The organism is Leifsonia sp. 115AMFTsu3.1 (assembly GCF_004362795.1).
Taxonomy (GTDB): Bacteria; Actinomycetota; Actinomycetes; order Actinomycetales; family Microbacteriaceae; genus Leifsonia.
On the sequence record NZ_SNYB01000001.1, the window covers coordinates 1,467,484 to 1,522,692 of the forward strand.

At 70.0% G+C, this 55,209-nt stretch carries 56 protein-coding genes (1 of these 56 only partly in view); 39 read left to right on the forward strand and 17 right to left on the reverse strand.

Annotated elements, in window-relative coordinates; all coding sequences use genetic code 11:
- Positions 1-24: 24 nt before the first annotated feature.
- Positions 25-1,101, forward strand: coding sequence for a peptide chain release factor 1 (gene prfA, locus AXZ95_RS07120; protein WP_018190336.1), 1,077 nt, complete (start codon positions 25-27; stop codon positions 1,099-1,101).
- Between the two features lie 117 nt (positions 1,102-1,218).
- Here the strand turns inward: prfA and prmC are convergent, their stop codons facing one another.
- Positions 1,219-2,127, reverse strand: coding sequence for a peptide chain release factor N(5)-glutamine methyltransferase (prmC, locus tag AXZ95_RS07125; RefSeq protein ID WP_018190337.1), 909 nt, complete (start codon positions 2,125-2,127; stop codon positions 1,219-1,221).
- A 101-nt stretch (positions 2,128-2,228) separates the two neighbouring features.
- On the opposite strand from prmC, the gene cysK reads away from it, so the two are divergent.
- Positions 2,229-3,167, forward strand: coding sequence for a cysteine synthase A (gene cysK / locus AXZ95_RS07130; protein ID WP_018190338.1), 939 nt, complete (start codon positions 2,229-2,231; stop codon positions 3,165-3,167).
- 5 nt (positions 3,168-3,172) lie between these two features.
- On the forward strand, positions 3,173-3,742 hold the full coding sequence (epsC, locus tag AXZ95_RS07135) for a serine O-acetyltransferase EpsC (RefSeq protein WP_018190339.1): 570 nt from the start codon (positions 3,173-3,175) through the stop codon (positions 3,740-3,742).
- A 113-nt stretch (positions 3,743-3,855) separates the two neighbouring features.
- On the opposite strand, the gene AXZ95_RS07140 is transcribed toward epsC, so the two are convergent.
- A complete protein-coding gene (locus AXZ95_RS07140; protein ID WP_018190340.1) occupies positions 3,856-4,845 on the reverse strand; it encodes a TetR/AcrR family transcriptional regulator C-terminal domain-containing protein in 990 nt (329 codons plus the stop codon).
- A 132-nt stretch (positions 4,846-4,977) separates the two neighbouring features.
- On the opposite strand from AXZ95_RS07140, the gene AXZ95_RS07145 reads away from it, so the two are divergent.
- Together AXZ95_RS07145 and AXZ95_RS07150 are read left to right on the forward strand one after the other, a co-directional pair.
- Entirely contained in the window at positions 4,978-5,895 is a 918-nt protein-coding gene (locus AXZ95_RS07145) for a daunorubicin resistance protein DrrA family ABC transporter ATP-binding protein (protein ID WP_018190341.1), read from the forward strand.
- A complete protein-coding gene (locus AXZ95_RS07150) occupies positions 5,892-6,689 on the forward strand; it encodes an ABC transporter permease (RefSeq protein WP_018190342.1) in 798 nt (265 codons plus the stop codon). Before AXZ95_RS07145 ends, AXZ95_RS07150 begins: the two co-directional genes overlap by 4 nt.
- Before the next feature lie 106 nt (positions 6,690-6,795).
- Here the strand turns inward: AXZ95_RS07150 and AXZ95_RS07155 are convergent, their stop codons facing one another.
- Positions 6,796-7,422 carry an HAD family phosphatase gene (locus AXZ95_RS07155; protein WP_018190343.1) on the reverse strand — a complete coding sequence of 209 codons (627 nt, stop codon included), beginning with the start codon at positions 7,420-7,422 and terminating at the stop codon, positions 6,796-6,798.
- 59 nt (positions 7,423-7,481) lie between these two features.
- Between AXZ95_RS07155 and AXZ95_RS07160 the strand changes: the two genes are divergently transcribed.
- The 13 genes from AXZ95_RS07160 (at position 7,482) to AXZ95_RS07220 (ending at position 18,304) form a co-directional block, all read left to right on the forward strand.
- Positions 7,482-8,192, forward strand: a complete 711-nt coding sequence (locus tag AXZ95_RS07160) for an L-threonylcarbamoyladenylate synthase (protein WP_018190344.1) — start codon at positions 7,482-7,484, stop codon at positions 8,190-8,192.
- Positions 8,189-9,448, forward strand: coding sequence for an MraY family glycosyltransferase (locus tag AXZ95_RS07165; protein WP_018190345.1), 1,260 nt, complete (start codon positions 8,189-8,191; stop codon positions 9,446-9,448). Before AXZ95_RS07160 ends, AXZ95_RS07165 begins: the two co-directional genes overlap by 4 nt.
- Positions 9,445-9,939, forward strand: coding sequence for a hypothetical protein (locus AXZ95_RS07170; protein ID WP_018190346.1), 495 nt, complete (start codon positions 9,445-9,447; stop codon positions 9,937-9,939). The genes AXZ95_RS07165 and AXZ95_RS07170 overlap by 4 nt, the downstream gene beginning before the upstream one ends.
- A gap of 179 nt (positions 9,940-10,118) precedes the next feature.
- Positions 10,119-10,916, forward strand: coding sequence for a F0F1 ATP synthase subunit A (gene atpB / locus AXZ95_RS07175; protein ID WP_018190347.1), 798 nt, complete (start codon positions 10,119-10,121; stop codon positions 10,914-10,916).
- A 51-nt stretch (positions 10,917-10,967) separates the two neighbouring features.
- Positions 10,968-11,189 (forward strand): ATP synthase F0 subunit C, encoded by a 222-nt coding sequence (gene atpE / locus AXZ95_RS07180; protein WP_018190348.1) that lies wholly within the window; start codon positions 10,968-10,970, stop codon positions 11,187-11,189.
- A gap of 28 nt (positions 11,190-11,217) precedes the next feature.
- Complete coding sequence (locus AXZ95_RS07185) at positions 11,218-11,790, forward strand: F0F1 ATP synthase subunit B (protein WP_018190349.1); 573 nt, start codon at positions 11,218-11,220, stop codon at positions 11,788-11,790.
- Positions 11,790-12,581, forward strand: a complete 792-nt coding sequence (locus tag AXZ95_RS07190; protein WP_026307114.1) for a F0F1 ATP synthase subunit delta — start codon at positions 11,790-11,792, stop codon at positions 12,579-12,581. The genes AXZ95_RS07185 and AXZ95_RS07190 overlap by 1 nt, the downstream gene beginning before the upstream one ends.
- Before the next feature lie 22 nt (positions 12,582-12,603).
- Positions 12,604-14,241 (forward strand): F0F1 ATP synthase subunit alpha, encoded by a 1,638-nt coding sequence (atpA, locus tag AXZ95_RS07195; protein WP_018190351.1) that lies wholly within the window; start codon positions 12,604-12,606, stop codon positions 14,239-14,241.
- Between the two features lie 38 nt (positions 14,242-14,279).
- On the forward strand, positions 14,280-15,179 hold the full coding sequence (locus tag AXZ95_RS07200; RefSeq protein WP_018190352.1) for a F0F1 ATP synthase subunit gamma: 900 nt from the start codon (positions 14,280-14,282) through the stop codon (positions 15,177-15,179).
- 25 nt (positions 15,180-15,204) lie between these two features.
- Positions 15,205-16,668 carry a F0F1 ATP synthase subunit beta gene (gene atpD / locus AXZ95_RS07205; protein WP_026307115.1) on the forward strand — a complete coding sequence of 488 codons (1,464 nt, stop codon included), beginning with the start codon at positions 15,205-15,207 and terminating at the stop codon, positions 16,666-16,668.
- Between the two features lie 2 nt (positions 16,669-16,670).
- Positions 16,671-16,931, forward strand: coding sequence for a F0F1 ATP synthase subunit epsilon (locus AXZ95_RS07210; protein WP_018190354.1), 261 nt, complete (start codon positions 16,671-16,673; stop codon positions 16,929-16,931).
- 1 nt (position 16,932) lies between these two features.
- A complete protein-coding gene (locus tag AXZ95_RS07215) occupies positions 16,933-17,493 on the forward strand; it encodes an ATP-binding protein (protein ID WP_018190355.1) in 561 nt (186 codons plus the stop codon).
- Position 17,494: 1 nt separating this feature from the next.
- On the forward strand, positions 17,495-18,304 hold the full coding sequence (locus AXZ95_RS07220; protein WP_018190356.1) for a peroxide stress protein YaaA: 810 nt from the start codon (positions 17,495-17,497) through the stop codon (positions 18,302-18,304).
- A 320-nt stretch (positions 18,305-18,624) separates the two neighbouring features.
- Here the strand turns inward: AXZ95_RS07220 and AXZ95_RS07225 are convergent, their stop codons facing one another.
- Positions 18,625-19,224, reverse strand: coding sequence for a DNA-3-methyladenine glycosylase I (locus AXZ95_RS07225; RefSeq protein ID WP_018190357.1), 600 nt, complete (start codon positions 19,222-19,224; stop codon positions 18,625-18,627).
- Positions 19,221-19,718, reverse strand: coding sequence for a methylated-DNA--[protein]-cysteine S-methyltransferase (locus tag AXZ95_RS07230; protein ID WP_018190358.1), 498 nt, complete (start codon positions 19,716-19,718; stop codon positions 19,221-19,223). The genes AXZ95_RS07225 and AXZ95_RS07230 overlap by 4 nt, the downstream gene beginning before the upstream one ends.
- A 144-nt stretch (positions 19,719-19,862) precedes the next feature.
- Here AXZ95_RS07230 and AXZ95_RS07235 point away from each other — a divergent pair, with 144 nt between their 5' ends.
- Genes AXZ95_RS07235 through AXZ95_RS07250 form a run of 4 tightly spaced genes read left to right on the forward strand, consistent with a single transcriptional unit; the run spans position 19,863 to position 25,230 of the window.
- Complete coding sequence (locus AXZ95_RS07235; RefSeq protein ID WP_018190359.1) at positions 19,863-20,834, forward strand: aldo/keto reductase; 972 nt, start codon at positions 19,863-19,865, stop codon at positions 20,832-20,834.
- Between the two features lie 54 nt (positions 20,835-20,888).
- The gene (locus AXZ95_RS07240) at positions 20,889-21,521 is read left to right on the forward strand and encodes a TetR/AcrR family transcriptional regulator (RefSeq protein ID WP_231371062.1); all 633 of its coding nucleotides are present in this window, start codon (positions 20,889-20,891) and stop codon (positions 21,519-21,521) included.
- Complete coding sequence (locus AXZ95_RS07245) at positions 21,512-23,245, forward strand: ABC transporter ATP-binding protein (RefSeq protein ID WP_018190361.1); 1,734 nt, start codon at positions 21,512-21,514, stop codon at positions 23,243-23,245. Before AXZ95_RS07240 ends, AXZ95_RS07245 begins: the two co-directional genes overlap by 10 nt.
- Positions 23,246-23,256: 11 nt before the next feature.
- Positions 23,257-25,230 carry an ABC transporter ATP-binding protein gene (locus tag AXZ95_RS07250; protein WP_018190362.1) on the forward strand — a complete coding sequence of 658 codons (1,974 nt, stop codon included), beginning with the start codon at positions 23,257-23,259 and terminating at the stop codon, positions 25,228-25,230.
- 13 nt (positions 25,231-25,243) lie between these two features.
- Here AXZ95_RS07250 and AXZ95_RS07255 read toward each other — a convergent pair whose 3' ends face one another.
- Positions 25,244-26,035: a DUF1206 domain-containing protein gene (locus tag AXZ95_RS07255; protein WP_018190363.1), complete on the reverse strand. Its 792-nt coding sequence runs from the start codon at positions 26,033-26,035 to the stop codon at positions 25,244-25,246.
- A 108-nt stretch (positions 26,036-26,143) separates the two neighbouring features.
- Between AXZ95_RS07255 and nusA the strand changes: the two genes are divergently transcribed.
- The 5 genes from nusA to AXZ95_RS07280 all read left to right on the forward strand — a co-directional run bounded on the left by nusA (position 26,144) and on the right by AXZ95_RS07280 (position 31,336).
- On the forward strand, positions 26,144-27,151 hold the full coding sequence (nusA, locus tag AXZ95_RS07260; RefSeq protein ID WP_018190364.1) for a transcription termination factor NusA: 1,008 nt from the start codon (positions 26,144-26,146) through the stop codon (positions 27,149-27,151).
- A gap of 201 nt (positions 27,152-27,352) precedes the next feature.
- Entirely contained in the window at positions 27,353-27,604 is a 252-nt protein-coding gene (locus AXZ95_RS07265; RefSeq protein ID WP_081626598.1) for a YlxR family protein, read from the forward strand.
- A gap of 103 nt (positions 27,605-27,707) precedes the next feature.
- Complete coding sequence (infB, locus tag AXZ95_RS07270; protein ID WP_018190365.1) at positions 27,708-30,470, forward strand: translation initiation factor IF-2; 2,763 nt, start codon at positions 27,708-27,710, stop codon at positions 30,468-30,470.
- Between the two features lie 57 nt (positions 30,471-30,527).
- A complete protein-coding gene (gene rbfA, locus AXZ95_RS07275; RefSeq protein ID WP_018190366.1) occupies positions 30,528-31,013 on the forward strand; it encodes a 30S ribosome-binding factor RbfA in 486 nt (161 codons plus the stop codon).
- 32 nt (positions 31,014-31,045) lie between these two features.
- Positions 31,046-31,336, forward strand: a complete 291-nt coding sequence (locus AXZ95_RS07280) for a YciI family protein (RefSeq protein ID WP_018190367.1) — start codon at positions 31,046-31,048, stop codon at positions 31,334-31,336.
- A gap of 12 nt (positions 31,337-31,348) precedes the next feature.
- Here the strand turns inward: AXZ95_RS07280 and AXZ95_RS07285 are convergent, their stop codons facing one another.
- On the reverse strand, positions 31,349-32,212 hold the full coding sequence (locus AXZ95_RS07285; protein ID WP_018190368.1) for an A/G-specific adenine glycosylase: 864 nt from the start codon (positions 32,210-32,212) through the stop codon (positions 31,349-31,351).
- Between the two features lie 39 nt (positions 32,213-32,251).
- Between AXZ95_RS07285 and AXZ95_RS07290 the strand changes: the two genes are divergently transcribed.
- Complete coding sequence (locus AXZ95_RS07290; RefSeq protein ID WP_018190369.1) at positions 32,252-32,836, forward strand: hypothetical protein; 585 nt, start codon at positions 32,252-32,254, stop codon at positions 32,834-32,836.
- Between the two features lie 9 nt (positions 32,837-32,845).
- Here the strand turns inward: AXZ95_RS07290 and AXZ95_RS07295 are convergent, their stop codons facing one another.
- On the reverse strand, positions 32,846-33,850 hold the full coding sequence (locus AXZ95_RS07295) for a 2-dehydropantoate 2-reductase (protein ID WP_018190370.1): 1,005 nt from the start codon (positions 33,848-33,850) through the stop codon (positions 32,846-32,848).
- Positions 33,851-33,945: 95 nt separating this feature from the next.
- Positions 33,946-35,433 carry a DHA2 family efflux MFS transporter permease subunit gene (locus tag AXZ95_RS07300; RefSeq protein WP_018190371.1) on the reverse strand — a complete coding sequence of 496 codons (1,488 nt, stop codon included), beginning with the start codon at positions 35,431-35,433 and terminating at the stop codon, positions 33,946-33,948.
- 75 nt (positions 35,434-35,508) lie between these two features.
- Between AXZ95_RS07300 and AXZ95_RS07305 the strand changes: the two genes are divergently transcribed.
- Genes AXZ95_RS07305 through AXZ95_RS07330 form a run of 6 tightly spaced genes read left to right on the forward strand, consistent with a single transcriptional unit; the run spans position 35,509 to position 40,214 of the window.
- Entirely contained in the window at positions 35,509-36,231 is a 723-nt protein-coding gene (locus AXZ95_RS07305; RefSeq protein ID WP_018190372.1) for a TetR/AcrR family transcriptional regulator, read from the forward strand.
- Positions 36,228-37,139: a tRNA pseudouridine(55) synthase TruB gene (gene truB, locus AXZ95_RS07310; RefSeq protein ID WP_018190373.1), complete on the forward strand. Its 912-nt coding sequence runs from the start codon at positions 36,228-36,230 to the stop codon at positions 37,137-37,139. The genes AXZ95_RS07305 and truB overlap by 4 nt, the downstream gene beginning before the upstream one ends.
- Positions 37,136-37,504 (forward strand): hypothetical protein, encoded by a 369-nt coding sequence (locus tag AXZ95_RS07315; protein WP_018190374.1) that lies wholly within the window; start codon positions 37,136-37,138, stop codon positions 37,502-37,504. Before truB ends, AXZ95_RS07315 begins: the two co-directional genes overlap by 4 nt.
- Positions 37,505-37,534: 30 nt before the next feature.
- Positions 37,535-38,035 (forward strand): hypothetical protein, encoded by a 501-nt coding sequence (locus tag AXZ95_RS07320; RefSeq protein WP_018190375.1) that lies wholly within the window; start codon positions 37,535-37,537, stop codon positions 38,033-38,035.
- Positions 38,032-38,994, forward strand: a complete 963-nt coding sequence (locus tag AXZ95_RS07325) for a bifunctional riboflavin kinase/FAD synthetase (RefSeq protein ID WP_018190376.1) — start codon at positions 38,032-38,034, stop codon at positions 38,992-38,994. The genes AXZ95_RS07320 and AXZ95_RS07325 overlap by 4 nt, the downstream gene beginning before the upstream one ends.
- Complete coding sequence (locus AXZ95_RS07330; protein WP_018190377.1) at positions 38,994-40,214, forward strand: MFS transporter; 1,221 nt, start codon at positions 38,994-38,996, stop codon at positions 40,212-40,214. The genes AXZ95_RS07325 and AXZ95_RS07330 overlap by 1 nt, the downstream gene beginning before the upstream one ends.
- A gap of 95 nt (positions 40,215-40,309) precedes the next feature.
- Here the strand turns inward: AXZ95_RS07330 and AXZ95_RS07335 are convergent, their stop codons facing one another.
- Positions 40,310-41,284 carry an ROK family protein gene (locus AXZ95_RS07335; protein ID WP_018190378.1) on the reverse strand — a complete coding sequence of 325 codons (975 nt, stop codon included), beginning with the start codon at positions 41,282-41,284 and terminating at the stop codon, positions 40,310-40,312.
- A gap of 91 nt (positions 41,285-41,375) precedes the next feature.
- Here AXZ95_RS07335 and AXZ95_RS07340 point away from each other — a divergent pair, with 91 nt between their 5' ends.
- The 5 genes from AXZ95_RS07340 (at position 41,376) to AXZ95_RS07360 (ending at position 46,455) form a co-directional block, all read left to right on the forward strand.
- Positions 41,376-42,344 (forward strand): sugar-binding domain-containing protein, encoded by a 969-nt coding sequence (locus tag AXZ95_RS07340; RefSeq protein WP_018190379.1) that lies wholly within the window; start codon positions 41,376-41,378, stop codon positions 42,342-42,344.
- A 29-nt stretch (positions 42,345-42,373) separates the two neighbouring features.
- Positions 42,374-43,411, forward strand: coding sequence for a deoxyribose-phosphate aldolase (deoC, locus tag AXZ95_RS07345; RefSeq protein ID WP_018190380.1), 1,038 nt, complete (start codon positions 42,374-42,376; stop codon positions 43,409-43,411).
- Positions 43,412-43,425: 14 nt separating this feature from the next.
- Positions 43,426-44,931, forward strand: a complete 1,506-nt coding sequence (locus AXZ95_RS07350) for an aldehyde dehydrogenase family protein (protein ID WP_018190381.1) — start codon at positions 43,426-43,428, stop codon at positions 44,929-44,931.
- Positions 44,928-45,788 (forward strand): aldehyde dehydrogenase family protein, encoded by an 861-nt coding sequence (locus tag AXZ95_RS07355; protein WP_018190382.1) that lies wholly within the window; start codon positions 44,928-44,930, stop codon positions 45,786-45,788. Before AXZ95_RS07350 ends, AXZ95_RS07355 begins: the two co-directional genes overlap by 4 nt.
- A gap of 73 nt (positions 45,789-45,861) precedes the next feature.
- On the forward strand, positions 45,862-46,455 hold the full coding sequence (locus AXZ95_RS07360) for an SGNH/GDSL hydrolase family protein (protein ID WP_018190383.1): 594 nt from the start codon (positions 45,862-45,864) through the stop codon (positions 46,453-46,455).
- A gap of 103 nt (positions 46,456-46,558) precedes the next feature.
- Here AXZ95_RS07360 and AXZ95_RS07365 read toward each other — a convergent pair whose 3' ends face one another.
- The 7 genes from AXZ95_RS07365 to AXZ95_RS07395 all read right to left on the reverse strand — a co-directional run.
- On the reverse strand, positions 46,559-48,073 hold the full coding sequence (locus AXZ95_RS07365; protein WP_018190384.1) for a helix-turn-helix domain-containing protein: 1,515 nt from the start codon (positions 48,071-48,073) through the stop codon (positions 46,559-46,561).
- Positions 48,070-49,098 (reverse strand): DUF917 family protein, encoded by a 1,029-nt coding sequence (locus tag AXZ95_RS07370; RefSeq protein ID WP_018190385.1) that lies wholly within the window; start codon positions 49,096-49,098, stop codon positions 48,070-48,072. The genes AXZ95_RS07365 and AXZ95_RS07370 overlap by 4 nt, the downstream gene beginning before the upstream one ends.
- A 38-nt stretch (positions 49,099-49,136) precedes the next feature.
- On the reverse strand, positions 49,137-50,276 hold the full coding sequence (locus AXZ95_RS07375) for a DUF917 domain-containing protein (RefSeq protein WP_018190386.1): 1,140 nt from the start codon (positions 50,274-50,276) through the stop codon (positions 49,137-49,139).
- Positions 50,273-51,367, reverse strand: coding sequence for a DUF917 domain-containing protein (locus AXZ95_RS07380; protein ID WP_018190387.1), 1,095 nt, complete (start codon positions 51,365-51,367; stop codon positions 50,273-50,275). The genes AXZ95_RS07375 and AXZ95_RS07380 overlap by 4 nt, the downstream gene beginning before the upstream one ends.
- Positions 51,364-52,917 carry a hydantoinase/oxoprolinase family protein gene (locus AXZ95_RS07385; protein ID WP_018190388.1) on the reverse strand — a complete coding sequence of 518 codons (1,554 nt, stop codon included), beginning with the start codon at positions 52,915-52,917 and terminating at the stop codon, positions 51,364-51,366. Before AXZ95_RS07385 ends, AXZ95_RS07380 begins: the two co-directional genes overlap by 4 nt.
- 45 nt (positions 52,918-52,962) lie before the next feature.
- Positions 52,963-54,348 (reverse strand): cytosine permease, encoded by a 1,386-nt coding sequence (locus AXZ95_RS07390; protein WP_018190389.1) that lies wholly within the window; start codon positions 54,346-54,348, stop codon positions 52,963-52,965.
- A 256-nt stretch (positions 54,349-54,604) separates the two neighbouring features.
- On the reverse strand, positions 54,605-55,209 hold the final stretch of the coding sequence (locus AXZ95_RS07395) for a M20/M25/M40 family metallo-hydrolase (RefSeq protein ID WP_018190390.1). It continues 721 nt past the right edge of the window; 605 of the gene's 1,326 nt are visible here — the last part of the coding sequence; its start codon lies beyond the right edge, outside the window; its stop codon occupies positions 54,605-54,607.

Here is a 55,209-nt window from a genome sequence, read left to right on the forward strand (position 1 = left end):
GCACCCCTCCAGAAAGAAGACCCCATGTTCGAATCGGTGAACAGCCTCATCGCCGAGCACGACGACCTCCAGCAGCAGCTCTCCGACCCGGAGCTGCACAGCGACCCGGTCCGCTCCAAGCGCGTCAACCGGCGCTACGCAGAGCTCAGCCGGATCGTCGCCGCGTACAACGAGTGGAAGCAGCTGTCCGACGACCTCGACGCCGCCCGCGAGCTGGCGACGGAGGACGCGGCGTTCGCCGAGGAGGTCCCCGGTCTGGAGCAGAGCGTCGCCGAGTCGGCCGAGAAGCTGCGCCGCTTGCTCATCCCGCGCGACCCCAACGACAGCCGCGACGTGATCATGGAGATCAAGATGGGGGAGGGCGGCGCCGAGTCCGCTCTCTTCGCCGGCGACCTGCTGCGCATGTACCTGCACTACGCCGACTCCAAGCGGTGGAAGGCCGAGATCATCGAGCAGACCTCCAGCGACCTCGGCGGCATCAAGGATGTCCAGGTCGCGTTCAAGGGCAGCTCCACCGATCCCGCCGAGGGGGTCTGGGCGCACCTGAAGTACGAGGGCGGCGTGCACCGCGTCCAGCGCGTGCCGGCGACCGAGTCTCAGGGCCGCATCCACACGTCCGCCGCCGGCGTCCTGGTGTTCCCGGAGGTGGACGAGCCGGAGGAGGTCGAGATCAACCCCAACGACCTGAAGATCGACGTGTTCCGGTCGTCCGGCCCCGGCGGTCAGTCGGTCAACACGACGGACTCGGCCGTGCGGATCACCCACGTGCCGACCGGCATCGTCGTCTCGATGCAGAATGAGAAGAGTCAGCTGCAGAACCGCGAGGCCGCGATGCGCGTGCTCCGCGCCCGGCTGCTGGCCCGGCAGCAGGAGGAGGCGGACGCCGAGGCCGCGGAGTTCCGCAAGGGCCAGATCCGCACGATGGACCGCTCCGAGCGCATCCGCACGTACAACTTCCCGGAGAACCGGATCGCGGACCACCGCACCGGCTACAAGGCCTACAACCTCGACGCCGTCATGAACGGCGCCCTCGACCCCGTCATCGAGTCGAACATCGCCCTCGACGAGGAGACCCGCCTCGCCGACCTAGCCACCGACTAACCCCTTCCCACCCACCGTCGAGTCCGCAAACTTTGGACGCTGGGTGTGCTCCGAACGTGCAAAGTTTGCGTACTCGACGGTGGGCGCAGAGGGCGAGAGCTGAGGGAGGGCGCGCGGTCAGCGGAGGGCGGTGGTCGCGCGGTCCCGGGTCGTGAGGTCGCGGTGCGTCGCGGCAGCGCGCCAGCCGTCAGCGGTCAGGAGGTCGCGGATCGCCGCGCCCTGCAGCTCGCCGTGCTCGAGCACGAGGGTGCCGCCCGGGCGGAGCAGACGCTGGGCGACCCGGGAGATCGTGCGCACCACGTCCAACCCGTCCGGGCCTCCGTAGAGCGCGGCGTGCGGGTCGTGCAGCCGGACCTCGGGATCGCGCGGGATGCCGTCGTCCGGCACGTACGGCGGGTTCGAGATGACCACATCCACCGTCCCGTCGAGCTGCGGGAGCGCGTCGGCGAGGTCGATGAACACCGGCGTCAGGTTCGTGGCGCCGACCTCGTCGATGTTCCGGCGCGCCCAGATGAACGCCTCCGGCGAATTCTCGACCGCGTACACGCGTGCGTGCGGCACCTCCGTCGCGAGGGCCAGCGCGATCGCGCCGCTCCCGGTGCCGAGGTCGACCGCGACCGGCTCGGGCGAGGGGACGGCGCGGAGCGCGTCGATCGCGAACTGCGCCACCTGCTCCGTCTCGGGCCGCGGTACGAAGACACCCGGCCCGACGTTCAGCTCGAGCGAGCGGAACGGGGCGCGGCCCGTGATGTGCTGCAGCGGCTCCCGGGCGGCTCGGCGTTCGACGAGGGATCGCAGCGTCGCGGCGTCCTCGGGAGGGAGTTCCGCATCCATCACGACGAGTGCCTGGACGCGGCCACGGCCGACGCCGAGCACGTGCCCGACGAGGAGTTCGGCATCCACCTCCGGGTCGGGGACGCCCGCGCGCGACAGTGCGGCGACGGCATCGTCCCGGGCGGATCGGACGGAGACGGCGCCGGAGGACGCGGCGGGGGATGCGCCAGGAGCAGGGGTGGTGGGGGTCATCGCCAGAAGAGCCTAGCGGCTGGCGCACGGCGTCTAGAGTGGAGACGCGATCACGCATCCCCCTGTCGTCATCCACCGTACGAGAGCACGAGGAACAGGCCATGTCAGGTCACATCTACGAGAACGTCACCGAGGCCGTCGGCCGTACGCCGCTCGTCCGCCTCAACCGGCTGACCGAGGGCGTCGACGCGACGATCCTCGCCAAGCTCGAGTTCTACAACCCGGCCGGCAGCGTCAAGGACCGCATCGGTGTCGCGATCGTCGACGCCGCGGAGAAGGCCGGAGCCCTCACGCCCGGTGGCACGATCGTCGAGGCCACCAGCGGCAACACCGGCATCGCGCTCGCCATGGTCGGTGCGGCGCGCGGCTACAAGGTGATCCTCGCGATGCCCGAGACCATGAGCAAGGAGCGCCGTGTCCTGTTGCGCGCGTTCGGCGCCGAGATCGTGCTGACGCCCGGCCCCGACGGGATGCGCGGAGCGGTCGAGACGGCGCAGGACATCGTCGCGAAGACCGACAACGCCATCTGGGCGCGCCAGTTCGCCAACGAGGCCAACCCGGCCATCCACCGCGCCACCACGGCGGAGGAGATCTGGGAGGACACCGCCGGCGACGTCGACATCTTCGTCGCGGGCGTCGGGACCGGTGGCACGATCACCGGCGTCGGCCAGGTGCTCAAGGAGCGCAAGCCCGGCGTCACGGTGGTCGCCGTCGAGCCGCTCGACTCGCCCATCCTGAACGGCGGCAAGCCGGGACCGCACAAGATCCAGGGGATCGGCGCGAACTTCGTGCCCGAGATCCTCGACACCACCGTGTACGACGAGGTGGTGGACGTCTCCTTCGACGACGCGCTCGACGTGGCGAAGCGGCTCGCCAGCGAGGAAGGCATCCTCGCCGGCATCTCGTCCGGTGCGATCGTCTGGGCGGCTCTTCAGCTCGCGAAGCGTCCGGAGAACGCGGGCAAGACCATCGTCGCGATCGTCTGCGACACCGGTGAGCGGTACATCTCCACGCCGCTCTGGGCCGACCTGCTGGACTGAACGGGGTGCCGATCTTCCGAGCGCGCGAGGACATCCGCAACGCGCGCAGGCACGACCCTGCGGCCCGCACCGGGTTCGAGGTCGCCACGGCGTACTCCGGGCTTCATGCCGTGTGGTCGTATCGCATCGCGCACCGGATGTGGCGCGCGGGCCTGCGGACGCCCGCCCGGCTGCTGTCGCAGTTCACTCGCTTCCTGACCGGGATCGAGATCCATCCGGGCGCGCGCATCGGTCGCCGTTTCTTCATCGACCACGGGATGGGCGTGGTGATCGGCGAGACGACGTGGATCGGCGACGACGTCATGCTCTACCACGGCGTCACGCTGGGCGGCCGGGGGAGCGGGCACGGCAAACGGCATCCCACGGTGGAGGACGGCGTGATCGTCGGCGCCGGGGCCAAGGTGCTCGGTGCGATCACGATCGGGGCGCGCTCGGTGATCGGGGCGAACGCCGTCGTCACGCGGGATGCGCCCGCCGACTCGCTGCTCGTCGGCGTGCCGGCGCATCCCCGCCCCCGCTCGGGCCACGAGCAGATCGCGGGCGACGACTGGATCGACCCCGCCATGTACATCTGACCCGTTCCGCCCACCGTCGAGTACGCGAACTTTGCACACGACGCGCGGCGCGAGCGTACAAGGTTTGCGGACTCGACGGCGGGCGGAGGGGTGCGGCGCGGAGTGGGCGAGCGTCAGCGGGCGGCGCGTTCCGCCTCACGGGCGGTGCGCTCGCGGGCGCGCGCGATCGCCTCGCGCTCGTTCTTGCGGGCCTCGCGGAGCCGCGACTCCGCCTCCCGGCGCGCCTTCGCCGCCTCGCGAACCGCCTTGTCACGCGGGATCGGCTCCGGCCGATCCTCGTACGGGGTGACGGGCTCGCCGCTTCGCCGTGCGGCCATGTACGTCGCGATGCCGTCGAGGATGCGCTCCAGTCCGAACGCGAAGTCGTCCTGGTCGTCGGCGCCGTCGGAGTCCGCGTAAGCACCGGATGACACGAGCGGCGCCAGGTCGGGGAAGCGCTCGGGCGTCACCAGCTCGGCGAGCGCTGCGGTGAACGCCTCGCCGTGAGCGGGCGGAGCGTCGGCGGAGCGCGAGCGGCTCACATCGCGCTCGACGATGGCGACCGCGCGGGCGTACGACGACAGCAGCAGCGCTGTCGACATCTTCTCGGCGTCCGTGAGCGGGAGGCCGCGCATCTCACGGAGCCCCCAGTCCAACACGGCCAGGTTGTTGGGCATCAGCGGGATGCCGCTGATCGGGATGTCGGGGAACCACGGGTGCGCCTGGATCACCTCGATGCTCGCCATGGCCCACCGCCGCAGACCGGCGCGCCAGTCGTGATCCGAGCCGTCCGTGCGCGAGCCTTCCTGGCTGACAGTGTCGCCGCGCCGCGCCAGCTCATCGTCCGGCGGGATCGGGATGGCGCAGACCGCGTCCTGCATCAGAGCGAGGACGTCGTCCTTGCTGGTGACGTAGCGGTAGAGCGACATCGTCGTGAAGCCGAGGTCGCCGGCGATGCGGCTCATGGACACCGCGCCGAGGCCGTCGGCGTCCGCGATCTCGATGGCCGTGTCGACGATGCGCTCGATGCTCAGTTCGCGCTTCGGCCCCCGCTGCGGGTGTTCGGCGACGCCCCAGCTGAGCGCGACGGCGCGGGGGAGGACGTCCTCGACGTCGTCGGCCATGGTCCCGCCCTTCTCATCCCGTGTTCCCGGATCTTCGGGATCAGGTGTTGACACTCATCCTAGGACTGTGTATCACTTAAACAGTTGTTTACAGCATAAACAGTTTAGGCAGCACACAGAAGGGAAAGTCCGATGAACGGAACCGCGATCGAGGTGGTCGGCCTCCGCAAGTCCTTCGGGGAGCAGACGGTCCTCGACGGCATCGACCTGCGCGTGCGGTCGGGGAGCGTCTTCGCGCTGCTCGGGCCGAACGGTGCGGGCAAGACGACGCTGATCACCATCCTCTCGACCCTGGTCCGGCCCGACGCGGGAAGCGTCACGGTCGCCGGTCACGACGTGGTCGCCGAGCCCGAGGAGGTGCGGCGCGCGATCAGCGTGACGGGCCAGTCCGCGGCGGTCGACGGCGTGCTCACCGGGGAGGAGAACCTGCGGATGATGGCACGGCTCTCCGGCTTCACCGCCGCAGAGTCGCGCCGAAGGGCCGGCGAGCTGATCGACGCGTTCGACCTGGCCCCGGCGGCACGCAAGCGCGTCAAGACCTACTCCGGCGGGATGCGACGGCGCCTCGACCTGGCGCTCAGCCTGGTCGCGACGCCGCCGGTCATCTTCCTGGACGAGCCGACGACCGGCCTCGACACCCGCAGCAGGCAGGCGCTCTGGGACATCATCCAGGACCTGGCGCGCCGGGGAACCACCATCCTGCTCACCACGCAGTACCTCGAGGAGGCCGACCAGCTGGCCGACCGGATCGCGGTCCTCGACCACGGCACGATCGTCGCCGAGGGGACCGCCACCGAGCTGAAGGCGCGCGTCGGCGGCGAGGTCGTCGAGCTCCGCGACGCGCACGGCGAGATCGTGCGGGAGGTGCCGACCGACGGAAGCGTCGAGGCGCTCCGCGACGCCATCGACACGCTCGACGCCCTCCGCGTCCCCGGAGCCTCCATCGGCATCCGCAAGCCGTCGCTCGACGACGCCTTCCTCGCCCTGACCGGGCAGTCCGTCCAGAACGTCCCCCAGAACACCTCGAGCGAGAAGGAGGTCGTCCGATGACCGCTCTCACCGTTCCTGTCCGCTCGGCGCGGCGGGTTTCGCCCCTCACGAGCACCCTCGTCTTCGTGGGCCGCAGCGTCCGTCACTCGCTCCGTGACGTCGACGCCCTCACCATGGCCATCGCGCTTCCGGTGATCCTCATGCTGCTGTTCACGTTCGTGTTCGGCGGCGCCATCGACCGCTCGGGGGATTACGTGCAGTACGTCGTGCCCGGCATCATCCTGCTGTGCGCCGGTTTCGGGGCGTCGAGCACCGCGGTGGATGTGGCCAACGACATGAGCGACGGCATCGTCGACCGCTTCCGGACCATGCCGCTGCGGTCCCGCGGCGTCGTGACCGGACACGTGGTGGCGAGCCTTCTGCGGAACCTGGTCGCGACCGGTGTCGTCATCGGCGTCGCCCTGCTGCTGGGCTTCCGCCCGACCGCGGATGTGGCGCAGTGGATCGGCGCGCTCGCGATCGTCGCCCTGTTCATCCTGGCGATCACCTGGCTGTTCGCCGCCATCGGCCTCGCCGCGAAGAGCCCGACCGCGGCGAGCGGGTACGGCTTCGCCGTGCTGTTCCTGCCGTACCTGTCGAGCGCGTTCGTGCCGACGGACACGATGCCGGACTGGCTGCGGTGGGTGGCGGAGAACCAGCCGATCACTCCGATCATCGAGACGATCCGCGCGCTGCTCTTCGGCCGCGACCCCGGCTCGGACCTGTGGTGGGCGCTCGGCTGGTGCGCTCTCATCGTCGCGGCCGCCTACGTCTGGGCCGCCTGGCTCTTCCGCCGCTCCGCCGGTCGCCGCTGAACCCCCTCCCACCCACCGTCGAGTCCGCACAAATTGCACACGCCCCCCGCGTGTCGCGTGCAAAGTTTGCGGACTCGACGGTGGGGGAGAGGAGAAGAGGGAGGGGTCAGCGGGCGGCGAAGGCGTGGAGGGCGTCGAGCATGCCGTCGGTGTCGAAGGTGCCGTCCTCGCGTTTGGCGAAGTGGTACGCGTGCATCCCGCACTCGCGGGCGCCCTCCACATTCGCGATCGAGTCGTCGAAGAGGATGGCGTCCTCCGGCCGCACCCCGAACCGCCCGAGCGCCCTGGTGTAGATCCGGCGCTCGGGCTTCCGTGCGCCGAGCACGGCCGAGACCAGGTCGTTGTCCTGCAGCACGTCGACGATCTCGGGCGTCAGCACCGGCAGCGAGTCCTTGAACGGGATGGGGTTGTTCGACAGCAGCGACACCGTCCCCAGCGTCGCGGCCTCGTGCAGCGCCGCGATCGCGCCGGGGATGGGCGTCATGGCCGCTTTCCGCGCCTCCTGCCACTGCGCGAGCGTCAGCCGGGCGCCGGTCACCTCGGCGAACGCCTCCAGGTACTCCTCGCTCGTGGCGTACTCGCCGATCTCGGCCGCACGCTCGTGTCCACCCGCCCACCAGCTGGATGCGAGCCGGTACTGGCTCACGCCTCCCAGCTCCGCGAGCTTGGGCAGCCGCTTGTGGAAGTCGTAGTCGTAGAGCGTCTTGTCGCAGTCGAAGAAGTAGACATCCATCCCCTCCAGTATCGTCCTCCCAGTCTGGGCTTCCGCGCCCCGGCTATCATTGAGCCGTCATGGCCTCCATCTACGACTGCTCCGTCGACTCCGAGCTGCTCACCGGCATGCGCCTCGCACGGGCCGCGATCGGGCGGGGCGAGCTCGTCGTCATCCCCACCGACACCGTGTACGGGGTGGCTGCGGACGCCTTCAGCCCCGCCGCCGTGCAGCGCCTGCTCGACGCGAAGGGACGCGGCCGCCAGTCGCCGCCCCCGGTGCTGGTCCCCGGCATCCCGACGCTCGCCGCCCTCGCCGAGCGGGTGCCGGACGAGGTGGATGCGCTGGTGAAGGCCTTCTGGCCCGGCGGCCTCACGATCGTCCTGCCCGCGTCGCCGTCGCTGGTCTGGGATCTCGGCGAGACGAAGGGCACGGTCGCCCTCCGCATGCCGAAGGACACGATCGCGCTCGAGCTGCTGTCCGAGACCGGTCCGCTCGCCGTGTCGTCCGCGAACCTCACCGGCCGCCCGGCCGCCCGCACCGCCGCAGAGGCCGAGGCCATGCTGGGCGACTCCATCTCCGTCTACCTCGACGGGGGAGAGGCCGGCTCCGACTACGAGCGCGTCGAGGGCAAGGACTCCTCGTCGACGATCGTGGACGCGACCGCTCTGGCCGCCGGCGTGGGCGGTCTGCGCATCCTGCGCCACGGCGTCATCTCGGTCGATCAGCTGCGCGAGGTCGTCGGCGACGCCCTGGACGAGCCGGCGGCCGCTGCGGACGCCGCACCGTGACCCTCCTCCTCGCCCTCGCACTGATCTCGGCCGTCATCACGTTCGGGATGTCGTTCGTCGTCTACAAGCTGGCGATGCGGTACCGCCTGTACCCGAAGATCCGGGCTCGCGACGTGCACACCCGCCCGACGCCCCGCCTCGGCGGCGTCGCGATGTTCCTCGGCATCCTGGTCGCCTTCGGCGTCTCGTGGCTGCTGTCGAGCCAGTTCGGCGTGCTGACGCTGATCTTCTCCGACCAGGGGCCGATCCTCGCGATCCTGGGGGCCTCCCTGCTCATCGTCGTGATCGGCGTCGCCGACGACATCTGGGATCTCGACTGGATGACGAAGCTGGCCGGGCAGTTCGTGGCCGCCGGCCTCGTCGCCTGGCTGGGCGTGCAGATCTACTCGCTGCCGATCGGCGGCCTCACCGTCGGCTCGCCGGTCATGTCGATCATCATCACGCTGTTCGCCATCGTGCTGGTGATGAACGCGATCAACTTCATCGACGGCCTGGACGGGTTGGTCGCGGGCGTCGCACTGATCGCGAACGGCACGTTCCTCGTCTACACCTACCTCCTGCAGCGCGAGATCAGCCCGCAGAACTACTTCAGCCTCGCCGGCGTGATCGCCGCGATCCTGGTCGGCGCCTGCGCCGGGTTCCTGCCGCTCAACTGGCACCCCGCGAAGATGTTCATGGGGGATGCGGGCGCGCTGCTGATCGGCCTGCTCATGGCGACCTCGGCGATCTCGGTGACGGGGACGATCAACCCGCAGGACCTGCAGACGCTCGGCCGGTCGTCGCTCGTCCCGGCGTTCATCCCGATCATCCTGCCGTTCGCGGTGCTCATCATCCCGCTGCTCGACTTCGGGCTCGCGGTCATCCGCCGCCTGCGCGCGGGCAAGTCGCCGTTCAGCGCCGACCGCAAGCACCTGCACCACCGACTGCTCGACATGGGTCACACCCACCTCCACGCGGTGCTCATCTTCTATGCGTGGACGGCCGTGCTGTCGATCGGCTGCCTCTTGTTCTTCTTCGACCCGTATTGGATGGCGATCGTCTTCGTCGCGATCGGGCTCGTGGTCTGCACCGCGTTCACGCTCGCTCCGCTGAGCCGCAGGAAGGCGAACGAGGCCGTCGCCGAGCTCGCACCGGCGGGCAGCCGCGAGGCCGCGGAGACAGCGCGCTTCGACCAGCTGGATGCGGCGAGCGAGAGCACGCCGGCCACGCCCGCATCCCCGACATCCCCGACCGCTCTGACCGAGGAGACCCGATGACCGACCAGCAGGACGGAGCCACCGCCCCGCGGCCGGCCCAGCCGCCCGCCCAGCCCACCTCGACGCCCGTGCTGAGGGATGTGCTGAAGTACGGTCTGATCCTGGCCGCGGGGATCGCCGTCGTGGGGATGCTGCTCGGCGGTCTGTTCGCCGGATGGGTCGGCGTCACGAGCGCGCTGATCGGCACCGCGATGGCGGCGGTGTTCCTGTCGATCACGGCGCTCAGCATCCTGATCGCCAACCGTTTCATCGGCACCGACCTGTTCGTTGGCCTGTTCTTCGGCATCGTCCTGGGCGGCTGGATCGTCAAGTTCGTGCTGTTCCTGGTGCTCGCGATCCTGCTGCGCGACCAGCCCTGGATCAACCCCGTCGTGCTCTTCCTCAGCCTCATCGCCGGGGTGATCGGATCGCTCGTGGTGGACATGATCGTGGTCTTCCGCTCCCGCGTTCCCTACGTCAGCGACGTGACGCTGCCGGGGGAGAAGCGCTGACCTGTATCCAATTCGTTATGGGCTGAAAACTCTTGTAGAGTTATGAGCGATCCCCCACCCCGTTCGCGCCCGAGAAACTCTGAGGTCGCGAGAAGTGCAGGGTGTCCCACCGTTCGTCGTCGCGAGAGCTGTTTCAGCTCGACGCCCCGAAACAGGAGATAGCGCTGTTAGCTAACGCTGTGAACCTGCTGGTCCAGGCCGCAAGCTCCGATGATGGAAGCTTCCAGGGTCCCTCGATCAACGAGTTCTTCCCCCCGACCCTGTTCACGATCGGTGACCTCGAGTTCAACCGCATCTTCGTGGTTCGCGCTCTCGCGACCATCGCGCTGATCCTCATCTTCTGGCTCGGCACCCGCCGGATGCGCCTCATCCCCGGCCGCTTCCAGTCGGTCGTCGAGATGGGTCTCGACTTCGTGCGCGTCAACATCGCGGAAGACCTGCTCGGCAAGAAGGACGGCCGCCGGTTCCTGCCGCTGCTGACCACCATCTTCTTCATGGTGCTGTTCTTCAACATCACCGGCATCATCCCGTTCCTCAACATCGCCGGCACCTCGGTCATCGCCGTGCCGCTGCTGCTCGCGATCGTCGCGTACATCGCCTTCATCTACGCGGGCGTCAAGAAGAGCCCGAAGAACTTCTTCAAGAACGCGCTCTTCCCGCCCGGCGTTCCGTGGTTCCTCTACATCATCGTGACGCCGATCGAGTTCGTCTCGACCTTCATCCTGCGTCCGATCACCCTGACGCTGCGACTCCTGATGAACATGGTCGTCGGGCACCTGCTGCTCGTCCTGTTCTTCCTCGCCACGGAGTTCTTCTTCTTCACGGCGGGCGGCTGGTGGTCGCTGTTCGGCGTCGGCACCTTCGCCTTCGGCTTCGCATTCACCGTCTTCGAGATCCTGGTCGCAGTCCTGCAGGCCTACGTCTTCGCACTGCTCACCGCTGTCTACATCCAGCTGGCAGTCGCCGAGGAACACTAAGAACGATCCGCGCACCCGCACGGATCGCCATCACGGAAGGAAACACACAACGTGGACATCGCTGCAATCAACGGCAACATCGCCACCGTCGGTTACGGCCTCGCGGCCATCGGCCCGGCCATCGGCGTGGGCATCGTCGTCGGCAAGACCATCGAGGGCGTCGCTCGTCAGCCCGAGCTGGCCGGCCGCCTCCAGGTCCTGATGTACATCGGTATCGCATTCACCGAGGCGCTCGCGTTCATCGGTATCGCTACCTACTTCATCTTCCAGTAATCCTCTTTTCCCTCAGTAAGGAGGAACCATGCTCAAGAGTGTGGTGATCGCAGCCTCAGAGGGGTCGCACAACCCGCTGATCCCGGAGTGGCCGGACATCATCGGCGCGCTTCTCTGCTTCCTGATCATCCTGTTCTTCTTCTGGAAGCTCGTGCTTCCGCGTATGAAGAAGCTGCTGGATGAGCGCGCAGAGGCGATCGAGGGCAACATCGAGAAGGCCGACGAGGCGCAGCGCAAGGCCGAGGCCCTGCTGGAGGAGTACACCGCCCAGCTCGCCGAGGCGCGTGCGGAGGCGGGCAAGATCCGCGAGACCGCCCGTGCCGACGGTCAGAAGATCGTCGCGGAGGCCCGCGAGGCCGCCGCGACGGAGGCCGCGCGTGTGACCGCCCAGGCGCAGGCGCAGCTCGAGGCGGAGCGCCAGACGGCGCTCGTCCAGCTGCGCGGCGAGGTGGGCTCGCTGGCGATCGACCTCGCGTCGACCGTCGTGCGTGAGGCCCTCGATGAGGACAAGCGCGCACAGGCGATCGTGGACCGCTTCCTGGCGGACCTCGAGGCCGACGAGAAGGCTCAGGCCGACCAGAAGGCAGGATCGGGCAACTGATGGGAAGCGCCACCAGAGAAGCATTGGCCAACTCCGTCTCGGCTCTCGCCGACCTGGGGTCCAAGGCCGATCTGGCGACGGCTGAGGACCTGTTCAGCGCAGGGCGAGTCGTCGCCGACTCGGCCCAGCTGCGGGCGGTCCTCGGCGACCCGACGGTCCCGGCGGAGGGCAAGACGGTGCTCGTGAAGCGCGTCTTCGCCTCGCTGTCGGCTCCGGCCGTCGAGCTGCTCACCGTGATCGCCGCTCAGCGCTGGTCGTCGCACGACGACCTGCTCGGGGCGATCGAGGAGCTCGGGATCCGCGCGATCGCCGGCTCCGCGCCCCGGAACGTCGACATCGTCGCCGAGCTGCTGACCTTCGGAGGCGCCGTGACCTCCGACGCGAGCCTCGAGCTCGCGCTGCGCAGCAAGCTCGCCTCGGCCGACTCCAAGGTCGCGCTGGTCGAGCGCCTGCTCGGCGGAAAAGCGTCGAAGGAGACCGTCGCCATCGTGCGCCAGCTCGTCGCCCAGCCCCGCGGCCGCAGCGTCCGCGAGTCGCTCCGTGCGGCCGCGCGCATGGTGGCCGCCCAGTCCGGGCAGACCATCGCGACGGTCTACGCCGCGTCCGCGCTCCCCGAGGCCCAGGCCGAGCGCCTGCGCACGGTGCTCAGCGCCTCCTACGGCGACCTCAGGATCAACCAGGTCGTCGACCCCTCGATCATCGGCGGATTGCGCGTGCAGATCGGTGACGACGTCATCGATGGAAGCATCGCGTCGCGTCTGGCCGAACTCCGGCTTCAGCTGGCGGGCTGACCGCCTCAAGATAGGAATCACTATGGCAGACACACAGATCAGCCCCGACGACATCCGCGACGCGCTCAAGGACTTCGTCAACACGTACGAGCCGGCGTCCGCACAGGCGACCGAGATCGGCCACGTCCTCGACGCTTCCGACGGCATCGCGCACGTCGAGGGCCTCCCGAGCGTGATGGCCAACGAGCTCATCCGCTTCGCGGACGGCACGCTGGGCCTCGCTCAGAACCTCGACGAGAACGAGGTCGGTGTCGTCGTGCTCGGCGAGTTCGACCACATCGTCGAGGGCATGGAGGTGACCCGCACCGGCGAGGTCCTCTCCGTCCCCGTCGGCGACGGCTACCTCGGCCGCGTCGTCGACCCGCTCGGCAACCCGATCGACGGTCTCGGCGAGATCGCCAGCGAGGGCCGCCGCGAGCTCGAGCTCCAGGCGCCCGGCGTCATGCAGCGCAAGTCGGTGCACGAGCCGCTGCAGACCGGCATCAAGGCCATCGACGCGATGATCCCGGTCGGCCGCGGGCAGCGCCAGCTGATCATCGGCGACCGCCAGACCGGCAAGACGGCCATCGCGATCGACACGATCATCAACCAGAAGGCCAACTGGGAGTCGGGCGACGTCAACAAGCAGGTCCGCTGCATCTACGTCGCGATCGGCCAGAAGGGCTCGACCATCGCCTCGGTGAAGGGCGCGCTCGAGGACGCAGGCGCGATGGAGTACACCACCATCGTCGCGGCTCCCGCCTCCGACCCGGCCGGCTTCAAGTACCTCGCCCCCTACACCGGCTCGGCCATCGGCCAGCACTGGATGTACGGCGGCAAGCACGTCCTCATCGTCTTCGACGACCTGTCCAAGCAGGCCGAGGCGTACCGCGCCGTGTCGCTGCTTCTCCGTCGTCCGCCGGGACGCGAGGCCTACCCCGGTGACGTCTTCTACCTGCATTCCCGCCTGCTGGAGCGCTGCGCCAAACTCTCCGACGAGCTGGGCGCCGGCTCGATGACCGGTCTGCCGATCATCGAGACCAAGGCGAACGACGTCTCGGCGTACATCCCGACCAACGTGATCTCGATCACCGACGGCCAGATCTTCCTGCAGTCCGACCTCTTCAACGCCAACCAGCGCCCTGCGGTCGACGTCGGCATCTCGGTCTCGCGCGTCGGTGGCGACGCGCAGGTCAAGTCCATCAAGAAGGTCTCCGGCACGCTCAAGCTCGAGCTGGCGCAGTACCGCTCGCTCGAGGCGTTCGCGATGTTCGCGTCCGACCTCGACGCGGCGAGCCGCCGTCAGCTGGCGCGTGGCGCCCGCCTCACCGAGCTGCTGAAGCAGCCGCAGTACTCGCCGTTCCCGGTGGAGGAGCAGGTCGTCTCGATCTGGGCCGGCACCAACGGCAAGCTGGACGAGGTCGCCGTCGAGGACGTCCTGCGCTTCGAGGCCGAGCTGCTCGACCACCTGCGCCGGAACACCGACATCCTCGACACGCTGCGCGACACCAACGTCCTCGACGACGACACGGTGGCGAAGCTCGACTCCGAGGTGGACGCGTTCAAGCTCGAGTTCCAGACCGGTGAGGGCAAGCCGCTCGCCTCGGTCGGACGCGAGGAGTTCCAGGCCATCGACGAGGACGAGGTCGACCAGGAGCGCATCGTCAAGGCCCGGCGCTGAGCGGTGAGGCCCTGAGAGACTAGGTAACAAGGAGAGACATGGGAGCACAGCTTCGGGTCTACCGGCAGAAGATCAGATCTGCCCAGACGACCAAGAAGATCACCCGTGCGATGGAGCTGATCTCCGCCTCCCGCATCCAGAAGGCGCAGGCGCGGGTCGCCGCCAGCTCGCCGTACGCCCGCGCGATCACGCGCGCGGTGTCGGCGGTGGCGACGTACTCGAACGTCGACCACGTCCTGACCACCGAGCCGGAGAAGATCGAGCGCGCCGCGATCGTCATCTTCTCCTCCGACCGCGGTCTCGCGGGCGCGTTCAACTCGAACGTGCTCAAGGAGTCCGAGAAGCTCGCGGAGCTGCTGCGCAGCCAGGGCAAGGAGGTCGTGTACTTCCTCGTCGGCCGCAAGGCGCAGGGCTACTTCAGCTTCCGCCGCCGTGCGTTCGAGCGGGTGTGGACCGGCAACACGGATGCCCCGGAGTTCGAGCAGGCCAAGGAGATCGCCGACGCGATCCTGGAGTCCTTCCTGCGCGACGCGTCCGACGGCGGTGTGGACGAGATCCACATCATCTACAACCGCTTCATCAGCATGCTCACCCAGGAGCCGCAGGTCGTCCGCCTGCTGCCGCTGGAGGTCGTCGAGGGCGTGGAGGAGCCGGACCGCACGCAGGTCCTGCCGCTCTACGAGTTCGAGCCGGATGTGGGGACGGTGCTCGACTCGCTGCTCCCCGTCTACATCGAGAGCCGCATCTTCAACGCGATGCTGCAGTCGGCCGCCTCCAAGCACGCCGCGACGCAGAAGGCCATGAAGGCTGCGAGCGACAACGCCGACAAGCTCATCACCGACTACACGCGTCTGGCCAACAACGCCCGTCAGGCGGAGATCACTCAGCAGATCTCCGAGATCGTCGGCGGCGCGGATGCGCTGAGCTCGTCCCACTGATCGTCCAACGAGAGAGATAACAATCATGACTACCGCTACCGCCGAAGCCCAGGCTTCGACCGCGCAGCCGGCCGGTGTGGGACGAATTGCCCGCGTGACCGGTCCGGTCGTCGACATCGAGTTCCCGCACGATGCGATCCCGGGCATCTACAACGCCCTGAAGACCACGATCACGATCGGCGAGGAGTCGACCGAGATCACGCTCGAGGTCGCTCAGCACCTCGGCGACGACCTGGTGCGCGCGATCGCGCTGAAGCCGACCGACGGCCTGGTCCGCGGCGGCGAGGTGCGCGACACCGGTGCTCCGATCAGCGTGCCCGTCGGCGACGTGACCAAGGGCAAGGTGTTCAACGTCACCGGTGACATCCTGAACCTCGAGCCGGGCGAGAAGGTCGAGATCACCGAGCGCTGGCCCATCCACCGCAACCCGCCGGCGTTCGACCAGCTCGAGTCCAAGACCCAGCTGTTCGAGACCGGCATCAAGGTCATCGACCTGCTCACCCCGTACGTCCAGGGTGGAAAGATCGGCCTGTTCGGCGGCGCCGGTGTCGGCAAGACCGTCCTCATCCAGGAGATGATCCAGCGTGTGGCGCAGGATCACGGTGGTGTGTCGGTGTTCGCCGGTGTCGGCGAGCGCACCCGCGAGGGCAACGACCTCATCCACGAGATGGAGGAGGCGGGCGTCTTCGACAAGACCGCGCTCGTCTTCGGCCAGATGGACGAGCCGCCGGGGACGCGTCTGCGCGTCGCCCTGTCCGCTCTGACGATGGCGGAGTACTTCCGCGACGTGCAGAACCAGGACGTGCTGCTCTTCATCGACAACATCTTCCGGTTCACGCAGGCCGGTTCCGAGGTGTCCACGCTGCTCGGCCGTATGCCGTCGGCCGTGGGTTACCAGCCGAACCTCGCCGACGAGATGGGTCAGCTCCAGGAGCGCATCACCTCGACCCGCGGTCACTCGATCACCTCGCTGCAGGCGATCTACGTGCCGGCCGACGACTACACCGACCCGGCGCCGGCGACCACGTTCGCCCACCTCGACGCCACGACCGAGCTCTCGCGTGAGATCGCGTCGAAGGGTCTGTACCCGGCGGTCGACCCGCTGACCTCGACCTCGCGCATCCTCGACCCCCGCTACCTGGGTGAGGACCACTACCGCGTGGCCACGACGGTCAAGCAGATCCTGCAGAAGAACAAGGAGCTGCAGGAGATCATCGCGATCCTCGGTGTCGACGAGCTGTCGGAGGAGGACAAGATCACGGTGTCGCGTGCGCGCCGGATCCAGCAGTTCCTCTCGCAGAACACCTACATGGCGAAGAAGTTCACTGGCGTGGAGGGCTCGACCGTCCCGCTGAAGGACACCATCGAGTCGTTCGACGCGATCGCCAAGGGTGAGTTCGACCACGTGGCCGAGCAGGCCTTCTTCAACGTCGGACCGATCTCCGACGTCGAGGAGAAGTGGGCGCAGATTCAGAAGGAGAACGGCTAACAATGGCTGTCCTCAACGTCAGCGTCGTCGCCGCCGACCACGAAGTGTGGTCGGGCGAGGCGAGCATGGTCGTCGCGCGCACCGTGGAAGGGCAGATCGGTATCCTGCCCGGCCACGAGCCGCTGCTGGCCATCCTCGCGCAAGGCGAGGTGCGCGTGACCCTGAACGGGGGCGAGTCGATCACGGCCAACGCCGATGACGGCTTCCTCTCCGTCGAGAACAACACGGTCACCATCGTGGCCCGTCAGGCCGAGCTGGTCTGACATGTCCGGGCAGCAGGGAGCCCCGCTGGAGCGCCAGTTCGGAGACGTCCGCGTCCCGATGCTGGTGGCGATGGCGGGGCTTCCTGGTTCCGGGAAGTCCACCATCGCGGAGATCCTGGCCGGGCGCATGGGCGCGACGGTGATCTCGGTGGATCCGATCGAGGCGTCGATCATCCGTGCGGGGATCGATTCCGACCAGCCGACCGGGCTCGCGGCCTATCTGGTGGCAGAGACCATGGCGGAGCAGGTGCTGCTCTCGGGTCATTCGGTCGTCGTCGACGCCGTGAACGCCGTGGAGCCGGCGCGTCTGCAGTGGCGCGATCTGGCGGAGCGGTGCGACGTGAAGCTCCGCGTGATCGAGACGGTGTGCTCCGACCCTGAGCTCCACGAGGAGCGGCTCGGCAAGCGCAGCGGTCTGGTCGCGGCGTACGCCGTCGAGCAGAGCACCGACGAGTACGACGAGTGGCGCGGAGCGTGCGGCACGCTGCCCCGGGTGACTCTGGACACCGCGGCGCCGCTGGGCGAGAACGTCAATACGGCACTAAACTTCGTGGAGGGCTAGCGTGCTCATCCTGCTCCCGCCCTCCGAGACGAAGAGGGACGGGGGAGCGGGGTCTCCGCTCGCCGTGGAGCGGTTGCGCTTCCCCTCACTGAACCCTGTCCGCCGCGAGGTGGTGGATGCCGTGGTCGAGCTCGCCGCGGACCACGATGCGGCGATCCGCGCGCTCAAGCTGGGGCCCAAGCAGGCCGGCGAGGTGGAGCGGAACCGCGGCATCCCGTCGGCTCCCACCATGCGGGCGCTGGAGCGTTACACCGGCGTCCTGTACGACGCGCTCGATGCGGAATCGCTCTCCTCTGCGGACTGGGTGGTCGCCGCAGAGACGGTCGCTGTGCAGTCCGCCTTGCTCGGTCTGGTCGGGGCGGACGATCCGGTGCCGGCCTACCGGCTGTCGTTCGACTCGCGCCTGTCGCTGCATCGCGGCGCGGCGTCGCTGAAGAAGCGGTGGTCGCAGGCGGGGGCCACAGCCCTGGCGGAGCGGAACGACCTCCTGCTCGATCTCCGCTCCGAGGGCTATGCGGCCCTTGCGCCGCTTCCCGAGCGCGACGGCGCCCACTACGTGCGCGTGCTCGCTCGCGACGAGTCGGGCCATGTCCGCGCGCTGAACCACTTCAACAAGCAGGCGAAGGGGCTGCTGACGCGCGCTCTGATCGAGGCGGGAGCGGGGTTCGAGACGACCGCGTCGCTTCTGGACTGGGCGGATGCCGAGGGGTACGAGCTGCGGCTCGCGGGGGATGGCTCCGCCGACCTGGAACTCGTCGTCCCGGAGGTGCGCGGTGCTCCTGGCAAGCTCATGGCGGCGCTGCGGGTCTGACGACACTCCCGGCCAACTTTCAGTGGTGCAGGAGTGAAAAGTGAGATAAGCTCACAACCAAGAGAGAGGATCAACTGATCCGAGGCGTGCGCGCACTGGTTGTGTGTCACCGTCTCAACAAGTCGGGCCGACGTGTGGTGGCCGACGCGTCATCCCCATGCGTCGTTTCCTTCGCCGGAGTGTGAGGCACCAAGATTCCGCCTGCGGTCGGGCACGAGCGGTACGCCCTCACCAGCGAGAATCCGGTGTCGGAGTCCATATCCGCCGTCGGCCCGACTCTCTCGGTCCTCTCTCGAGTTCCTCGACCGCGCCTGCATCGCTCACGCCGCGCGGAAGCAGCCTTCGAAATGGTCGTCGACCATCCCGGTCGCCTGCATGAGTGCGTACATCGTGGTCGGGCCCACGAATCGGAATCCCCGGCGCCGGAGCTCCTTGCTGAGCGCGGTCGACTCGACCGTCACGGCGGGGATCTCGCCCCATTCCCGCGGCCGGTGATCGGCACGCGGCTCGGGGGCGAAGCTCCACATGAGCTCTTCGAGCGGCACGTCGAGCTGCAGCACGGCGCGCGCGTTCGAGATCGTCGCCTCGATCTTGCCGCGGTGACGGATGATCCGTTCGTCCTGCAGCAGGCGCTGCACGTCGGCCTCCGTCATGGCGGCGACCTTTTCGGGGACGAAGCCGAGGAAGTCCTCGCGGAAGGCCGGCCGTCGCCGCAGGATGGTGATCCACGAGAGGCCGGCCTGGAATCCTTCCAGGCAGAGCTTCTCGTAGAGCGCTCGCGGGTCGTGCTGCGGGGTGCCCCACTCCTCGTCGTGGTAGCGGCGGTACTCCGGGTCGCTTGCCGACCAGGAGCATCGGGCGATGCCGTCCTCGCCGACCACGAGAGCGGAGCGGGCGGGGGTCGTCGTCGTGTCGCTCATGCGGCCAGCAGGATCCCCTCGTGCTCGAGGAGCCAGATCTTGGTAGGGATGCCATCGCCGCCGCTGTATCCGGTCACGCGACCGCTGGAGGAGAGCACGCGATGGCAGCCCACGATGATCGGCACCGGGTTCGCGCCGACCGCCCCGCCGATCGCGCGGCCATAACCCGCATGGCCGAGCGAGGCGCCGAGTTCGCCGTACGACACGAACGTGCCGAACTCGAGCGACGACAGTCTCTCCCACACCGCCTGGCGGAACGGGGTGCCCTGCAGCCGGACGGGCACGTCGAACGCGCGCCGCGACCCGGAGAAGTACTCCTCCAGCTGCGCGGCCGCGTCATCGAGCACCGGCGTGCTGCGTTCGGGATGGTCTTCGAGCGGGAGATGCCCCGACCGTTCGATGGAGAGGGACGTGACGGCCGTGCCGTCGCTGGTCAGTTCGAGCCGCCCGATGGGGCTCGTGGTGCGGAGGAGATAGGCGAAGGAACTGCTCATGGGACGACTCTAGGGCGCGCCACCGACGCGCACTCGCGGGAATCGGACATCGGGGGATAACTCGCTCCGGTCTCGGCCTGTGGACGGTTTCACCCCGTCGCCGTCGTATCAGCAGCCGTCCTGCGCCCTGCCTAGACTCGAGGCATGGCGAACATCGAATACCGCACTCTCGGCCCCTCCGGCCTCGTCGTCTCCACGATCGGTCTCGGCTGCAACAACTTCGGCCGGAAGGACACGCTCACCGAGACGCAGGAGGGCACCGACGCGGTGATCGGCGCCGCGATCGACGCCGGCGTCACGCTGTTCGACACCGCCGACATCTACGGCTCCGAACGCGGGCTGTCCGAGACGCTGATGGGCAAGTCGCTCGAAGGCAAGCGCGACCGCATCGTCCTTGCCACGAAGTTCGGGATGGACATGGCCGGTCTCAACGGGCCCGACTGGGATGCGCGCGCCTCCCGCCGGTACATCCGCCTCGCGGTCGAGAGCTCGCTCCGCCGGCTCCGCACCGATTGGATCGACCTCTACCAGCTGCACCGTCCCGACCCGGTGACGCCCATCGAGGAGACCCTCGCGACGCTGGACGACCTGATCACCGAGGGCAAGATCCGCTACATCGGGCACTCCAACCTGTCGGGGTGGCAGATCGCCGAGGCGGAGTTCACCGCTCGCCTCAGCGGGCACCCGAAATTCATCTCGGCGCAGAACGAGTACAGCCTACTCGCGCGTGATGTCGAGCGGGAGGTGCTCCCGGCCGTGAACCGCTACGGCCTCGGCTTCCTGCCGTTCTTCCCGCTCTACAACGGCCTGTTCACGGGCAAGTTCACGCGCCAGGGCGGCCCCGCCGACAGCCGGATCATGCACCTCCGCCGTCACCTGCTGGACGAGGCGCCGTGGGACAGGATCGAGCGCTACCAGGCGTTCTGCGACGAGCGCGGGGTCACGATGCTCGCGGCGACCTTCGCCTGGCTGCTCGCTCAGCCGGGACTGTCGAGCGTCATCGCGGGAGCGACGAAGCCGGAGCAGATCGTCGCCAACGCCGAGGCGGCCACCGCGTGGAAGCCGACGGCGGAGGAGGTCGCCGAGATCGGGGAGATCTTCGCTCCGGCGGGCTGAAATCGCCCACGAAAGACCTTGTGAGTGAGCACTCACTCCGGGTAGAGTCGCCGCGTGACGAACGACGCAGCGACAGAATCCCAGCCGCGCTCGCGCGCGCAGCCGATGGCGGTGGACGACCGTAAGGCGATGATCATCGACGCGGTCATCCCGCTGCTGCTCGAGCACGGGCGCGGAATGACGTCACGCCAGATCGCCGAGGCCGCCGGCATCGCCGAGGGCACCATCTTCCGCGCCTTCGGTGACAAGGAGACGCTCGTGCAGGCGGCGATCGAGAAGTACCTCGATCCGGAGCCGCTGCGCGAGGCGCTCCGCAGCATCGACCCCGCGCTCCCGCTGGAGAACAAGATGCGCGCGATCCTGTACCTGCTGCGTGAGCGCTTCCAGAGCGTCATGCGGATCATGCCGGTCATCGGCGCACAGCGTCCGCCCGTGCCGCAGGAGCGCGGGGAGTTCGCCCGCATCATCGCCCAGATCCTGGAGCCGGAGGCCGGTGAGCTCAACTGGCCGCCGGAGCGCGTCGCCCACCTGCTGCGGCTGATCAGCTTCTCCTCCGCGTTCCCCGCGCTCAACGAGGGCATCGAGTTCAGCATCGACGACCTCGCCCGGATGACGCTGGTCGGCGTCGCCGGGACCTCGCCCCACGTTCTCTTCCCGTCATCCGACACGGAGGCATCATGCTCCTGAGACTGCTCGGCCGGTTCCTCCGGCCGCACTGGCCGCTCCTGATCGGGGTGATCGTCTTCCAGCTGGCGCAATCGCTGCTCTCGCTGTGGCTGCCGACCCTGAACGCCGACATCACCGACAACGGCATCGCCAAGGGCGACACCGGCTACATCATGGCCGTCGGCGCCGAGATGCTCGGCGTGACGCTGGTGCAGGTCGCCTGCGCCATCACCGCCGTCTACTTCGGCGCCAAGGTCGCGATGCTGGTCGGACGCGACCTGCGCGAGGCGATCTTCCACCGGGTGGGGGAGTTCTCCGAGCGCGAAGTGTCGTCCTTCGGCGCGCCCTCGCTGATCACCCGCAACACCAACGACGTCCAGCAGGTGCAGATGCTGGTGATGATGACGTGCACGCTGCTCGTCTCGGCACCCATCCTCGCGGTCGGCGGCATCGTGCTGGCGATGCAGCAGGACATCGACCTGTCGTGGCTCATCGCCGTGAGCGTCCCGGCGCTGCTGGTCGCGGTGAGCATCATCATCGCGCGCATGGTGCCGCTGTTCCGGCGGATGCAGGACAGGATCGACCGCGTCAATCGCGTGCTCCGCGAGCAGCTGACCGGCCTCCGCGTGGTGCGCGCGTTCGTGCGCGAACGCGTCGAGACCGACCGGTTCCGGGTGGCGAACGACCAGGTGACGGAGACGGCGCTGAAGGCGGGCCGGTTGTTCGCGCTGATGTTCCCGATCGTGATGCTCGTGCTCAACGTGTCGAGCGTGGCCGTGATCTGGTTCGGGTCCTTCCGGGTGCAGGACGGCACGCTCCAGGTGGGCACGCTGACGGCGTTCCTGCAGTACCTCATGCAGATCCTCATGGGCGTGATGATGTCGACGATGATGGCCGTTCTCGTGCCGCGCGCGTCGGTGTGCGCCGACCGCATCGGCGAGGTGCTCGGCACGGAGCCGTCCGTTCGCGCGTCCGACACCCCGGTCACCGAAGTGGAGACGCGCGGAACGGTGGAGTTCGTCGACGTCGGCTTCTCGTATCCCGGCGCCGAGCATCCCGTGCTCACCGACATCACCTTCCTCGCCGAGTCGGGGCGGACGACGGCCATCATCGGCAGCACCGGCGCAGGCAAGACGACGCTGGTGAACCTCATCCCGCGCCTGTTCGACGCGACGAGCGGGATCGTGCTGGTCGACGGTGTGGATGTCGCCGACCTCGACCCGGAGGTGCTGTGGTCCCGCATCGGGATCGTGCCGCAGCGCCCCTACCTCTTCTCGGGCACGGTCGCGTCGAACCTGCGGTACGGCAATCCGGATGCCACCGACGACGAGCTCTGGCACGCGCTCGAGGTGGCGCAGGCGCGCGACTTCGTCGAGGCGATGCCGGAGGGTCTCGACGCGCCGATCGCGCAGGGCGGCACCAACGTCTCGGGTGGTCAGCGGCAGAGGCTCGCAATCGCTCGCGCACTGGTCAGGAAGCCGGAGATCTTCGTCTTCGACGACTCCTTCTCGGCGCTCGACACCGCGACCGACGCGCGGCTCCGTGCGGCGCTCGCGCGGGATGTGACCGACGCGACCATGATCGTGGTCGCCCAGCGGGTGTCCACCATCGTGGATGCCGACCAGATCATCGTCCTCGACGACGGCCGCGTGGTCGGTCGCGGGACGCACGACGAACTCCTCGAGAGCAACGAGACCTACGCCGAGATCGTCTCGTCGCAGCTCGCGGCTCAGGATGCGGCATAGGGAGAAGCGGGATGAGCGACAAGACGACGACCCCCGAGCGGCCGGCCGGCCCTCCGATCCGGCGCGGACCCGGCGGGGGAGGACCGTTCGCCGGTTTCGGCATGCCCGTCCAGAAGTCGATGAACTTCGGCCCGAGCGCGAAGCGCCTGCTCGGCCGCCTCCGCCCCGAGTGGCTGCCGCTCGCCGCGGTGACGCTGCTCGCGGTGGTGTCCGTGACGTTCGCGGTGCTCGGGCCCAAGCTGCTCGGCAACGCGATCAACCTCGTCTTCGCGGGCGCCCTCTCCCTGCAGTTCCCGAAGGGCGAGACCCAGGCGCAGGTCATCGCCGGCCTGCGGGCGCAGGGCCAGAACCAGTACGCCGACCTGCTCTCCGGCACGACCTTCACGCCCGGCGCCGGCATCGACTTCACCGCGGTCGGCCAGACCCTGCTGTGGGTGCTCGCGCTGTACATCCTGTCGTCGGTGTTCAGTTACCTGCAGGCGTACGTGCTCAACGGCGTCACGCAGCGCACGGTCTACCGTCTGCGCTCGGATGTGGAGGACAAGCTGCACCGTCTCCCGCTGAAGTACTTCGACGGGATGCAGCGGGGCGAGCTGCTCAGCCGGGTCACCAACGACATCGACAACATCTCGCAGTCGCTGCAGCAGACGATGAGCCAGCTGCTGACGTCCCTTCTGACGGTCGTCGGAGTGGTCGTGCTGATGTTCGTCATCTCGCCGCTCCTCGCGCTGATCGCGCTCATCACCATCCCGCTGACCCTGGTCATCACGACGGTCATCGCGAAGCGCTCGCAGAAGCTGTTCGTCGCCCAGTGGCGGCACACCGGCGAGCTGAACGGCCAGATCGAGGAGGCGTTCACCGGCCACTCCCTGGTCAAGGTGTTCGGCCGCCACCGCGAGGTCGAAGCCCGGTTCCGCGAGAAGAACCAGGAGATGTACCGGGCGAGCTTCGGCGCCCAGTTCATCTCGGGCATCATCATGCCGGCGATGATGTTCGTCGGGAACCTGATGTACGTCGCCATCGCGGTGGTGGGTGGACTGCAGGTGGCGAGCGGCGCGATGCAGCTCGGTGACGTGACGGCGTTCATCCAGTACTCCCGTCAGTTCACGCAGCCGCTCACCCAGCTCGGGTCGATGGCGAACCTGCTGCAGTCGGGCGTCGCGAGCGCCGAGCGCGTGTTCGAGCTGCTGGACGCCGAGGAGCAGTCGCCCGACCCGCGCGAGCCGGAGAGTCCAGCCGGCACCAAAGGCCTCCTGACGTTCGAGGACGTCTCGTTCCGCTACGTGGAGGACACCCCGCTCATCGAGGACCTGTCGCTGGTGGCCCAGCCCGGGCAGACCGTGGCGATCGTCGGGCCGACGGGCGCCGGCAAGACCACGCTCGTGAACCTGATGATGCGCTTCTACGAGCTGGACGGCGGGCGCATCACCCTGGACGGCGTCGACATCGCCTCGATGAGCCGGCACGACCTGCGGAGCCGCATGGGGATGGTGCTGCAGGACACGTGGCTGTTCAAGGGCACCATCCGCGACAACATCCTCTACGGCCGACCGGACGCGACAGAGGAGGAGGTGCTGGATGCGGCGCGCGCGACCTACGTCGACCGCTTCGTCCACTCGCTGCCCGACGGCTACGACACCATCCTCGACGACGAGGGGTCGAACATCTCGGCGGGGGAGAAGCAGCTGCACACGATCGCGCGGGCCTTCCTCGCGCGGCCGAGCGTGCTCATCCTCGACGAGGCGACCTCGTCCGTGGACACCCGCACCGAGCTGCTCGTGCAGAAGGCGATGAGCGCGCTGCGGGCGGACCGGACGTCGTTCGTCATCGCGCACAGGCTCTCCACGATCCGCGACGCCGACCTCATCCTGGTGATGGAGGCGGGCCGGATCGTCGAGCAGGGCACGCATGCCGAGCTGTTGGCGCGCGGCGGAGCGTACTACTCGCTCTACAACGCGCAGTTCGCCGGGGCGGCGGACGAGTAGGAGCCTCTGCCGATCACGGCTCGGCGAGGCGGGACGCGTACGCGCGCACGCACCAGAAGACGCCGTACGCGATCAGGCCGAGCGCGATGAGGATGAGGAGGACGACGCCGAACGGGACCTCGGTGAGCGCCTTCAGGCTGCCGTCCAGTCCGCCCGCCTTCTCGGGGTCGGACGTGAAGGCGCCGAAGACGACCAGACCGCCGACGATCACCAGGGCGACGCCCTTGGAGACGTAGCCGACGCGGCCCAGCGTCGTCGTGACGGTCGCCCAGCGGTTCGGCGGGAGACGCAGGTCGCGCTCGAACTTGTGGGTCAGGCCGTTCACGGCGAAGACGACGCCGACGACCACGATCGCGATCCCGATGCCGGCGAGGAGGAAGACTCCGCCGGGCATCGCCAGCAGCTTCGCGCTCATCGACTTCTCGGAGGTGGACGCATCCTGCCGGCCGCCGGACGCGATGGAGATCGCGATACCGGCGAGAGCGGCGTACACGACGCACTTGGCGACCTCCGTCACCTTCTGGCCCGGCTTGTGCGCCGTGATCGCCTGCAGGATCTGCCAGGCCGCCAGGAAGATGAGCCCGACGATCACGGCCCACAGCACGAAGAGGCCGCCCGGCACGGCGACGAGCGCCTGTAAGGCACCCGACTGGTCGGCATCCCCGCCCGACCCGAACGCGACGGCCAGCGCGATGACGCCGATCAGGATGTGCAGGATGCCGATGGCGGCGAGGCCGACCCGGGCGAGGCCGCGCACGAGCGGATGGCGTTCGACCCGGGAGGCGACGCGGCTGGGGGAGGTCATGGCGTGAACGGTACGCGGCGTTCACGCGTTCGGGAATCTCGGGTACCGTAGAGGACTGAGTCCGCCGCGCCGTCACGCGGCGGCGAGATCTGAATAGAGGAGGCCGGCATGGACATCGACCTCAGCGTCTTGCGTCTCATGGAGCGCGAGAAGGAGATCCCCTTCGATGAACTGGTGCAGATCATCGAACAGGCCATCCTGACCGCCTACCTGAAGCACACGAACCAGGCCGATCACCGCCACGGTCACAGCGACCAGCCGCCGGCCGCACGGGTGCACCTGGACCGCAAGACGGGGCATGTCACGGTTTACGTGCCCGAGCGCGACGAAGAAGGCAACGTCATCGGCGAGGCCGAGGACAGCCCGAGCGACTTCGGCCGCATCGCGGCCTTCGCGGCCAAGCAGGTGATCAACCAGCGGCTGCGCGACATCGCGGACGACGCCGTGCTCGGCGAGTTCCGCGGACGCGAGGGCGACATCGTCGCCGGCGTCATCCAGCAGGGCCCGAACCCGCGCATGATCCACGTCGACCTGGGAACGGTGGAGGCCATCCTCCCGCCGGAGGAGCAGGTGCCGGGCGAGGAGTACACGCACGGTTCGCGCATCCGCGTCTACGTCACGAGCGTCACCAAGGGGCCGAAGGGTCCGTCGATCACCGTGTCGCGCACGCACCCGGCGCTCGTCCGGAAGCTGTTCGCGCTGGAGGTCCCGGAGATCGCCAGCGGTGTCGTCGAGATCGTCTCGCTCGCGCGCGAGGCCGGGCACCGCACGAAGATGGCGGTCCGGGCCACCGAGCCGGGAGTGAACGCCAAGGGCGCGTGCATCGGCGAGCTGGGTCAGCGCGTCCGAGCGGTGACCGCGGAGCTCAACAACGAGAAGATCGACATCGTCGACTACTCGCCGGACCTCGCGACGTTCGTGTCGAGCGCGCTGTCGCCCGCGAAGGTGACCAGTGCGTTCGTCATCGACGAGTCGCTCAAGGCCGTCCGCGCGCTCGTGCCCGATTACCAGCTGTCGCTCGCGATCGGCAAGGAGGGTCAGAACGCGCGTCTCGCGGCGAAGCTGACGGGCGCGAAGATCGACATCCAGCCCGATTCGATCCTCGACCGCGATTGAGTTCGTCTGTCGATCTTCGCGCCGTGCCGACGCGGCGGAGCCGTGGCGCCACGGTCGCCGCAGGCGCACAAGCACAGCATCCAGCCCGATTCGATCCTCGACCGCGATTGAGTTCGGCAGAGCGGAATGCCCAGGCATTCCGCGGCGTTGACTACGACGCGGGTTCCTGTCCGTTCGGCGCGCGCCGTCGGGAGGAGTAGGATGGAACCCGTCAGAACGTGCGTCGGATGCCGTTCTCGCGCTCCCCGGTCCTCTCTTCTGAGGATCGTCGCCCAGGATTCGGAACTCGTGGTGGACCCGTCCGCCACCCGGCCGGGGCGAGGTGCGTGGCTGCATCCGGTCGAGGAGTGTCTCGAACTCGCACTGAAGCGCCGGGCCTTCGGGCGGGCGCTTCGGGTGGAGGGGACGCTCGACACCGCGACCATCCGGTCGCAATTCATTAGAACAGGCTGAAGAAGTTGACTTCACATGAGTGACAACCGATGAGTGTCTCGAAATGAGATCCGTCCGCTATTAACGCCTGCCCCTGTCTGGGGTGGGCCCAGACAGGAGAATTGTGGCTGCAAAACCACGCGTACATGAGGTCGCGAGCGAGCTCGGCGTCGACAGCAAGGTCGCGCTCGCGAAGCTCAAGGAGATGGGCGAGTTCGTCAAGGGACCGTCCTCGAGCATCGAGCCCCCGGTAGCACGCAAGCTGCGTGCCGCGCTGGAGGCCGAGGGTGCGAAGCCGTCCGCCGAGAAGGCGACCGCTACCGCCCCGAAGGCGCCGTCCCAGGCGCCGCGTCCGGCCGCTCCGCGTCCGCCGCAGGCGCCCGCCGCCGCGACCGAGACGGATGCCGGGCCCAAGCCGCAGGCGCCGATGTCGGTCGCCGAGCGTCAGGCCGCGGCCGAGAAGGCCGCCGCCGAGAAGGCGGCGGAGAAGGCTGCTTCGAGCACGCCCGCCGCGGGCGCCCCGGCGACCCCGGACGCCGTCAAGCCGAGCTCCGCGCCCCGCCCCGGCGGCGGTGGCATCCCGCGCCCGAGCGCTCCGCGCCCCGGCAACAACCCGTACTCGTCGAACCAGGGCATGGGCCAGCGCACGCCGCGTCCGGGCAACAACCCGTTCTCGTCGTCGCAGGGCATGGGACAGCGTCCCTCGCCCGGCAACATCCCGCGTCCGACCCCGCCGCGTCCCGGTGCCCCGCGCATCGGCGCACCCGGTCAGGGTGGCGGCAACCGTCCCGGCCCGCGTCAGGGCGGCGGCGGTCGTCCCGGCTTCCAGCAGCGCCCCGGCACCGGTGGCGGTGCAGGAGCAGGCGCAGGCGGCGGCTTCCAGCGTCCAGGCGGCGGCTTCGGCGGCCCGCGCCCCGGTGGTGGCGGCGGTCGTGGTCGTGGACCGGGCGGCGGCACGGCCGGTGCGTTCGGCCGCGGTGGCGGCAAGAGCAAGGCCCGCAAGTCGAAGCGCGCGAAGCGTCAGGAATTCGAGATGCGGGAGGCCCCGTCGCTGGGCGGCGTGACCGTTCCCCGCGGCAACGGCGACACCGTCATCCGACTGCGTCGCGGCTCGTCCATCTCGGACTTCGCCGACAAGATCGACGCGAACCCCGCGTCGCTGGTCACCGTCCTCTTCCACCTGGGCGAGATGGCGACCGCGACCGAGTCGCTCGATGAGGCCACCTTCGAGGTGCTCGGCGAGGAGCTCGGCTACAAGATCCAGGTCGTCTCGCCCGAGGACGAGGACAAGGAGCTCCTGGAGGGCTTCGACATCGACCTCGACGGCGAGCTCGCCGGCGAGTCCGACGAGGACCTCGAGATCCGTCCACCGGTCGTGACCGTCATGGGTCACGTCGACCACGGTAAGACGCGCCTCCTCGACGCCATCCGCAACGCGAACGTCGTCGCGGGCGAGGCCGGCGGCATCACCCAGCACATCGGTGCGTACCAGGTGTGGACGGAGCACGAGGGCATCGAGCGTGCCATCACCTTCATCGACACCCCGGGTCACGAGGCGTTCACCGCCATGCGTGCCCGTGGTGCGCAGGTCACCGACATCGCGATCCTCGTGGTCGCGGCGGACGACGGCATCATGCCGCAGACCATCGAGGCGCTGAACCACGCTCAGGCGGCGAACGTGCCGATCGTGGTCGCGGTGAACAAGATCGACAAGCCGGAGGCCAACCCGGCCAAGGTGCGCCAGCAGCTCACCGAGTTCGGCCTGGTGGCGGAGGAGTACGGCGGCGACGTCATGTTCGTGGACGTGTCCGCGCGCAACGACATCGGCATCCAGGACCTGCTCGACGCGGTCCTGCTGACCGCCGACGCCGGTCTCGACCTCCGCGCCAACCCGAACAAGGACGCCCGCGGTGTCGCCATCGAGGCGAAGCTCGACAAGGGCCGCGGCGCCGTGGCGACCGTGCTCATCCAGTCCGGAACGCTCCGGGTGGGCGACGCGATCGTGGCGGGCACCGCCTACGGCCGCGTGCGTGCCATGGCCGACGAGAACGGCGAGGCCGTCTTCGAGGCAGCCCCGTCGCGTCCGGTCCAGGTGCAGGGTCTCTCCAGCGTCCCGCGCGCCGGTGACGTGTTCCTCGTCACCGAGGAGGACCGCACCGCCCGCCAGATCGCCGAGAAGCGTGAGGCCGCGGAGCGCAACGCGCAGCTGGCGAAGGCCCGCAAGCGCATCTCGCTCGAGGACTTCACCCGGGCACTGGAGGAGGGCAAGGTCGAGGCGCTCAACCTCATCATCAAGGGCGACGTGTCCGGTGCCGTGGAGGCGCTGGAGGAGTCGCTCATGAAGATCGAGGTCGACGATTCGGTCTCCCTCCGCATCCTGCACCGCGGCGTCGGCGCGATCACCGAGTCGGACATCGACCTGGCGACCATCGACAACGCGATCGTGATCGGCTTCAACGTCCGCCCGGACGTGAAGGCGCGCGAGCGTGCGGCCCGCGAGGGTGTGGATGTGCGCTTCTACTCGGTCATCTACAACGCGATCGAGGACATCGAGAACTCGCTGAAGGGCATGCTCAAGCCCGAGTTCGAAGAGGTCCAGTCCGGTGTCGCCGAGATCCGCGAGGTGTTCCGCTCCTCGAAGTTCGGCAACATCGCCGGTGTCATCGTCCGCTCCGGGACGATCACGCGAAACGCCAAGGCGCGGGTCATCCGCGACGGCGTCGTGGTGGGGGACAACCTCGCCATCGAGTCGCTGCGCCGGTTCAAGGACGACGTCACCGAGGTCCGTACGGACTTCGAGGCCGGTATCGGTCTCGGGAAGTACAACGACATCCAGATCGGCGACGAGATCGAGACGACCGAGCTTCGCGAGAAGCCTCGAGTCTGATTCGAGAGATGGCCGGTGGCTTCGCCACCGGCCATCTTGTCTGAAAGGAGCACAACCATGGCTGATCCGGCACGCGCGAGGAAACTCGCGGACAGGATCAAGGAGATCATCGCGAAGCGGCTCGATCGCGGTCTCCGCGACCCGCGCCTCGGCTTCGTCACGATCACGGACGTCCAGGTGACCGGCGACCTGCAGCACGCCACAGTGTTCTACACGGTGTACGGCACCGAGCAGGAGCGCGACGACAGCGCTGCCGCACTCAAGGCCGCCACCGGCATGCTGCGCAGCGAGGTCGGCAAGAACATCACCGCACGGCTCACGCCGACGCTGGAGTTCCAGCTCGACGCGATCCCCGAGAACGCCGCGCAGATCGAGAACCTGCTCCGCGAGGCGCGTCAGCGGGATGAGGAGGTCGCGGGACTCGCGGCCGGCGCGAACTACGCCGGCGACGAGGACCCGTACGTCAAGCCCCGCGAGTTCGAGGACGACGAGGACGAGGACGAGGACTTCGACGACGCCGACGAGGCGGACGACAAGCACTGACCGCCGCGCCGGGTCGGCTCTAGGCTGACGGCATGTTCGCCGTCACGTTCTACGATGCCGACCCGGACGCGTCTCCGGAGCAGTTCCAGCGTCTCGTCGAGACGTACCCCCGTCACAGGGCCTACCTCGACGAGTTCGCCGCGGGAGGCGAGGTGCTGATGATCGGCACCTTCGGCGACCCGGCCACGCAGGGCTCGATGGCGATCTTCCGCAGCCGGGAGGCGGCGGAGCGCTTCCTGGAGGGCGACCCCTTCGTCACCGAGGGCCTGGTGTACCGGACGCGCATCCAGGACTGGGACCCGCTCGTCTTCTCCGAGAGCTGACCCCCGACAGACTTACGGCAGCGTGTACCCGCCCTCGGCCGCGACGGCGAGACCGTCGGCGAGCAGCCCGGCCAGCGCACGGTCGCGCTGGGCGGCATCCGGCCACACGGTCTCGAGCTCGGCAGCGGTCACCGGGATGTGCGACGCCCGCAGCTCGGCGAGGATGCGCCCGCGCACCTGCCGGTCACTGCCCTCGTAGCGCTTCTGCACGGCCTTCTTCGGCCCGTCGTACGCGGGGTAGCCGGCCTGGCGCCACGCACAGCGCGACGCGACCGGGCACTCGCCGCAGCGCGGCGATCGGGCGACGCAGACGATCGCGCCGAGCTCCATCATCCCGGCGTTGAACGCCGCGGCGGCCGGCCGATCCTCCGGGAGCAGCGCCTCCATCGCGGCGAGGTCGCGCTTGCCGGGCGGGCCGGGTTCCGCCTGCCCGTCGATCGCCCGGGCGATGACGCGGCGGATGTTCGTGTCGACCACCGGGTGCCGGTTGCCGTAGGCGAAGACCGCGACGGCGCGTGCGGTGTAGTCGCCGATGCCGGGGAGCGCGAGCAGCGCATCCACGTCCTCCGGCACCACGCCGTCGTGCTGCTCGGTGATCGCTACCGCGGCCGCGTGCAGCCAGAGGGCACGGCGCGGGTAGCCGAGCGACTGCCAGGCGCGCACCGCCTCGCCGGGCGGCACGGCGGCGAGGGCGGCCGGGGTCGGCCAGCGGGTCAGCCACTCCTCGAGGCGCGGGATGACGCGGGAGACCGGCGTCTGCTGCAGCATGAACTCGCTGACGAGCGTGCCCCAGGCGGTGAAGCCGTCGCGTCGCCACGGGAGGTCGCGCCGGTTGGCGTGGTACCAATCCACCACCGTCCCGGCGAAGTCGTGCATGCATCGAGGCTAACCGGTGCGACGGCCTATGCTCGTCGCATGATGCTTCCTCCGACGCCGCGGGTGGTGTTCCTGCGCTCGCTGGTCGGTGACATCCGTGCGGTCTCGCCGGTCGGGCGGGTGATCGTCGTGGTCGACGGGGGAACCGTGGGAGGCCCGTTCGCCGACGACCTCGCGGCGGTGTTCCGGGAGTCCGGTGCCGACACGTTCCGGGCGCGGCTGGCGGACTTCCACAACTCGCGGTCGTACCGCACGCGCCTCGGCCCCGAGACGGAGGAGAGCTACTACCGCGACTCCTATGACTACGTGACGCTGCGGCGCGTGCTGCTCGATCCGTTCCGCCTCGGCGGCAGCGCCGGGTTCCAGACCGCGGCCTTCGACGAGGAGCGGGATCAGCCGGTCGAGGCCCGTTGGCTGACGGCCGGACAGGATGCGGTGCTCGTCGTCGACGGGGAGTTCGCCTTGCGTCCGACGCTGCGTGACGCCTGGAACGCCTCCATCCTGCTCGTGAACGCGCTGCAGGAGACCGTGTACCTCGACGATGCCCGTCCGCTCGCCCATGCCGACCACCTGGTCGACGATTCCGAGCCCGAGCTTCCGCTGCGTGTCGACCGCGCGCTCTGAGGCGGCCTTTCAGGCCAGCAGGGGACGCATCCGTTCGGCGACCTGGTCGGGCGTGAGGAAGGCGCCGGTGCGCTCCACCTCGTGCACGAGCGCGGTGATCGCCGCGTTGACCGGCGCATCGACTCCGGCGGTGTGGGCTTCGTCGACGACGGCGCCGTTCAGGTAGTCGATCTCGGTGAGCTGACCGCGGCGGATGCTCTGCAGCGTCGAGCCCGGGTTGGGCGTCGACCCCATCCTCCGCTTCATGAGCAGGGGGACGGCCTGGGCGGCCCAGCGCGGAGCCCGCGCGACCACGCGGAGGATGCGATCGTCGAGGCCCTGGATGCTCCCGTAGCGCACCCCGCGCGCATAGCCGACGCGGGTGGCCTCCTGGAGGCTCGCGGTCACGATGGGCCGCAACCGCCGGTCGCCGAGCACCTGCTGCGCACTCAGCCCGGTGATGGCCGGGAGGGCGTTGATCTGGTTGACCATGAGCTTCGTCCACTGTGCGCCGGTGAAGTTGTCGATCGCGAAGGCGGGCATCGCGGCGTCGAGGATGCGGGCGGCCTCGACGGCGGCGGCGGGCGGTGGGCCGTCCCCGGCGCCGAGGTAGGTGTTCGCGGTCGTCGTGACCGAGACGCGACCGGGGGAGAGATAGCTCGCGGCGTATAGCGCGAGGGCGCCGACGCAGTCGGATCCGGGCAGCAGCTGCTCCGCCTCGCGGAGGCCGGCGAGGCCGTTCTGCACGATCACGACGGTGATGCCGTCGAGGGCGGCCGCGTTGGCGCGGATCGCGGCGGGCGCATCCTGGGCCTTGGTGGTGACGAAGGCCAGCTCCGGGCGGGTCTGGAGGGTCTCCGCGGCGGCGACCCGCGCGGTGTGGACGCCCCAGCCGCCGTCGAGCCGGAGGCCGTCGTCGCGGATGACGGCCAGCTGCTCGCCGCGGGCCGTGACCTCGACCAGGTGGCCGACGCGATCGAGCAGCGCCGCGATCGTTCCGCCGATGGCTCCTGCTCCGATCACGCCGATACGCACGCGCTCCAGCCTAACGGCGGCGACCCCCTGACGATTCGTGCCGAATGTGCGTTATCGAAGCGCGATAACGCACATTCGGCACGAATCTGTGGTGGTCAGTCGGCGAGGACGGGGATGGGCTCGGCGTCAGCGAGGGCGGAGGCGGCCGACTCCGGCGCGGCGGCGGCGCGGGCCGCCGCTCGGCGGCCGGGTAGCGCCAGCGAGATCAGGGCCGCGGCGCCGAGCACCCCGGCGCCGACCCAGACGGCCGGGATCGCCGCATCCACGTATCCGGTCGGCGTGAGCGTCCCGCCCGCGCCGGTGAACACGGCGGTCAGGACGGCGACGCCGAGAGCGACCCCGACCTCCCGGAGCGTCGAGTTCGTACCGGACGCCTTGGCGTGGTCGGCCGGCCGCATGTTGGCGAGGACCGCCGTCGAGCTGGGCGCGAAGACGAGGCCCATGCCGATGCCGGCCAGGAGGAACGGGGGCCACATCTCCGAGTAGGGCAGCGTCGCCGACAGCGTCAGAGCGATCCAGCCCATCGACACCGCGAGGAGGGTCAGGCCGACGACCACCGGGAGGCGCGTCCCGGTCCGCGACGACAGCAGGCCGGTGAGCGGAGCGACGACCATCGGGGCGAGCGTCCATGGCATGGTCATCACACCAGCCTCGAGCGGGGTGTGGCCCTGCACGACCTGGAGGAACTGGATGAGGATGAAGATCGCCCCGAAGATGCCGAAGCTGAACGTTACACCGACGAGGTTCGCCACCGTGAAGCTGCGGTCGCGGAACAGCCGGAGCGGCAGCAGCGGCGCCGACGTGCGCGACTCCCAGAAGACGAACGCCACGAGCAGGGCCGCGCCGGCGATCAGGGGGATCAGGACTTCGGCGCTGCCCCATCCCGCGTCGTTGCCGCGGACGATCGCCCAGACGACCCCGAGCACACCGGGGGCGGCGAGCAGCAGGCCGACGACATCGGCGCGGACGCGTGCTCCGAAGCTGTTCGGCAGGGCGAGGAGCACCAGCGGGACGGCGATCACGCCGAGCGGGACGTTCAGCCAGAAGATGGCCTGCCAGTTCCATCCCTCGACCACGGCGCCGCCGATGAGCGGGCCGAGCGCGACGCCGAGGCCGGAGATGCCGCCCCAGATGCCGATGGCGGCGGGTCGCAGACGCTCGCTGACGCTGCCGGCGAGCAGCGTCAGCGACAGCGGCAGGAGGGCCGCAGCGCCGGCTCCCTGGAGCGCACGGGCGCCGATGAGCTGCCACGGCTCGGTCGAGAGGGCTGCCGCGGCGCTTGCGAGCGTGAAGATCGCGATGCCGCCGAGGAAGACGGAGCGGCGGCCGAGCCGGTCACCGAGGCCGACGGCCATCAGCATGAGCGTCGCGAAGGTGAGGGTGTACGCGTTGACCACCCACTGGAGCTCTTCGATGGAAGCGCTGAGGTCTTTGGCGATGACGGGCAGCGCGCTGGTGACGACGAGGTTGTCGAGGGTGGCCATGAACATCGGCAGCGAGGCGGCGACGATCGCCAGCCAGATCGGGATGCGCCGCGAGCGGGCGGTCGTGCCGCCGGCGTCGCGGGTGAGGGGAGCGGACATGCACGCCTCCAAGAAGTGTGGTTATCGGATGATTACAAGAGCTGACACTAGTAATCGGCTGATAACCTGTCAAGCGTGACAGACAAGATCAGCGAGAGGATCCCGTCGGCCGAGCGCCGCGAGCAGATCCTCGAAGCCGCCAGCCGGGTGTTCGGAGAGCGCGGCTACTTCGGCGCGACGACGGATCAGATCGCCAAGGCCGCGGGGATCAGCCAGCCCTACGTCGTGCGGATGTTCGGCGGCAAGGAGAACCTGTTCGTCGGCGTGCTCTCGCGGTCGCTCGACCGCCTGCTGGTCGCCTTCACCCGCACGCTGGAGGAGTGGAAGGCGGAGGGCTCGCCCGCTGCACCGGCTGCCGCCGTCGTCACGGACGGCACGCCCGTCGCCGGGGGACACGGCGAGATCGGCCGTCGCCTGGGCCTCGCGTACGTGAACCTGATCGAGGACCGCGGCCTGCTGCTGTCGCTGATGCAGGCGTTCAGCATGGGGCAGGACCCGACCATCGGCGCGAAGGCGCGCGACGGGTTCCTCGCGATCTACCGGCTGCTGCGCGACGAGGCCGGCTTCACGCCCGAGCAGGTGCGCTCCTTCCTCGCCGAGGGGATGCTGCTGAACACGCTCCTGGGGCTCCGGCTGCCCGACGAGTACGGCCGGGACGAGGCCGCGACGGAGTTGCTGGAGTGCACGTTCCGGACCAAGCTGGCGCTGGTGCTGGATGTCGCGGCCGAGAGCGGCGGAGGCGTTGCGTCCGCAGCCGCCTCCGCGCCCGTGGCGACGGCGAAGGCGCAGGGCGCATGACGGGCAGCGGTCTCATCCTCGTCGACAAGCCGGCGGGCATGACGAGCCACGACGTCGTCTCGCGCGTTCGGCGCGCGGCGGGAACCCGGAAGGTCGGGCACGCCGGGACGCTGGATCCGATGGCGACCGGGCTCCTCATCCTCGGCATCAACTCGTCCACGCGCCTGCTGACCTACATCGTCGGCGCCGACAAGGAGTACTTCGCGACCATCCGGCTCGGGGCCTCGTCGACGACCGACGACGCCGAGGGCGAGCTGGGGGAGCCGGCGCCGCAGGCCGCGCTCGACGCCGTGACCGCCGAGGCGATCGCCGCCGGGATGGCCGAGCTGACCGGCGAGATCGAGCAGATCCCCTCGTCCGTCAGCGCGATCAAGGTCGACGGCAAGCGCGCGTACGCCCGGGTGCGTGCGGGCGAAGCGGTGGAGCTGAAGCCGCGCGCGGTCACCGTCGCAGAGTTCGAACTGATCGGCACCCGTCGTAACGCGGGCGCGATCGACCTGGACGTGCGGGTCGTGTGCTCCTCCGGGACGTACATCCGCTCGCTCGCCCGCGACCTCGGCGCCGGTCTCGGCGTCGGCGGTCACCTGACGGCGCTGCGGCGCACCCGGGTCGGCACGTACAACGTGCGCGACGCCCACGACCTCGCTACGCTCGACGCGGAGGCCGCGCTGATCCCGGCGGTGGATGCGGCCGTCCGGCTGTTCGAGCGGCTCGACCTCACCGAACAGCAGGCGATCGACCTCACCCACGGCCGTCGCATCCACGTCGCCGACCGGGAGGATGGCGGCGGTGTGCCGGTCGCGGCCGTCGCCCCGAACGGAGCGCTGGTCGGACTCATCGAGTTCCGCGGAAAGGAAGCACGGACCCTGGTGAACTTCCCGACGGACGAAGCGGTCGGTCCCGCATGATCGAGTGGTTCGTCACACTCCAGGTGATCGTCGCGTGCGCTGCGGGCATCCTGTGCATCGTCCTCGGACTGATCGGGCGTCTGCCCGGCGACGTGTCGATGGGCGCCGTCGCGCTGGTGGAGGTGCTGCTGCTCGTGCAGCTGGTCATCGCGATCATCGCGCCCGCTGCGGGCAATCCGCCGTCCGGCAGCCTCGCCGAGTTCTACATCTACCTGATCTCGGCGATCATCCTGCCCCTGGCGGGCGGATTCTGGGCCCTCGTGGAGCGCAACCGGTGGAGCACCGTCATCCTCGGCGGCGTCTGTCTCGCGATCGCGGTCATGGTGTACCGGATGGGCCAGATCTGGTTCGTGCAGGGCGCGTGACCGCCTCCGCGGGCAAATAGAATCGAAGCGATGTCCCACCACACCATGTCCGCGCGCACCGACTCCGATCCGTCCTCCCCGAGGCGGCGGATGACGGGGGTGGGCCGGGTGCTCGTCTTCGTCTACGGCGTCCTGGCGCTGGCGGCGACCGGCCGCAGCGTCTTCCAGATCATCGACCGCTTCCACGAGGCGCCGGTCGCGTTCACGCTCTCCGGGCTCGCCGCCGTCGTGTACATCGTCGCGACCGTCGCGCTGATCGCGCCGGGCCGTGTCTGGTACCGCGTCGCGTGGGGCACCATCAGCTTCGAGCTCGCCGGCGTGCTCATCATCGGGACGCTGAGCCTATTTGCCCCCGCCGTGCTCGGCCTGCACGACATCGACCCGTTCGGCCGCGACGCCACGGTCTGGTCGGTATACGGGATGGGGTACCTGTTCATCCCGCTCGTGCTCCCGGTGCTCGGGATGCTGTGGCTGCGGAAGCATCGCCCGATCGAGCCGGTTCAGGACGCCACGTCGGGGGCCGCCTCGTGAAGGTCTTCCATTCCGTCGCCGAGGTGCCCGACGGATGGGGGCCCAGCGCCATCACCATCGGCAAGTTCGACGGGGTGCACACCGGCCACCGCGCGGTGATCGACCGGCTGCGCGCCGTCGCCGCGGAGCGCGGGCTCGTCTCGACGATCATCACCTTCGACCGCAACCCGCTCGAGGTGCTCGCCCCCGCGAAGTGCCCGCCGTCGCTGGTGAGCAACGCGCAGAAGCTCGACCTGCTCGCGTCGACCGGCGTCGACGCGACCCTCATGGTGGCTTTCGACCGTGCGCTCGCCGCGCTCGAGCCCGAGGAGTTCGTGCACCACATCCTCGTCGACCGGCTGCATGCCGCGGCGGTGCTCGTGGGCAGCGACTTCCGGTTCGGTGCGCGCGGCGCAGGTGATGTCGAGCTGCTTCGCCGGCTTGGCGAGACGTACGGCTTCACCGTCGAGCTCATCGACGACGTGCGGCCGGAGCACGGCCGGCGCGTCTCATCCACCTGGATCCGGGAGCTGCTCGCCGACGGCGACGTCGCACACGCGACCCAGTTGCTCGGCGCCCCTCCGACCGTGCGCGGGCTCGTGGTGCACGGCGCGGCACGCGGGCGTGAGCTGGGCTTCCCGACCGCGAACCTCTCGCCGGAGTCGGAGGGACTCATCCCCGCCGACGGCGTCTACGCCGGCTGGCTGACGGACGCGGGCGAGCGGTACCCGGCCGCGATCTCGGTCGGCAACAACCCGACCTTCGAGGGCGTCCCCCAGAAGCAGGTGGAGGCGTACGTGCTCGACCGCGAGCTCGACCTCTACGACCACACGGTCGAGGTCGCCTTCGTCGAGCGCATCCGCGGGATGGTCGCGTACACGGGCATCGAGCCGCTCATCGCGCAGATCGCGGACGACGTGAAGCAGGCGCGGCGCATCCTCGGCGTCGTCCCGGCGGCCGACGCTGACGAGCGCTCCTGATGACGGGCGCGAACCCGGCCGCCGACCGGCGGCCGCTCTGGCACGGGCGCGCGATCGCGCTGCTCGGCATCCTGCTGGTCGCGGCGAACCTCCGCACCGCCGTCGCCGCGCTGTCGCCGATCTTCGCCGAGATCCGCACCGAGTTCGACGTGTCGAGCATCGGCGTCGGACTGCTCGGGATGCTGCCGCCGGTGTGCTTCGCAGTGTTCGGCCTGGTCGCGCCGACCTTCACGCGGCGGCTCAGCCTCGAAGCCGTCGTCGTGCTCGCGCTCGGCGTCATGCTGGCCGGCCACCTCATCCGTGCGGCCGCGCCCTCGTTCGCGGTGCTGGCGGTCGGGTCGGCGGTGACCTTCGCGGGCATGGGCGTCGGGAACGTGCTGCTGCCCCCGCTGGTCAAGCGGTACTTCCCCGACCGGATCGGGCTCGTCACCTCGCTGTACGCGACCATCATGTCGGTGTCGACGCTGCTGCCCCCGCTCGTCGCGGTGCCGGTGGCGGATGCGGCCGGATGGCACGTCTCCGTCGGCATGTGGGCGGTGGTCTGCGCGCTCGCGATCGTGCCGTGGCTGCGCATCCTGATCACCCACCGGCCGGCGCACCCGGACCGCGACGTGGAGGTCGAGAAGGCGCAGCCGGCGATGGCCGGCCGGGTCTGGCACTCGCCGCTGGCCTGGGCGATGGCCGTGCTGTTCGCCGTGTCGAGCCTCAACGCATACGCGATGTTCGCCTGGCTTCCGGAGATCCTGCACGACGTGGCCGGGCTGACTCCGATCGAGGCGGGGGCACTGTTGTCGGTGTATGCCGGGATGGGCATACCGGCGGGGCTGCTGGTTCCGATGCTGGCCGCGCGGATGCGGAACGTCGCCTGGCTGATCTACGCCGGCGTCGCGTTCTTCGTCGTCGGGTACCTCGGTCTCATCCTCGCGCCCGGCGCCGCGACGTGGCTGTGGGTGGCGCTGGCCGGGCTCGGGCCGCTGCTCTTCCCGCTGTGCCTGGTGCTCATCAACATGCGGACGCGGACGCACGCGGGGTCTGTCGCGCTCAGCGGGTTCACGCAGGGCCTCGGCTACACCCTCGGGGCCCTCGGCCCCCTCGCGGTCGGCGTGCTCCACCAGCTCACCGGATCCTGGACGCTCGCCCTCGTGGTGCTGACCGCGACAGCCCTCGCGGCCGCCGCGGCCGGCGCCGTCGCCGCCCGCCCCAAGTACCTCGAAGACTGACCCCCGTCACGTCGGTTCGCCCCCCGTCGAGTACGCAAAAACTGCACGCCCAAGCGGCGCGTCGTGTGCAATTTGTGCGGACTCGACGGTGGGGGTTAGGGGAGGAGGGCGGCGCGGTGGATGAGGGCGGCGGCCCCGATGAGCGGACCCTCGGAGGAGAGGGCGGACGGGACGATCCGCACCTTGCGCACGAACGGGAAGTAGTGGTGCTCGATGACGTCGCGCATGTGGTCGAAGAGGTCCGGCGTCGAGTGCGAGAAGCCGCCGCCGATCGCGACGAGCTCCAGGTCGAGCAGTGCGGTCGCCGACGCGATCGCGCGGCCGACGGCCTCGCCGGTGCGGGCGATCGCCTCGCGTGCCACGAGATCGCCCGCGACGTACGCCGCCGCCAGCTCCTCACCGGTGACGCCCTCGAAACCCTGCTGCCGCGCCCACGCGACGGTGTGGGGCCCGGACGCCATGGCCTCCAGCGCATACGGGTTGCCGAACGTGTCCTCGCCCTTGATGTCGCCGACCTCGACGTGCCCGATGTGGCCCGCGTTGCCGGTCGGACCGGTGATCACGCGGCCGCCCACGATGAGCCCGCCGCCGATCCCGGTCGAGATGACCATCCCCATGACGTTGTCGACGCCCTGCGCCGCCCCCACCCAGTGCTCGGCCATGGTGATCGCCACGCCGTCCATCTCGAGGGTCACGGGCACATCGAGGGAGAGTTCGGCGGCGACGCCGGCGACGAAGTCGCGCATCGGGTAGTCGCGCCAGTGCGGCACGTTGAGCGGGGAGACCAGCCCGCGCTGCCGGTCGATCGGGCCGGCGCTGCCGATGCCGACGCCGATGATGGCGGCGTCGGACGGGAGGGATGCGGCGGCCGCGCGCACGACGCCGCCGACCGACTCCTCGAGCTCCGGGACGGTGGCGTTCCGCCCGGTCGGACGGCGGTGCCGGGAGCCCTCGACGAGGCGGCCCTCCGCATCCACCAGGGCGGCTTCGACCTTCGTCCCGCCGAAGTCGACGGCCAGGACGTAGGGGGTGGGGGCGGTGGCGGCTGTCAGCGAGGGGTCTGTGGGCACGACCCAACGATAAACGAAACGGCCTCTGCTCATTTGAGCATCCACCACACACATGTTGCTCAGGCGCGCACGCCCTTCCTAAGCTGGAGGGGTGGCCCTGAACGATTCGGACGAGATCCTCGCCGTCAAAGCCGCGGAACTGTACTACGAGGCCGGCAAGACGCAGGACGAGATCGGCGTCGCCCTCAACGTCTCGCGCTGGAAGGTCGGCCGCCTGCTCGTCGCCGCCCGTGAGCACGGCTTCGTGCGCATCGAGATCGTGCACCCCAGCGCCCGCCGGTTCTCGCTCGAACGCGAGCTCTGCGGCTTCTACGGCCTGATGGATGCGGTGGTCGTGCCCGCGGCGGAGTCCGACTCCGAGGTGCAGGGCCGGGTGGCGCAGGCCGCCGCTGACTACCTGACCACGCTCCGTCCCGTCCCGCGCACCCTCGGCGTGAGCTGGGGCCGCACGCTCCACGCCGTCGCCGCGCGCCTGCGGCCGGGTTGGGCCGTCGGGGTGAACCCTGTCCAGATCAACGGCAGCGTCTCCTCTACCCGCCAGGCCACCGCCGCCGCCGACACGGCCGTCGTCATCGCGCGCAAGGCGCAGGGCACCGCGACCCTGCTCCCGAGCCCCGCGATCTTCGAGCACGCCGCCACCCGCCGGGCGATCGAGGCCGACCGCTCGGTGCAGAGCGTCCTCGAACTCGCCCGCGACGCCAGCGCCTATCTGTTCAGCGCGGGCGTCGTCGACACCAGCTCGGTCCACGTCGACTCCGGCTACCTCTCGGTGGAGGATGTCGCCGCACTCGCCGAGAAGGGCGCGGTCGGCGACGTCGTCGGCCGCTTCATCACCGACGACGGACAGGTCGCCGACCCGGAGCTCAACTCGCGGACGCTGGGGCTCAGCCTCGACGAGCTCCGCTCGGCCCGCACCTCCATCGCCGTCATCGCCGGGGAGGCCAAGCACCGCGTCGCCCACGCCGTCGTCGCGAGCGGCCTCTGCACGACGCTCATCACCGACGAATCCACCGCCAACGACCTGCTCGGGCGCGCGGCGCCCGGCACCACCGCTCCGTAGCATCCGAGCTGCACCACCTGGAGGAACACGTGACCATCGAGACAACGCCGCCCGTGCGCACCCTCGCACCCGCGGCCCGCGCCGTCGAGGTGCTCGGCGGCGACCTGACGGAGGGATCGCTCCGGCGTTACCTCAACGGCATCCCGGGAGTGGATGCGGTGGGCCTGGAGCAGCGCGCGGCCGGCCTCGGCACGCGCTCCATCAAGACCACCAGCAAGAAGTGGGCTCTCGACACCGTCATCGAGCTGATCGACCTCACCACCCTGGAGGGCGCGGACACCCCCGGCAAGGTGCGGTCGCTCGCCGCCAAGGCACTCACCCCCGACCCGTCCGACCCGTCCACTCCGCGCCCCGCCGCGGTCTGCGTCTACGGCGACATGGTGCCGTATGCCGTCGAGGCGCTGGGCGCCGCGCACGCCGGCGCCGTCCGCCGGGCCGGAGGCACCGGGGGCGTCAACGTCGCCGCCGTAGCGACCGCCTTCCCGAGCGGACGCGCCTCGCTCAAGGTCAAGCTGGCAGACACGGCGGAAGCCGTTGCGGCCGGCGCGGACGAGATCGACATGGTCATCGACCGCGGCGCCTTCCTCTCCGGCCGCTACGGGCTCGTCTTCGACGAGATCGTCGCCGTCAAGGAGGCGTGCCGCCGCGAGGACGGCACGTACGCCCACCTCAAGGTGATCCTGGAGACGGGCGAGCTGAACACGTACGACAACGTGCGACGCGCCTCCTGGCTGAGCATCCTCGCGGGTGGCGACTTCATCAAGACGTCCACCGGCAAGGTGTCGCCGGCCGCGACGCTCCCGGTGACCCTGCTGATGCTGGAGGTCGTGCGCGATTGGCACCTGCTCACCGGCGAGGAGATCGGCGTCAAGCCGGCCGGCGGCATCCGCTCGTCGAAGGACGCCATCAAGTACCTCGTGACCGTGGCGGAGACGGTCGGCGAGCGGTGGCTGCAGCCGCACCTGTTCCGGTTCGGCGCCTCCAGCCTCCTGAACGACGTGCTCCTGCAGCGCCAGAAGCTGGCCACCGGGCACTACTCCGGCGCCGACTACGTGACGATCGACTGAAAGCTGACCAGACCATGAGTTTCCTCGAATACGCACCGGCTCCCGAGTCGCGGTCGATCCTGAACCTGCGCGACCAGTACGGCCTGTTCATCGACGGCGAGTTCGTCGACGGGCACGGTACGCCGTTCCAGACCATCTCTCCCGCGACGGAGGAGCGCCTGGCGACCATCGCCACCGCCGACTCCTCCGATGTGGATGCGGCCGTCGCCGCCGCCCGCCGCGCCTACGACCGCGTCTGGTCGCGGATGAGCGGCAGCGACCGCGGCAAGTACCTCTTCCGCATCGCCCGGCTCGTCCAGGAGCGCGCCCGCGAGCTCGCCGTGGCCGAGAGCCTCGACAACGGCAAGCCGATCAAGGAGAGCCGGGATGTGGACGTCCCGCTCGTCGCCGCCTGGTTCTTCTACTACGCGGGATGGGCGGACAAGCTCGAGCACGCCGGCCTCGGCCCTGCGCCCCGCGCGCTCGGGGTCGCCGCGCAGGTGATCCCGTGGAACTTCCCGCTGCTGATGCTCGCGTGGAAGATCGCTCCGGCCCTCGCCGCGGGCAACACGGTCGTGCTGAAGCCGGCCGAGACCACCCCGCTGACCGCGCTGCTGTTCGCCGAGATCGTGCAGCAGGCCGACCTCCCGGCGGGTGTCGTGAACATCGTCACCGGTGCAGGGGAGACCGGGCGCGACCTGGTCGCCCACCCGGACGTGAACAAGGTCGCCTTCACCGGCTCCACCGCCGTCGGGCGCGAGATCGCCCGCACGGTCGCCGGAACGTCCAAGAAGCTGACGCTGGAGCTCGGCGGCAAGGCCGCGAACATCGTCTTCGACGACGCGCCCATCGACCAGGCGGTCGAGGGCATCGTCAACGGCATCTTCTTCAACCAGGGCCACGTCTGCTGCGCCGGAAGCCGCCTGCTGGTGCAGGAGAGCATCCACGACGAGGTCGTCGAACGGCTGAAGAGCCGCCTGTCGACGCTGCGCCTCGGCGACCCGCTCGACAAGAACACCGACATCGGCGCGATCAACTCGGCCGAGCAGCTGCAGCGCATCCGCGAGCTGTCCGACATCGGAGAGGCGGAGGGCGCGGAGCGCTGGACGGCGGACTGCGAGATCCCCGAGAACGGCTTCTGGTTCGCGCCGACCATCTTCGACAACGTGTCGACCAGCCACCGTATCGCCCGCGAGGAGATCTTCGGCCCTGTGCTGTCGGTGCTGACCTTCCGCACACCGGCCGAGGCGATCGCGAAGGCGAACAACACGCCGTACGGACTGTCGGCCGGTATCTGGTCCGAGAAGGGCAGCCGCATCCTGGCCGTTGCCGACAAGCTGCGGGCCGGCGTCGTCTGGGCCAACACCTTCAACCGCTTCGACCCCGCGAGCCCGTTCGGCGGCTACAAGGAGTCCGGCTACGGCCGCGAGGGCGGTCGCCACGGTCTGGGCGCGTACCTCGTGCCCGGCCGCTCGCTGGCGCCCGCGTCGCCGCTCCGCATCCCCGCCGTCCGCCCGACCCGCAAGGGAGCCTCCAAATGAGCCGCCTGGCTGTTCCGAAGACCTACAAGCTGTACATCGGCGGGAAGTTCCCGCGCAGCGAGTCCGGCCGCACCTACGAGGTCGTCTCCGCGAAGGGCGCGTTCCTGGCGAACGCGGCCAAGGCGTCCCGCAAGGACGCCCGCGACGCGGTCGTCGCCGCGCGCGCGGCCGTGTCCGGCTGGTCCGGCGCCACCGCCTACAACCGCGGCCAGGTGCTGTACCGGATCGCGGAGCTGATGGAGGGGCGTCGCGCTCAGTTCATCGACGAGATCCAGAAGTCCGAAGGCGTGTCGACGTCTGCGGCGACCGCAAAGGTCGACGAGGCCATCGACCGCTGGGTCTGGTACGCGGGATGGGCGGACAAGTTCGCGCAGGTCGCGGGCAACGCCAACCCCGTCGCCGGCCCGTACTTCAACATCTCGGTCCCGGAGCCGACCGGCGTCGTCGCGATCGTCGCACCGCAGGACTCCAGCCTGCTCGGGTTCACCAGTGCGGTCGCCCCCGCGCTCGTCGCCGGCAACACGGTCGTCGTGATCGCGAGTGAGCGCTTCCCGCTCTCGGCGATCAGCCTCAGCGAGGTGCTCGCGACGAGCGACGTGCCGGGCGGAGTCGTCAACATCCTGACCGGGTCGCCGGCCGAGATCGCGCCGTGGCTGGCTTCGCACGCCGACGTCAACGCCCTCGACCTCGTCGGCGCGGGCGACCTCGACTGGGTGGACCTGCAGATCGCCGCGGCCGACACCCTCAAGCGCGTGCTGACGCCCGAGAACGGCCCGGACGCGGCAGCGCCCTCGCTCGACCGGATCGCCTTCTTCACCGAGACGAAGACGGTCTGGCACACGAAGTCGCTGCTCTAGGCCGCCCGAGCCCGCTTTCCTTCCCCTTGTCGCGGATGTGGGGGAGGATGGGGGCGAGGAACGGGGACACGGTATGACGGATGAGTGGAGACCGGAACGCGGTGAGCTGGCCCTCGTCGGCGACAGCCTGACGCAGGGAGGCGACTGGGATGCGCTGCTTCCGGGCGAGGCGGTCCGCAACTTCGGGATGGCCGGCGACACCACCGACGACGTGCTCGCACGGCTCGGAGACGTGATCGACACGCGGCCCGCTCTGGTGGCGCTCCTCATCGGGACCAACGACCTGGCCTGGCGCCGCTCGGTGGAGCACGTCGTGCGCAACGTCGAGACCATGCTCGTCACGCTGCGCAAGGAGTTGCCGGAGACGCGCATCCTCGCGCAGTCGGTGATGCCGCGGGGGCACGAGTTCGCCGACCAGATCCGCGACATCAACCGGCACCTCTGGCAGTTCGCGCCGACCGTGCACGCGGGCTGGCTCGACCTGTGGCCGGCGATGGCGCTGGAGGACGGCGAGCTGAATCCGGCATACACCGAGGACCGCCTGCACCTGAACGCCGAGGGCTACCGCGTGTGGGCCGGCGAGCTCATCCCGGCGCTGGAGCGCCTCCGCGAACTGCCTCCGTCGAGCCGCGCCATCACCCTGCCCGACCTCGGCGGCGCCGCCTAACCCCTCCCGCCCCTCCGCCCCTCCGCCCACCGTCGAGTCCGCAAACTTTGCACACGACGCGCCGCGTGGACGTGCAAAGTTTGCGGACTCGACGATGGGCGGATCAGCGGCGCAGCGCACGGCACGCGAGGTGCACGGCGAGGCGGGTCTCGGGGTCGGCCAGGTCGAGACCGAGCAGCTCCTGGGCCCGGGCCACGCGGGTGGAGACCGTGTTGCGGTGGAGGCCCAGCGCTTCGGCGGTCGCCGCGATGCCCGATTCGTGATCCAGATACGCGGCGAGCGTCTCGACGAGCTCCGGCCCGCGCGCGATCAGCGGGGCCAGCAGGGATTCGGCGGCCGGGACGAACGTGTCGCTCTCGGTCCACGACAGCAGCAGCTGCTCCAGTCCGAGCGCGTCGATCCGCACGAAATAGCCGGTCGCCGAGCGGCCCGCTGCGATGCGGGCGGCGTCCGACGCTCCGTCGATGGTGGTGACGAGGCCGGTCGCGCCGCTCTCGAGTGTCCCGACGCCGGTCGCGACGTTGAACACGCGGCGCGCGGCGGTGTGCACCGCCAGCAGCGCCCGGACGCTCTCCTCGACGCGGCTCGGCGGGGGAGGCGTGGCGAAGCTGAGCCAGCCCGTCACCCCTCGGCCGCTGGTGGCGGCGTGCGAGTCCACGGGAAGTGCCGTCAGCTCCCGCGCCACCAGCCGCAGCAGCTGGAGTGTGTCCAGGCGGGAGCGTCCGACCAGCCGGAACCCCAGGTGGTATCCGGTCGTGCGCCAGCCGCGCTCCAGCATCCGCTGCTCCAGATCGGAGTCACGGCTGTCGCGCAGCTCGAGGAAGTCGCGGAGCAGGCCCGAGGCGACGGCGGCATCGTTCACGTCGGCGACCTCGTCGATGAGGATGCGCGCCGCCACCGCCGGCATGGCGACCTCCGCCGCGACCGCAAGGGCGCTCAGCTGGACGGCCCCGAGCCCCTGCCCGAAGACGGCCAGCCGCAGGCCCGCCCGGCTGGGGCTGTCGACCCGCACCGAGGCCGCGGACCCCTCCGGCAGCTCGACCGTGCTGATCCAGGGACCGAAGTCGACTGCGGCGTGCACGACCGCAGGAAGCGATTGCCCGGCCTCCAGCAGCACGCCTTCGCTGTCGATCAGGGCGACACCGTGGCCGACGCTGGCGGAGAGGTGTCGCAGCAGGTCCGCGAGGTTGTCGGCGTGGTACTCGATCGACTGCGCGACGCGGCGCACGTACCCGAGGGTCAGCGCATCCCGGCCCTCGCGGAGCTCCCACCCCGCACGCGCGAGCGCCATCGGGTCGGTCGCGCCGAGGAGCGCGAGACCCAGACGCTCCGCGAGCGAGCGGGTGCCGGCGCCGAATCCCTCCGCCTCCGGGAGCACCAGCCCCCGGTAGCCGCGGTCGCGGACGCGGCGCACCAGCGCATCCTGCTGCCAGGGCGTCGCCGGTGGAGGGACCGTGAGCACCGCGAGTCGTCCGTCGCCGTCGGCCGGCAGTCCCGATTCGTCCGCCGCGACGACGAGCTCCCGCCAGACGACCGATGGATGCGCTCCGGCGATCCCGCGCAGCCCGCCGTTCGCGGGATGCGCGAACAGCGCGGCGAGGTCGAGTCCGTCGCTCACGCGGGCACCTCCAGCCCGCGCAGCCCGAACCCGGCGGGGGTGATGTGCCGTTCGCGGTCGGGGGAGGACGTCCACCACGCCGGGGCCCCCAGCGCCAGCACGATCACGTTGCGGGCGAGGGTGATCTCGTCGACCTGGAGGACGTCGCCCGAGACCGAGTCGAGCGCCACGATGATCTCGGGGCTCGCGGCGGTGGTCACGCCGTCGCGCACGACGGCCAGCAGCTCCGACCGCGCCACCAGCCGAAGGAGCGCGCCGCCGTCGTCGTCGAGCTGGATGGCGCTCACGTACGGGTCTTCGATCGAGGCCTCGACTCCGGCCACACGGCCCGTGCCGAGGAGCCGGGCGCCGAGCGCTTCCGCGAGTGCGGCCGGCGCCAGGCTCCGGTCGGCGCCGCCCCGGCCGAGACGGAGGGCCCGCGTCGGGGTGCCGAGCACGCCGTGCTCGGTGAGGTCGCCCACGGTGAACCCGGCGATGAGTACGGCTCCGGCGCCTCCGGCCTGCACGATGGCGGCGCGCACCTGGCTCTCGACGTCGGCGGGGCGGGCGGTGTCGATCACGACGACGCCACCGCCGGTGTCGCAGACCGCCACCACGCCGGGGACGGCGTCCACCAGCAGCGAGATCTGATCGAGCCGGGGGAGGGCGCGTCCCATCAGGTCGGCGTCGACGAGGTCCAGGCGGTCGGCCAGGAGCAGCGGGCTGAGCCCGTTCATCCCGGCACCTTCCAGCCCGCACACGGCCCGGGCGCGCACCCCGGTCCAGCGCTCGGCGGCGGCCAGAAGCGGCCCGAACGCGTCGGCGGCGGGAAGGCGCTCGGTCAGCAGGTACGTCGACCCGGCGAACGCAACGGCGACGCACGGCGTGGACGGGTCGAACTCCTCCGGCTCCCGCAGGGCGATCGGCCAGATCGGGGCGTCCTGCACCATGAGCTCCAGCATCGTGGTCGCCCCGCCGCCTCCGGAGCCGAGCAGGGAGAATCCCCGGGCGAGAGCAGGCAGGCTCTCCTGTCCGAGAGTTCTCATGCCCTCCAGAGTAGGCGGAGACCGCCGCGGCGACGGCGTCAGACCAGCGCCTGCGCCGTCTCGACGGGGACGAACTCCTCGGTCAGCCCGAACGCGCGCGGACCGAAAGCGGCGAGCGCTGCGGGAGTCCGCATCATCTCCGGGGTGGAGATGCCGAGCACGCGCACGCGCTGTCCGTAGCGCAGACCCTCCGTGGTGATCGGCTCTCCCGACTCGATGTCGGTGACGCAGATCAGGTCGGGCACGATCGCGACGAGCTCGCCGTCGCGGTGCGCCGTGAGGTTCTCGTTCTGGAAGCGGATCTCGAGCGTGCTGCCGGAACCGCCCGTCCCGTCCCTCGTCCCGTCGAGCGACGAGATCGTGGCCCGGCCCTTGGCGAAGCCCTCGGTGGTGCGGCGCTCCACGTCCGTCACCTTGCCGGCGAACAGCTCCCGCACCTCCGAGTACAGCGTGGTGGAGAGGGTCTGCGCGATCGCCTCGAAAGGCGAGCGGTGCTCCTCCCGCGCTTCCCGGATCGCCCGGCCGAGGGCGAGCGCCATCGAGAGCGTGCGCGGGACGGCGGTGCGCTTCACGTCGGCGCCGCTCATCGCGTACTCGGCGATGTGCCCGACTCCGCCCAGCCGGATGGTGATGCCGCGCGCCAGCCACTCCATCTGCCGGTCGTCGTCGCCGGTGTCGATGATGACGGTCTCGCCCCGCTCTCCGGCGAGCGCCAGGGGAGACCCGTGCACGCCGTACACGGCGAACGTCTCCATCGACAGCTCGGGGAACGCGCGGCCCATGCCGTCCGCATCCACGACCGGCAGTCCGGTCTCGGCGGCGACGATCAGCGGGATCATCGAGTTGATGCCACCACACTCGATCGGCATGGTGGCGTCGGCCGACCGGCCGAGGTGCGCCTCCAGCGTCCGCAGCGCGAGGGTCGGCTCCGTACCCGCCGGGATCTTCTCGATCATCACGGTCGGAGCGCCCATCTGCGCCGTCGGGATGACGAACGTGTCGTCCGCGAGGTCGTCCGGGTCGAGGATGGTGATGCCGCGCTCGCCGAGGCCGCTCTCGCTCAGCACGCGGGCGACGAGCATCTGACCGATGTAGGGATCGCCGCCGCCGCCCGTTCCGAGCAGTGTCGCGCCGCGGGCGAGGTCCGGGAGGTCGGCCGCGGTCAGCGTCCAGTTCACGCGGTCACCTCCTCGAGGGTGCGCTCGACGGTTCCGTCGAAGCGGTGCGACGGCAGGTCGTAGCCGAAGTATCCGGGGCCGACCATGGCGAGCGCCTCGGCGCTGTGCCAGCGCGGGTCGCTGGGCGCGGCGATCACCCGCACCCGCTGGCCGTACCGCAGGCCCTCGGTGGTGATCGGCTCCCCGCTCTCGGCGTCGAGCACGATGATCAGGTCGGGAGTGGTCACGAAGACCTCGTCGCCGGACCGCGCGATCAGATGCTCGTTCTGGAAGGCGAGGTCGAGCGACGACTCCGCGCCCTCGATGCGGGCGCGCCCGCGGGCGAACCCGGCGGTGGTGCCGCGTTCCACATCCACCACCTTGCCGGAGAAGAACTCGCGGCCGCCGAGCAGCTCAACGGTCGCCGCGACCGCGTCGGTCTTCGCCGCGCGGGCGGCGGTGATCCCGGAGCCGATGGCGAGGCAGTGCGTCAACGAACCCGGGACGAGCGCCTCCCGCGCGACGGCGCCGCTCATCGGGAAGCCGGAGATCATGATCGAGCAGCCCATCTCGACGCAGGCGACGCGGGCGATCCGCTCGGTCCAGTGGTTGTCGGCGGTGTTCAGCACGCCGACGTTGCCCTTCTCGTCGCCGAAGGCGAGCGGGGACGCCGTGACGCCGTACAGCGTCGGCAGCACCATCTGCAGCTCGGGGAACGCGCGGCCCATGCCGTCGGCATCCACCAGCGGCAGTCCGAGCGCTGCGGCCGCGGCCACCGGGATCGTGGAGTTGACCCCGCCGATCTCGGCGCACGCCACGTGGGTGACCGGCCGCCCGAGATAGGTGCCGAGGGCGTGGACGGGCGCGATCACCTCCTCGAGGCTGGGCAGCTTCTCGACCATGACGGTCGGGGCGCCCATCATCGCGACGGTGAGCACCAGGGCGTCGTCGGGCACCTCGTCGAGGGAGACGACGGTCACCGGTCCGTGCTCGGCGAGCGCCTGGGCGGCCAGCAGAGACCCGATGTACGGGTCTCCGCCTCCTCCCGTCCCGAGCACGGCGGCGCCGCGCGCGAGCTCGGCGATGCGGTCGGCGGTCAGCGTCCAGCTCATACCCGCACCTCCATCGCCAGGTCGCCGACGGCCTTGACCCGGATCCGGGTCGCGTTGCCGGGCAGGTACGGGATGGGCACCTCGTCGAAGTCGACGATCGCGACCGACGTGGGGGAAGCGCCGGCCGCGATCGCCTTGTCCACCGCCTCCGCCCGAACGGCGGCGATGGCCTCCTCGCGGCGGCCGGGCTCGACGGCGTACACCTTGTCGATCTCGCCCCCGACCTGTGCGATGGATGCGCCGATCGCGTTGGCGACGGCGTAGTTGTCGGGCCGATGCACGGCTCCGAAGATCGGCAGCTCGTCCGGCAGCAGGATCGAGCCGCCGCCCACCGCGACGACGGGGATGGGGTCGGGGGAGGTGCGCATCCGGTCGACGGCCTCTGCGACGCGTTCGGCGATGCGGTCGAGCACCCGCTGCACGAAGGCGGGGTCGAGGTGGGCGACCTTCGCGGGGTCGCCGATGTCGGCGCGGCCGGCAGCGACGGCGATGTCCGTCGCGGTCAGGGTCGAACCGCCGAAGACGAGGGCCTCGGAGGTCAGCCGGTAGCCGACCGACTCGGGCCCGACCTCCGCCGTCTCGGTGTCGACGATGGACCCGCCGCCGATGCCGATCGACAGCACGTCCGGCATCCGGAAGTTGGTGCGCACGCCGGCAACCTTGACCTCGTTGGCGGTCTCGCGCGGGAAGCCGTTGACGAGCAGGCCGATGTCGGCCGTCGTTCCGCCGATGTCCACCACCGCGCAGGTCTCGAGGCCGCTGGTGAGGGCGGCGCCGCGCATGGAGTTGGTCGGGCCGGAGGCGAAGGTCGCCACCGGGTAGAGGCGCACGTAGTCCTCGTCCATCAGCGTCCCGTCGTTCTGGCTGAGGAAGATGGGCGCGTCGATGCCCTGGGCGCGCACCGCAGAGGTGAGGCCGTCGACGATCTCGGAGGCGAGCTCGCGCAGCGCCGCGTTGATGATCGTGGCGTTCTCGCGCTCGAGCAGCCCGATGCGCCCGATCTCGTGCGACAGCGAGATGGCGACGCCGTCGCCCAGCTCGTCCGCGACGATGGCCGCCGCCTGCGTCTCGACGTCGTGGTTCACGGGCGAGAAGACGGATGAGATGGCCACCGACCGCACGCCGTTAGCCGCCATGTCGGCCGCGATGCCCTTGAGCTCGGCGACGTCGATCGGCGAGATGGGACGACCGTCGAACTCATAGCCGCCGTGCGCCAGATAGCTCCGGCCGCCGATCGCGGCGATGAGCGACTCCGGCCAGTCCACCAGCGGGGGAAGGGCCCGGGTGGCGGGCAGGCCGAGGCGGAGGGCCGCGGTGGGCGCGAGCCGCTTCGCCTCGACGAGCGCGTTGATGAAGTGCGTGGTGCCGATCATCACCGCCTGGATGTCGTCGCCCCGGAAGTCCCGCGCCGCCCGCAGCGCTTCGATCGCGCTCACGATGCCGCTGGTGACATCCGGGCTCGTCGAGTTCTTGACGCCGGCCAGGGTGGTCCGGCCGTCCATGAGCACTGCGTCGGTGTTGGTGCCGCCGACGTCGATGCCGATATGCATGTTGTGTCGCTTTCTGTGGTGATGGGGCGGTTCGGGAGCCGGGGCTCAGTTGGAGGCGACGGCCTCGGGGCCGGAGGGGGCGTCCGCCGCGGGTGCCGTCGTCGCGCCGTCCGCACCGGCCGGAGCCTGGATCGTCGTGGCACGGCCGACGCCGCGAACCCAGCCGAGCTTGCCGGCGACCGTGTAGAGCACGATCGAGAGCAGCAGCGACCAGATGGCGGGGATGCCCCAGGTCACGAAGTAGCCGACCAGCGAGGAGACCAGCCACACGAGGAGGGTGACGGGCACGATCCGCGGGGCGTGCTCCGGGAGGCGGCCGGAGGCCCGGGTGGCGTCGAGGTCGCCGCGCCACCGGCGGACGAAGAAGTACTCGGCGACCATGATGCCGGCGATCGGCGGGAAGGCGACGCCGAGGATCGTGAGGAAGCCGGTGAACTGGGCGAGGATGCCCGCGGCGGCGAGCACCGAGCCGACGATGCCGAGCACGATCGTCGTGGTCACGCGGTGCAGGTTCTTCGCGAACGCGGTGGAGATGAAGTTGACCAGTCCGAGCGTGGACGAGTACAGGTTCCAGTCGTTGATCTTCAGCGTTCCGGTGATGACGATGATCAGGCCGACGAAGCCGATCGACGAGGTCACGATGGCGACGATGTCGCCGCTGGCCGCCGCGTGGGCGAGCAGCACGCCGGCGAGGCCGATGACGAACTCGCCGAGCGTCACGCCCAGAACGGTCTGCTTGACGACGTCGGCCCGGCTGCGGTTGAACCGCGTCATGTCGGCGGTGATGATCGCGCCGACGATGAGACCGCCCGCGACGATTCCGGTGCCCTGCCAGACCGACATCGTCGGACCGGGTGCGGGCGACGTCATCAGCTCGCCGAGCGAGTGCTTGCTGAGCTCGCTGATGATCGACCAGCCGACGAGGATGAGGAACAGCGGGACGGTGATGTTCGCCAGCCACTGCATCCCGACGAAGCCGTACGCGACGATGGCGGTGACGGCCAGGCCGAACAGCAGGCTCCAGACCCACACCGGCATGACGCCGGGCATGAGCACGTTCAGGGATTGGGCGGAGATGGCGGACTGGATGCCGAACCAGCCGATGAGGCTGATGCCGATCGCGAGGCCGACGAGGGAGGCGCCGATCTCGCCGAAGCCGGTCCAGCGGGCCAGGAGGGCCGTGTTCAGCCCCTCCTTCTGCCCGATGATGCCGACGATGCACATGATCACCTCGAGGATGATCGAGCCGAGAAGCAGCGCGAGCGCCGCCTCGCCGAAGGTCATGCTGTAGCCCAGGGTCGCCCCGAGCAGGAACTGCGAGAGAGCCGAGACCTGACCGAAGCGCTGCACCGCGATCCCGAACCACGGCTTGCGCGCGTCGGGGGTCACACGGGAGAGGGCGAAGTCGTCGGCATGAGCTGTGCGTGCCATTGGATGTCCTTCATACGGGTGGAGGGGGACGGTTGCCCGAAACCGTAGCCAGCGCCCCCACCCGCACGGAATGTGCACCCCGCACGACTTCGACCCGACTCTGTGCACTTCGCACACCCCGGCTCATCTCTCCCGCCGCTCCGCCCCAGCCGTCGAGTCCGCAAACTTTGCACGCGCCGCGCGGTCGCGGCGTACAAAGTTTGCGGACTCGACGGTGGACGGAGTCCACGAAGGGGGAGGTCAGGAGGCGCAGGGGTCAGGAGGCGCGGAGGAGGTGGGCGTAGACGGCGATGCCGCGGCGCCAGGTGGCGACGTGGATGCGCTCGTCGCGCGCGTGCAGCGCGCCCCGCTCCTCGGCGCTCAGCTCGAACGGGGTGAACCGGTAGACCGCGTCGCAGATGCGGGTGAAGTGCCGGCTGTCGCTCGCGCCGAGCATGATGTACGGCGTCACAACGGCGTGCGGGTGCACGGCTCCGATCGCGGTCGCGAGGCGGTCCCACTCGGGACCGTCGGCGGGGGAGACCGGGGACGGCTCGCTGGCGTCGACCGCCTCCACCCGGACGGCGTCGTCGCGGATCGCCCGGCGGATGTGGTCGAGCGTCTCGGCGACCGACGAGCCGACCGCGATCCGGGTGTTGACCACGGCCTCCGCCGTCTCCGGCAGTGCGTTCGCGGCGAGGCTCCCGCGCAGCTGCGTCACGGCCGTGGTGGTCCGCACGATCGCGCGCGTCTCGTCGCTGTGCCGGCCGAATACGACGCGCAGCGCGGGCTGCAGTCGGCGCGCGCGCGTGAAGACGGCGCGCAGGGGACCGGTCGCGTGCGCACCCAGCGTCTCCACCATCCGCAGGTTCGTCTCGGTCA

What these genes read in the sequence shown, in the direction of transcription:
- prfA (WP_018190336.1), top strand. Translation starts at nt 25, where the DNA reads ATGTTCGAATCGGTGAACAGCCTCATCGCCGAGCACGACGACCTCCAG.
- prmC (WP_018190337.1), bottom strand. Translation starts at nt 2,127, where the DNA reads ATGACCCCCACCACCCCTGCTCCTGGCGCATCCCCCGCCGCGTCCTCC.
- cysK (WP_018190338.1), top strand. Translation starts at nt 2,229, where the DNA reads ATGTCAGGTCACATCTACGAGAACGTCACCGAGGCCGTCGGCCGTACG.
- AXZ95_RS07140 (WP_018190340.1), bottom strand. Translation starts at nt 4,845, where the DNA reads ATGGCCGACGACGTCGAGGACGTCCTCCCCCGCGCCGTCGCGCTCAGC.
- AXZ95_RS07145 (WP_018190341.1), top strand. Translation starts at nt 4,978, where the DNA reads ATGAACGGAACCGCGATCGAGGTGGTCGGCCTCCGCAAGTCCTTCGGG.
- AXZ95_RS07150 (WP_018190342.1), top strand. Translation starts at nt 5,892, where the DNA reads ATGACCGCTCTCACCGTTCCTGTCCGCTCGGCGCGGCGGGTTTCGCCC.
- AXZ95_RS07155 (WP_018190343.1), bottom strand. Translation starts at nt 7,422, where the DNA reads ATGGATGTCTACTTCTTCGACTGCGACAAGACGCTCTACGACTACGAC.
- AXZ95_RS07160 (WP_018190344.1), top strand. Translation starts at nt 7,482, where the DNA reads ATGGCCTCCATCTACGACTGCTCCGTCGACTCCGAGCTGCTCACCGGC.
- AXZ95_RS07170 (WP_018190346.1), top strand. Translation starts at nt 9,445, where the DNA reads ATGACCGACCAGCAGGACGGAGCCACCGCCCCGCGGCCGGCCCAGCCG.
- AXZ95_RS07185 (WP_018190349.1), top strand. Translation starts at nt 11,218, where the DNA reads ATGCTCAAGAGTGTGGTGATCGCAGCCTCAGAGGGGTCGCACAACCCG.
- AXZ95_RS07190 (WP_026307114.1), top strand. Translation starts at nt 11,790, where the DNA reads ATGGGAAGCGCCACCAGAGAAGCATTGGCCAACTCCGTCTCGGCTCTC.
- atpA (WP_018190351.1), top strand. Translation starts at nt 12,604, where the DNA reads ATGGCAGACACACAGATCAGCCCCGACGACATCCGCGACGCGCTCAAG.
- AXZ95_RS07200 (WP_018190352.1), top strand. Translation starts at nt 14,280, where the DNA reads ATGGGAGCACAGCTTCGGGTCTACCGGCAGAAGATCAGATCTGCCCAG.
- atpD (WP_026307115.1), top strand. Translation starts at nt 15,205, where the DNA reads ATGACTACCGCTACCGCCGAAGCCCAGGCTTCGACCGCGCAGCCGGCC.
- AXZ95_RS07210 (WP_018190354.1), top strand. Translation starts at nt 16,671, where the DNA reads ATGGCTGTCCTCAACGTCAGCGTCGTCGCCGCCGACCACGAAGTGTGG.
- AXZ95_RS07215 (WP_018190355.1), top strand. Translation starts at nt 16,933, where the DNA reads ATGTCCGGGCAGCAGGGAGCCCCGCTGGAGCGCCAGTTCGGAGACGTC.
- AXZ95_RS07225 (WP_018190357.1), bottom strand. Translation starts at nt 19,224, where the DNA reads ATGAGCGACACGACGACGACCCCCGCCCGCTCCGCTCTCGTGGTCGGC.
- AXZ95_RS07230 (WP_018190358.1), bottom strand. Translation starts at nt 19,718, where the DNA reads ATGAGCAGTTCCTTCGCCTATCTCCTCCGCACCACGAGCCCCATCGGG.
- AXZ95_RS07235 (WP_018190359.1), top strand. Translation starts at nt 19,863, where the DNA reads ATGGCGAACATCGAATACCGCACTCTCGGCCCCTCCGGCCTCGTCGTC.
- AXZ95_RS07245 (WP_018190361.1), top strand. Translation starts at nt 21,512, where the DNA reads ATGCTCCTGAGACTGCTCGGCCGGTTCCTCCGGCCGCACTGGCCGCTC.
- AXZ95_RS07250 (WP_018190362.1), top strand. Translation starts at nt 23,257, where the DNA reads ATGAGCGACAAGACGACGACCCCCGAGCGGCCGGCCGGCCCTCCGATC.
- AXZ95_RS07255 (WP_018190363.1), bottom strand. Translation starts at nt 26,035, where the DNA reads ATGACCTCCCCCAGCCGCGTCGCCTCCCGGGTCGAACGCCATCCGCTC.
- nusA (WP_018190364.1), top strand. Translation starts at nt 26,144, where the DNA reads ATGGACATCGACCTCAGCGTCTTGCGTCTCATGGAGCGCGAGAAGGAG.
- AXZ95_RS07265 (WP_081626598.1), top strand. Translation starts at nt 27,353, where the DNA reads ATGGAACCCGTCAGAACGTGCGTCGGATGCCGTTCTCGCGCTCCCCGG.
- rbfA (WP_018190366.1), top strand. Translation starts at nt 30,528, where the DNA reads ATGGCTGATCCGGCACGCGCGAGGAAACTCGCGGACAGGATCAAGGAG.
- AXZ95_RS07280 (WP_018190367.1), top strand. Translation starts at nt 31,046, where the DNA reads ATGTTCGCCGTCACGTTCTACGATGCCGACCCGGACGCGTCTCCGGAG.
- AXZ95_RS07285 (WP_018190368.1), bottom strand. Translation starts at nt 32,212, where the DNA reads ATGCACGACTTCGCCGGGACGGTGGTGGATTGGTACCACGCCAACCGG.
- AXZ95_RS07290 (WP_018190369.1), top strand. Translation starts at nt 32,252, where the DNA reads ATGATGCTTCCTCCGACGCCGCGGGTGGTGTTCCTGCGCTCGCTGGTC.
- AXZ95_RS07300 (WP_018190371.1), bottom strand. Translation starts at nt 35,433, where the DNA reads ATGTCCGCTCCCCTCACCCGCGACGCCGGCGGCACGACCGCCCGCTCG.
- truB (WP_018190373.1), top strand. Translation starts at nt 36,228, where the DNA reads ATGACGGGCAGCGGTCTCATCCTCGTCGACAAGCCGGCGGGCATGACG.
- AXZ95_RS07315 (WP_018190374.1), top strand. Translation starts at nt 37,136, where the DNA reads ATGATCGAGTGGTTCGTCACACTCCAGGTGATCGTCGCGTGCGCTGCG.
- AXZ95_RS07320 (WP_018190375.1), top strand. Translation starts at nt 37,535, where the DNA reads ATGTCCCACCACACCATGTCCGCGCGCACCGACTCCGATCCGTCCTCC.
- AXZ95_RS07330 (WP_018190377.1), top strand. Translation starts at nt 38,994, where the DNA reads ATGACGGGCGCGAACCCGGCCGCCGACCGGCGGCCGCTCTGGCACGGG.
- AXZ95_RS07350 (WP_018190381.1), top strand. Translation starts at nt 43,426, where the DNA reads ATGAGTTTCCTCGAATACGCACCGGCTCCCGAGTCGCGGTCGATCCTG.
- AXZ95_RS07355 (WP_018190382.1), top strand. Translation starts at nt 44,928, where the DNA reads ATGAGCCGCCTGGCTGTTCCGAAGACCTACAAGCTGTACATCGGCGGG.
- AXZ95_RS07360 (WP_018190383.1), top strand. Translation starts at nt 45,862, where the DNA reads ATGACGGATGAGTGGAGACCGGAACGCGGTGAGCTGGCCCTCGTCGGC.
- AXZ95_RS07370 (WP_018190385.1), bottom strand. Translation starts at nt 49,098, where the DNA reads ATGAGAACTCTCGGACAGGAGAGCCTGCCTGCTCTCGCCCGGGGATTC.
- AXZ95_RS07380 (WP_018190387.1), bottom strand. Translation starts at nt 51,367, where the DNA reads ATGAGCTGGACGCTGACCGCCGACCGCATCGCCGAGCTCGCGCGCGGC.
- AXZ95_RS07385 (WP_018190388.1), bottom strand. Translation starts at nt 52,917, where the DNA reads ATGCATATCGGCATCGACGTCGGCGGCACCAACACCGACGCAGTGCTC.
- AXZ95_RS07390 (WP_018190389.1), bottom strand. Translation starts at nt 54,348, where the DNA reads ATGGCACGCACAGCTCATGCCGACGACTTCGCCCTCTCCCGTGTGACC.